Origin of the sequence: Kitasatospora sp. NPDC088391, from assembly GCF_044753345.1 — a bacterium.
Classification (GTDB): Bacteria; Actinomycetota; Actinomycetes; order Streptomycetales; family Streptomycetaceae; genus Kitasatospora.
In genome coordinates this window covers 404618-462288 of record NZ_JBIVNB010000003.1, presented here as the reverse complement: position 1 = coordinate 462288, position 57671 = coordinate 404618, and the positions used below count along the sequence as shown (strand labels likewise).

Genomic DNA, 57671 nt, shown 5'->3' with positions numbered 1-57671 from the left:
CCGGCTCGGACTCACGCAGAAGGCGGCCCGCGCGGTGCTGCGCGTCTCCTTCGCCAAGGTCGCCGAGTACCAGAAGCGCGGCCTGGTCCACTTCCACGCCGTGATCCGCCTCGACGGCCCGGACGGCAGCTCCCAGCCCCCGCCTGCGTCCGCCACCGTGACCATGCTCGGCGACGCCATCCGGGCCGCCGCCGCCCGCGTCTCGGTCAGCGTCGTCTCGGACGCGGTCGGGGAACGCGAACTCGCCTGGGGCGAACAGCTCGACGTACGTGAGATCGCCGCTTTCGGCACCGACGCCGAGCTGACCGATCACGCGGTCGCCGCCTACGTGGCCAAGTACGCCACCAAGTCCGCCGACTCATCCGGCGCTCTCGACCGCGCCCTGTTCTGCCGCCCCTGCCAGGGACGCGGCATGACCCTGGCCACACACGGAACCCCGCTCCAGTGCACCACCTGCGGCGGCACCGGACAGGCCCGGCCGCTGCCCCGCCTCGCCGTCGAACGCCACGTGCGGCAGATGATCCGCACCTGCTGGGAACTGGGCAAGCGCCCGGAGTTCGAAGCGCTCAAGCTCTGGAAGTGGGCGCACATGCTCGGCTTCCGGGGCCACTTCTCCACCAAGTCCCGCTGCTACTCCGTCACCCTCGGCGCTCTGCGCGACGACCGCCGCGCCTGGCGCACCGAACAGGCCCGCACACACGCCGGCCTGCCCGACCTCGACCCGAGCACGACCCTCGTCATCGGCCACTGGACCTACCACGGCTCGGGCTACACCCCCGGCGCGGAACTCCTCGCCGCCACTGTCTGGCACCGCAAAGAACTGGAACGGCAGTTCACCGCAGAGGGCGGCCCCTCATGACCGCTCTGCTCCCCGGACCGGGCATGAGCGAAGACCTGCTGACGGTCCCCCAGGTCATGGCCCGGCTCCAACTCGGCCGCTCCGCCGTCTACGACCTGCTCCGCACCCGGCAGCTCGCCTCCATCACCCTCGGCCGCGCCCGCCGCATCCCCGCCCACTCCCTCGACGACTTCATCCGCACCCGCCTCGAACAGGAAGCCGCCTGATGACCACACCCGGCAAGAGCCGCGCCAACGGCGAAGGCACCATCTATCGGCGAAAGGACGGCCGCTGGGAAGCCGCGGGCTACGTCCTGGCCACAGACGGCAGCCGCAAGCGAGTCCGCGTCTACGGCACCACCCGAAAGGAAGCCGCCGACAAGCTCACCGCATGCATCGCCGCCAGCAATCAGGGCCGACCTGTCGCCGCTTCCGACAGCACCGTGGCCATGTACCTCACGTACTGGCTGGGGAATGTTGCCATCCACCAGCTCCGCGAGAACACCCACACCCGCTACCGCACCTGCGTCCGTCTCTACGTCGTACCCGGCCTTGGCAAGAAGAAGATCGCTCACCTCACCGCCAAGGACATCCGCACCTGGCTCGACCGGCTCCGCACCACTTGCCAGTGCTGCGCCCGCGGGCTCGACAAGCAGAAGCGCTGCTGTGCGGTCGGCCAGTGCTGCAGTAAGCGCCTGTCGCCGCTCACCGTCACCTACGTGCACTCGGTCCTCAAGTCCGCCTTGGAGCACGCCGTCCGCGAGGACGAGCTCCCGCGCAACGTCGCCCGGAACATCAAGACCGGCACACCCCGACCCCGGCGCTTCGAACCGCTCACCGTCACCGAGGCCCGCCGCTTCCTCGCGTCAATCGAAGGCCACCGGCTGCAGGCCCTCTTCGAGCTCGCGCTCCGCACCGGCCTACGGAAGGGCGAACTCCTCGGCCTGCGCTGGGAAGATCTCGACCTGGAAGGCGGTACCGCCAGCATCCGCCGCACCCTCCAGCGCACCCCTACCGCCGGCCTGACCACCCTGCCCACCAAGACGGTCAGCTCCGAACGTCGCATCGCCCTTTCCACCGAGTGCGTCCACGCGCTCAAGCGCCACCGCGAGCGGCAGGTCCGGGAGCGGAAAGCCGCCGGAGACTCCTGGATGGACAGCGGGTTCGTCTTCACCGGGCCCGACGGCTCTCCCACCGACCCGTCCACCCTGACCCGGTACTTCACGTCGCTGTGCCGGGCGGCCAGGCTCCGCCGTATCCGGTTCCACGACCTCCGACACACCGCCGCGACCCTGCTCCTCGAACAGGGCGTCGAACTCGTCGTGATCAAGGAACTGCTCGGCCACGCCCACATCGGCGTCACCGCCACCGTGTACGCCCACGTCCGGCTCCGTCTCCAGCGCCGGGCCATCGACACTCTCGGCAACGCCCTCCGAGACGCCGAGAGCCCTGATGACCCGCCAAGCGCAGACCCCGTTCGCTGACGTTGCCGTCAGCGTTGCCGTCAAGACGCTCACAGGGGCCTCGCCGAGACAGTCGTTGCGAGGCCCCTGTCATGTCGAGCACATTGCGCCATCGAAAGCTCGGCCCAGTAAATGCCCAGAAGGGACCCGGTGCCGTATAATTCCAGCGTGGAAGAGCTACTAAACCCTCAGAGCGGCAGCATTCGCCGCTTCCTAAAGCGCTGGTACGGCTTGGCGGAGAGTGGCGAAAATGCCACCTCCTCTGGAGCTCAGGAAATTCCCCACGAAATAGTCGACTGGCATGAGGCAGCTGCATCCACGGGGGTGGAGGTCACTTTCCAAGACTACCCGGTGGAAATTACGAACCTGAAGCGATCCGATGACGGAATGATCGCCTTCTGGATTGAGAACCAAAATGGCTACTACTGGGCTATTGATCCGGACCGAGAAGAGCGCGAAGTATTCTGTCGGGAGGATGCATCGAGCTCGTGGCGCAACACGGGGGAGAAACTCGACCATTTCCTCCTGCACTGTACCGTCCGCGAAGCCATTATCGGGGCAGAGTCTAAGTTCTCCGCAGTGGTGCCAACATCAGCCATCCGGGACGCCCTGGCCGGATTCTCCAATCTGCCATTTCGCCCTCTCGCAAATGAGAACTCTTCAACCCGGCTGCTATGCAGCAGCGACGCCTTGGCCAGGGTGACCCCGCCGCCAGTCGGGTACTCGCACGAAGGCGAGCAGAGCTGGCTTCTAGCCATTGCCGCAACTTCCGAAAGCAGCCTTCGGAAGTACCGCATAAGCCTTGAGTGCTACATTCCCGCCGGGGCGGGCCGCCCGCACCCTATCGAGGTTTCCATCGAGGATCTTCCTTTTTGACCATTGGCAGTATGAAGCCCGCCGACGAGGCCATCTTGACCTCGCCGGCGGGCTTCTTTGTTATCTCACCTGGAATTTCCGGTGAGTTTCATTGGCCGCCTACCCGGTGCCAATACCCACATTTCCGCCCCGTGCGGCAGTGCATCCTCAATAGGTACGCCAAGATTGTAAGCCCGTCCATCGCAGTACGGGCAAACACCCTTCGGGTGATTGATATAGAGGACGCCCTGCTTGATATCGTTCAGGCGCATGTAGGCCGCAGCCTGCATCTCGACGTGATGAAAGTTTTCGTCCGTCATCCCTGGAACACGGGCAATGTCGTCAATGAAGCCTCCCTTTCCCGATCCACTTGCGAAGGGAACTTCATCAACCTGAATATCAAGGACGCCGGATGTCACATGATCCATGGACGCGGCTGCAGTCTTGCACGCCTCTCCGCTGGCGTTATGGACGAGGACCGGCGTATTTCCAGCCAGCACATAGTACGTGTGGAGTTCGGCGATGGTGAGGTTGTGGGCGGTGCGGGGTTCGGTCAGGTAGTTGTGGACGGATTCGACTGTGGCGGTCTGGTTGTCGGTGGTGAGGACCTGGTCGCCGGGTCGGAGGTCGGCGGCGTCGGTCCAGCGGTGGGTGGTGGTGTCCCAGTAGGGGTGGTGCTGGGTGGAGGTGACGGTTGTGGTTCCGGCCTCGGTGGTGAGGGTGAGGTCGGTGAACTGGGTGTCGTCGTGGCCGGTGATGGTGGCGTCGACGGGTTCTGCTCGGGTTTCGCCGGTCTGGGGGTCGGTGGCGGTGACGGTGTCGTCGGTGGTGAGTTGGTCGATGGGCTTGGTGGTGCCGTCGGCCAGTAGGACCATGGTTCCGGCGGGGAAGCTGTTCTTGCAGGGGTTGAGCCAGCCGGAGAGCTTTTCGAGTGCTCCGTCGCCCATTTTCTTGAGGGCGGGTCCTGCCAGTTCGCCGAGGCCGTCGGTGGCGACGGAGGTGGCTGCGCCGGTGAGTTCGGCCTTGAGTTGGCCGCCGGCGGAGTGGTCGGCGTTGCCGTCGAGCAGGTTGTCGAGGCCGGCTCCGACGGCGCCGATGGCTGCGGAGCAGCCTGCGGCCGCGGCGACGGCGGTGGCACCGCCGGTCTCGAGGGCTCCGGCGAGGCCGCCGCCGTAGCAGAGGAAGCCGGTGCCGAACTCGGCTCCCATGACGATGGCTTGGCGGAGGATCGGATAGTCGGTGGTGGCGTTCTGGATCCGCTTGCCGGCGTTGCTGATGTGGCAGGTCAGGTCCCAGGTGCCGCTGCACTTCTTGGTGCCGCGGCCGTTGCCGGAACCGCCCTCGGTGTTCCCGCTGCCGCTGCCGTTGCTCGGCGTGGTCGGCGGTTGGGAGGTGACGGAGAGCTTGTCGTCCCAGTAGGCCTGGCTGCTGGTCTGCTGGACGCAGGACGGGGTGACGCAGAACGGTTCGGGCCGGGGGATGAAGGCGGGGCCGTCGGCCATGGCCCGGGAGAGCAGGCCGGTGGGGTCGGAGCTGTCGACGGGGTTGTTCTGGCTGTAGGCGTAGCCGTTCCACTGCTGGGGGCTGGCCTCGTCCAGGAGCGGGTCGGGGTTGATGAAGCGGCCGTGTTGGGGGTCGTACTCGCGGGCCCCGAGGTTGGTCAGGCCGGTGGTGGTGTCGAGGGTTCCGCCGACGAAGCCCTTGTCACCGGACCAGCTTCCCGGCGTCGGCTGGGTGCCGCGGGGGTTGCCGAAGGGGTCGGTGGGGCGGCGGGTGACGGTCTGGGCGGCGTCGGTCGCGATCTGGACGCTGTTGGTGCCGTGCGGGTCGGACGCCTGGTAGACCAGGGTGCTGTTGCCGCTGCCGTCGGTGGTGCGGGTGATGGTGAAGCCGCCGGGCGAGCCGTAGTAGCGGGTGCCGGAGACGGTGTTGGCGGCGGTGTCGAGGGTCAGCTCGTCGCTGCCGAGGTTGAGCGTGGTCTTGCCGGGGTTGCGGCGGATCAGCTGGTTGCCGTCCGCGTCGTACAGGTAGGAGGTGTTCTGGGCCTGGCCGGTCTTGCTGACCGATTCGAGCCTGTCTTCGCCGTTCCAGGTGAGCGTGGTGGTGCCGCTGGTGTCGGTGATGGAGGTGGTGTTGCCGGCCGCGTCGTACTGGTAGGTGGACGCGGTGGTGCCGCTCGCGGACTTGGTGGAGGTGGTCAGCAGGCCGTGCGGGCCGCCGGTTCCTCCGCCGGTGTTCGGGGCGGTGGTGGGGGTGTTGAGGGACTTCGGCGTGCCGAAGGTCTGGGTGGTGGTGACGTCCTTGGTGGTGTCGCCGGTGGTGTCGTGCTGCACCAGGGAGGTGCGGTTGCCGGTGGCGTCGTAGGCGTAGCTCTGCCAGTACGGGGAGGGGCCGCCGACGCTCGGCTTTCCGGTGGGCCCGACCGTGGCGGGGCCGCCCGCGTTGTTGCAGCCGCCCAGGCCCGCGACGGACGAGTTCGCGGCGGTGGTGGCGGTGACGCCGCCGGTGTCGGTCCAGGCGTTGGTGAGCCGTCCCAGGTAGTCGTAGGTGAAGCACTGGGTGTCGGTTGCGGAGGCGTTCTGGAGGTCGGTGACCGAGGTGGTGCGGCCGGCCTGGTTGTAGCTGTACTTGGTGACGTCCAGCTCTCTGGCGGAGCTCTCGCTCTCCAGGACCGACTGGACGACGCGGCCGGTGGCCTGGTCATAGGTCTGGGTGGAGGAGACGAAGCCGCCGGGGTCGCCGAGCTTGGTCTGGACGGGGCGAGCCATCACGTCGTAGTAGACGTTGGTGACGAGGCTGCTGAGGCCGGCGGAGCCCCACATGAGGCCGGTGTCGCTGTAGAGGTAGTCGACCTGCTCGGCGGGCAGGCCGCCGGCGGCGGGCAGGTTGGTGTGGTCGAGCAGACCGAGGACCGGGGTGTAGGCGTTGGCCGTGGTGTAAGTGCCGGCGAGTTTCCCTTCGCTCGCGGGGATGGTGACGCTGCTTCCGGTGACCCGGTAGGCGGTGTCGTAGCCCGTGATCGCGGAAGTGTAGGCGCTGCCGGTGGCTCCGCCGACGTACCGGGTGGAGCTGGCCGGGTAACCCTTGGCACCGGTGACGGTGTCGTAGGTCCACCCCGTCAGCTGGTTGGCGGGGGCGACGCTGCCCTTGTACATGCCGGTCTTACGGCCCAGCAGGTCGTAGCTGTACGCCAGTACGTTGCCCTTGGCGTCGGTCGTCGACGCGACGCGGGAGTTGATGTCGTAGGCGGTGCGGCTGGTGCCGGTGTCGGGGTCGGTGACCGAGGTCTGCCGGCCGCGCAGGTCGTAGCCGTAGCTCCAGGTGTTGCCGCGGCTGTCGGTGCGCGAGGCGCTCTGCCCCGAGGGGGTGTAGGCGTAGGTGGTGACGTCCGCGTCGGCGGCGTTGCCGGTCACGGTCGAGCCGCGGTACTGCCACAGGGCGACGGTGCGGCCTCGGGCGTCGGCGAGGGTCGTGGTCGGGGTGCCGCCCTGAGGGGGCGTCACGTCCACGCGGTCCGCGCCGGGGTAGGCCGTGGCGGTCGACCACTGCGGCTGTCCGAAGGCCACGAACGCCGAGGCGGTGACCCGGCCCATGCCGTCGTAGGTGTTCCAGGTCTGTGCGGGGACCTGGGAGTCCTGCGCGACGAACACGGTGCCGTTGGGCGAGGCGGTGTCGTCGTAGTACGGGGCGGAGGTCCGGGTCACCCAGCCGTGCGAGTCGTACACGGTGTCGGCGATCAGGCGTCCGGAGAGAGCGGCCGGCGAGGTGCTCTGGGTCTGCCGCAGGCGGCCCAGGCCGTCGTACAGGGCAGTGGCGGTCTGGTAGTTGCTGCTCTCGGTGATGGTTTGCGAGGTGACCACCGAGGGGCCGGTGATGCCGTTGACGGCGTAGGAGAACGTGGCGCTGGGCGACAGGTTGGTGGCCCGGGTGGGCGACCAGGCCGCAGTCAGGCGGCCCAGGCCGTCGTACTGCTGGGTGCTGGTGCGGCCGTTGGCGTCCGTGGAGACCAGGGGAAGGCCGCGGCCGGGGTCCTGGTCGACGGCGGAGGTCCAGCCCGTCGGCCCGGTCGAGACCGCCCGGGTGGGTATCGCGCCGGTGGCCGGAGTGAAGGCGACGGTGGACGTCGCGACGGCCGCGGTGGGGTCCCGTCCGCTGAGCCGGTTGCCGGCGGCGTCGTAGGTGGAGCCGTCGCCCGTGGTGTTCGACACCGCACGGCCGTACACGTCGAAGGCGGTGGTGGAGGTGTTGACGTAGACCGGATTGCCGGCGGTGTCGTAGTGGTCGAGCTGTTGGGCGCCGGTGAGTTCGGCGAGCGTGCCGGCCTGGCCGAACTGCTTGGAGTCGTACAGGCTGCGGGTGTCGCTGAGGGTGTTGGAGGCGTTGGCGGCGGTGCCGCAGGGCCCGGCCACCGACAGCGTCCGGCTGGCGAGTGCCACCAGGGCGGGGTTGCTGCTGGTGGCGTAGCTGGTGGTGGTGCAGACCTCCGGGGTGGCGGCGGTGCCGTCGCCCTTGTCGTCGACCTGCAGGGGGCGGTTGGCGTGCGCGGGGTCGCTGGTGGCGACCTTGGTGGTGCTGCCCCAGCTCCCGTTGGAGAGCTTGGTCTTGGCGACCGTGGTGACCTGGGAGGCGGGGTAGCGGGCCACCAGGTCGGGCATGCCGCCGGTCTGCTTGTGCGTCGCGGTGACCTGCTGGCCGTTCGTGGTGCTGCCGCTCATGCTGACGACCTGGCCGCCGGCCCGGTCGTAGGCCTCGGTGGCGAGCGGTGATCCGGCCAGCCAGGGGCTGTCGGTGACGCTGCCGCCGAGCGGGCTGGTGACGCTGACACTACGGGTGGTGCCATTGGACAGGACGTCGCCGTCCATGCCGCGCAGGAAAGTGACCCGCTGCTGGGTCTGGGGCGCTTCACCGGCGTTGCCGCTGCCGAGCACGGTGTCGACGGACCGGTAGCCGCGGAAGCTGTCCCAGGTGCGGGTCTTCGGGTCGGTCCACTCGCCGTCGTTGCGGTGCCAGGCGGCACCGCCGTTGTAGGTGTAGGCGGTCTTCTTGGTCATGGACGAGCCGGTGACGGCGTCCTGTTCGGCGACCGAGGTGACCAGGAACTTGTTGAACCAGTCGTTCACCGGGTCCGGCGAGGACGAGCCCGGCAGGTACCAGTGCACGGGCATGCACGCCATGGTGTTGCCGTCCTCGGAGGACGGCATGTGGTTGTTGACCCGCGAGCACTCCGGGTCCGCGTAGTTCACCATGATCTGGCCACCGGTCTCGGTGGTGATCTGCTGGATCCGCGGACGGTTGAACGCGGGCTGGGCCGGGGTCAGGCCGTCGACGCGGTTGGCGAGTTCACGGGCGGTGAAGGAGACCGCCGGAAGGGCGATCCCGCTCTGGCCGTTGGACCCGGTGCGCCGGATCGAGGACAGCCAGAGCGAGGGCTTGGTGCCGTCGCCCGGGTCGGGGAAGGAGTGGGTCAGCGCCCAGGAGTCGACCGTGCGGAACGAGGTGCCGACCAGCACCTGGGTGGAGATCCCGGTCAGGCGCTTGGTGGTGAAGAACGACGGGCCCGGGTTGGTGCAGCTGGTGGTGCACAGTTGGTCCAGCGGGACGTCGGGCCAGTAGGCGGCGTTCGCGGTGGTGCGCTGCGCCGGGTCGCAGGTGATCGAGCCGGAGGGCAGGCAGCGTTCCGCGGTGGTGAAGACGATCTTGGCGGCCGGGTTGAGCGTGCCGTGGGCGGCGGTCTGCTCCGGCAGGCGCAGGCCGTAGGTGATCTGCGACAGGTTGCCGCCGCGGACGTAGGCGGTCAGCGTGCCGCTGCCGCCGTTCTGGCCTGCGCCGCGGCTGTAGTTGTTGGTCTCGGTGGCGTAGGTGTAGGTGACCAGGTTCTGGTGGAGGTCGACGACGTAGTCGAGGTTCCAGCGCCAGCCCATGGTGCACCAGGAGGCCTTGCCGGTGCCGGAGTTGTAGCAGGGGTCGCCGCTGTTGGGCGAGTACACCGGCTCCGACCACGCGGAGTTCGTCGCCGGGTCGGTGCCGTCGCCGCCGGGCAGGTGGTTCTGGCCGAACCAGTACTGGGTGCCGTCGGGGACGGTGACCTTCCAGTACTCGCCGTTGTTCAGCCCGTTGGGGGCGCCGGTCAGTTGCTCGACCTTGGTGCCGTCGTCGCCCTGGAGGTGCCAGATGCCGGTGGCGTCGTCGCGCACCAGGGTCCCGGAGTGGCCGGCCAGCGAGAGGGTGGCGTTCTGACCGCCCCAGCACAGGTCGCCGGAGCCGGCGATGCCGTCCTTCGCACAGCCCTGGTAGGAGCGCTCGACGAACCCGGCCTGGTAGTCCCAGCCCTCACCCACCCACGAGGACTGCGAGTTGGACGCGGAGGTCTTGCCGTCCACCGACGAGGAGTCGTACGACAGCGCCACCGTCGGCACTCCGCCGGCGATGCCCGCGGGCACCTGCACGGGGTAGGAGTACGTGAAGTTGCCCATGTTCGAGCCCGCGCTCCAGGCGGACGACGACTGCAGCGAGGTGGCCGCGAACGAACCCCCGGAGCCGGAGGCGCTCGCGGTCGCCGCGAGCAGCATCGGCGCGGCGGCGGCCGACTTGGCCGCACTGCCGCCCGTCCCGGTAGCGGGCAGGGTGACGGCGGCGGTGATGCGGCCGGAGGAGACGTCGACCTTGCTGTCGACCGGCGTCTGGGTCCGGCACTCGGCCTTGTCCGGCGTGGTCAGCGCGCAGGCCGGCAGGGCGACCAGGCGGGCGCGGTCCGCCCACGGCGCTCCGGCCCAGGACTTGAGGTCGAGGCCGACCGTCACCTTACGGCCCTTGGCGCCGTCGGCGTCCGGGGTGTCGGTGAGGGAGACGAGCGGGCCGGTGACTCCGGCCGCCCGGCCCTTCGTCTGGTCGGCGAGTTCGACCTTCACCGCGTGCGCGGCGGCCGACTCCCCGTCAGCGGCGCCCAGCGACACCGGCAGTGAGCCGGCCCGGACCAGGCCCCGTCCGCTCGAGGAGGGCGAGGCACCGCCCGTCGCGGCGGCGGCGTCCTTGGCGGCGGCCGAACCGATGCCGACACTCACCTCGGCGCTGCTGGCCGCGGTCGGTGTCGGCGACGCGGCCGGCTTCCAGTCCTGCGGCACCGGGTACTCCGGCGCCTTCTGCTTCGAGGGCACGAGGTTGGTGCCCTTCACCGGCTTCCGGCCGTCGTCCCACGCGGTCTTCGCCGTCCATTTCTTGCCCCGCGCGTCCTTGGCGGCCAGTGCCTCGGCGGACGGCGCCACCAGCAGACCCATGATCACCGACAGCAGGGTGAACAACCCCAGCCATCGGTGCCTCCCCCACAGCCATCGCCCCACCGGCGTTTTCCTACGCCACGGCCCCACAGCAGGCTCCCTGTATTCGAAATGTCCCGCCGATCGGCGGCATACGCACCCTGGTGCGCATCCCGCCGATATTAAAGATCCCAAAATGGCCATAATGGGAAGAGTCGGACACTTCGACAATGGTTTAACAAAGCTTTACTATTCGCTCGTTGATCCGTCAAGAAATGAACCGGTATGGAGAGTTGTGCGGTCTGATGCACCTTTTGAAGGGTTCCGCCATCCAAAGGTGCTCCGATTGCGCCCGCCTTGACCGGATCGTTATCGCAAATCTGTCGTGATCATTCGGACATATGCCGACATTGACGCTTCCCATAAAAGCGGACCCCGGAGAGCATCTGGAGAACTTCCATTTCACGCGACCACAGAAATTGAGCACGATCCATGCCCAAGCGAAGTCCCAGTACGCACACACAGCAGTCGGTGCGGCCGCCTGCGGAACGCCTCCTACGACTGGTGGCCCTGACCGCCTCCGGCGCGATCGGCCTCGGCCTGCTTGGGCTCCCGGCGGCTCATGCGGACTCACCCACCGGGTCCCCGTCCGCTTCACCCGTCCCGAGCGCGCCCTCCGCACCCGCAGTGCCGGCTCCGACGCCGACGCAGCAGGCGATCCAGGACGCCCGGGCGAAGGCGAAGGCCACCGGCCAACCGGTGGTGGTGGAGCCGATGACCACCGAGTCCTCCCGGACCGTGGCGAACCCGAACGGCACCCTGACCACCACCGACAGCTCCCAGGCCCTGCGGGTCAAGCGCCCGGGTGGTTGGACGGACCTGGACCCGACGCTGCACCGCAACGCGGACGGCACCCTCGCCCCGGCCGTCACCCAGGACACGCTGGTGCTCTCCGGCGGCGGCACCGGCCCGCTCGCCACCATCACGACGGCCGACGGCAAGAAACTCGCCCTCACCGCCCCCTTCACCCTCCCCGCGCCGTCCCTCAGCGGCGCCACCGCCACCTACGCCAACGTCCTGCCGGACGTCGACCTCCAGGTCAGCGCCCTGACCAATGGCGGCTGGCGGGACGTCATCGTGGTCAGGACCGCGGCAGCCGCCGCCGATCCCCGCCTGGCCTCACTGCACTTCCCGATCACGACCACGGGCCTGAGCACGGAGACCGACACCGCGGGCAACATCCGCTTCAAGGACTCCGCCGGCCAGGTCCGCCTCCAAGCACCCACCCCGCTGCAGTGGGACTCCACCGTCGCTGCGCCCCCGCCGCTCACGTCCACCACCTCGAAGACGACGCAGCGCTCCCTGCTGGCCGCTCCGCAGGACAACACCGCACCGGCCACGACGGAGTCCAGCACGGCGGGCCCGGGCCCCACCGCGACCCTGTCGGCGATGACGGTCAGGACGACCGCGACCGGGATCGAACTGACCCCCGACCCCGGCACCTTCGGCAAGGGCACCGGCCCCTGGTACCTCGACCCCACCGTCGGCGCGGTCAGCAAGACCATAGGCTCCACCCAGGTCCAGGAGTACAACCCCAACACCACCTACTACAGCACCGGCAACCAGTCCCCGGGCACCGGCTACTGCGGATACGCCAACTGCTCGGGCCACGGCCGCGAACGCGCCTACTTCAGACTCGGTATCAACCCCGACATCTACACCCAGCCCGGCGGAGCCCCCGCCCCGCCCACGATCTACGACTCCACGCTGCGCGCGAACGTCAACGACGCCTCAAGCCCGACCACCGCCACCATGCTCGGCCTCTACTGGACCGGCGCCATCGACGCCAACACGACCTGGAGCAACCAGCCGTGCCGGGGCGGCGGCACCTTCGGCGGCTGCGCCAAGGTCGGCGACTCCCGGCCCATCACCGGCACCGGGCCGATCGACTTCGACGTCTCCGCGCAGATGAAGCAGGCCGCCGCGCAGAAGTGGGGCGACTGGACGGTCGGCATCGCGCCCGACAACGAGTACGAGATGCTCTACCGGCACCACATCCAGAGCAACCTCACCATCACCACGAACTACGACATCACCCCCAGCGCCTGGTGGGCACGCTCCTCACCGGCCCCCGGATTCGCCAACAGCGGTGACGGCAAGGGCACACCGGCCTTCGCCGACTGCCCCGACGGCACCAACCCCGGCTGGATCGGGGCGAACCAGAACATCGCCCTGACGCTCAGCGAGTGGTCGCCCATCGGCGTCAACCTCACCGACGTCTTCTCCGTCCGGGACGAGACCACCGGCACCCAACTCCCCGACCTGTCGACGCCCGCGAGCGGATACGGCTCCGCCAGCGTGAACCTGGCCGGCTCCTCCCTGGTCGACGCCCACCGCTACCGCTGGCAGGGCAGTGCCAACGACGGCAGTCTCACCTCTCCCGTCGTCGGTCCCTGCTACTTCCGGGTCGACCGGACTCTGCCGGTCCTGAGCGTCAATTCAGCCCAGTTCCCGCCCTCCGGATCACCTGCGCCGGCCATGCTCACCTACGCGGGCCAGAGCGGCACCTTCACCATCACCGGCACCGACCCCGCCCCGGCAGCCGGCGGCGACGTCTCCGGCCTCGCCTGCTTCCGGATCAGCACCGACTCCACTCCCGTCACCGGGTGGCACTGCAACGACGCCACCACCACGAGCAACACCACGGTCCTACCCGATGCGGCGGGCGCCGCCACCTACGCCTTCACACCGCCCCACTGGGGTACCAACACCCTCTTCGTCCAGGCGCAGGACAACGCCGGCAACTACAGCCAGCCCGCGGCCTACAGCTTCTACGCCCCGGCCAACCCCAACCCGGGCCCCCTCTACGGCGACATCACCGGCGACAAGCGTCCCGACATCCTGATCGCCGACGGCAACGGCAGCCTGCGGCTCGTCCAGAACACCGCGGACCCGGTCAACGCCGGCTGGCTCTCCGGCACGGCGTCCGCCTCACCGACCGGCACCTGGCAGGGTGTCCAGATCACCCACCGCAGTTCCCTGCGCGGCGGCGTGAACGTCGACGACCTCATCGCCCACCCGGCCGGCGCTCCTCTCCTCTACCTCTACCAGAACGCGGGCACCGGCTCCTTCAACGCCCGCACCTCGTTCTACCTGAACGGCAGCACCACCCAGGGCCCGGTCACCTGCACCAACACCGACGGCCTGCCCGCGGACCCGGCCCAGCCCTCCGGCTGCCCGAGCGACCTCGGCACCGACTGGTCCGGCGCCACCCAGATCCTCGCTATCGGGTCGCCCGACAACGAGCCCGTCGCACCCGCCGCGAAGACCTCGCTCCTCGCGATCATCAACAAGAAGCTCTGGCTGTTCTCCCCCGGCAGCAACAACATCAGACTCCTGGCCACCAAGGACACCCAGGTCTCCTCCCTCGACTGGAGCGACTACGACCTGATCGGGCCCGGCCCGGCCAACGGCACCACCTCCTGCACCAGCAACGGCACCACGGTCACCGCCTCCCAGACCACCTTGTGGACCCGTGAGCGCAGCACCGGCCGCATCCTGGCCTACCCGATCACCAAGAACGCGAACAACGGCTGCGCCAACGACTACTCGGCCCTCGCCAACCCGGCCAACGGCGCTCCCATCGGCACTACCGTCACCCCCGCCGACTACCCGGTCACCGGCTCCGTCGGCGACCTCACCGGCGACGGCGTCCCCGACCTGTACGCCCAGAACGCGGCCGGACGGGTCGTCATCTGGCCCGGCACGGTGGGCGATCCTGTCAACCAGCCCGGCAAGGTGACCGGCTTCGGAGTCGGCACCGCCATGGGCGACCCGCGGGCCCCGCTCGGCCGCTACCAGTTGGCCGGACCGGTCAGCAGTACCGACACCGGCCACACCTCCGACACGGTCGGCCGCCACCCGGCAGCCGTCAGCGGCGACGTGGCTTTCGGGCCCACCGGCACGGCCAACCCGGCGAACGCCGCCGTGTTCAACGCCGGCAGCACCGGCAACGGCGAGATCCGTGCCGCCGGCGTGACCGCCGACACCACCAAGTCGTTCACCGTCTCCGTCTGGGCCCGCGCCGACCAACTCGCCAACGGCACGGTCGTCAGCCAGAACGGCACCCAGGCGAGCGCCTTCAAACTCGGCCCCGTCACCGACTCCACCGGAACCAACTGGCGCTTCGCCCTGGCGACCGGCGACACCGCCGGCACCGTCGCCTACGACGGGACCGTCGAAACCAGTGGCCCCGCAGCCCGGGTCCAACTCGGCTCCTGGACCAGGCTGGTGGCCAGCTACAACGCCGCCACCGGCCAGAGCACCCTCTACGTCAACGGGGCGCTCGCCGCGACCGGCACCCACCGGACCACCGTCCCCGGTGCCGGCCCGCTCATCGCCGGACACGCCCAGAAGGACGGCGCGACCGACGCACCGTTCAAGGGTGCCGCCGCGGACCTCGCCCTCTACCCGTTCGCCACCACACCCGGTGGGGCGGTTCCCGGACCGTTCGTCTCCGCCGTCGCAACCGGCAAGTGCATGGACGTCCCCTGGGGCAACGCCGTGGACGGCGCCGCCCTGGAGATCTGGGACTGCAACGGCACATCGGCGCAGAACTTCACGGCGAAGGACGACGGCACCGTGCGCTTCAGCACCAAGTGCCTGGACGCGAAGGGCGCATCCACCGCGAACGGCACCACCGTCCAGTTGCTCACCTGCAGCGGGGGCGCCAACCAGCAGTGGATCCCCCGGGCCGACGGCTCCTTGCTCAACCCGGTCTCCGGCCGCTGCGTGGACATCCCGTACGGTCTCCCCGACAACGGCACCCAGCTGCAGCTCTGGGACTGCAACGGAGGCACCAACCAGAGCTGGACCGTCATCCCGCTGATCTGACCACCGTTCGGTCACCGGCTGTCGGCCGGCAGCGCCCGGCTGGCAGCCGTTTGTTCTTCCCTTCCAACCCACAGGAAATCATCCATGTCCGAAAAGCAGCCCCGTCTCACCCCGCTCAACAAGAACAGTGCCGTCGGCGGCGCCTTCGCCGGCATGGGCGCTTGGCAACTCGTCCTGACCTTCCTGCCGCTCGCCCTGGCCTTCATCCTCGTCCTGGGCGCCCTCGGCGCGCTCATCGGCGCCGGCGCGGCACTGGTGAACCTGAAGGTCGCCAAGAAGCAACTCACCACTCCGGCCAAGGCGCTGGCCATGGTCGGCGTCGACCTCGCCGCCGCTGTCGTCTGGCTGGTGGTGGTCGTACTGATCAGCAGCGCTGTCTAACCAGAGACACAGACACCGTGCCGGGCACCGGACCGCAGGTCCGGTGCCCGGCACGGTGCGAGGCGTTCTGTCCGCCACCATCGGCGACACCCGTACCTACCTCACCCCCAGCGCGACCCGCTCCGCACCATGCAGCCCGACCACCAGGCCGCACCGGGCGCCCCATCACCGACCACGCCCTCCACGCCAAGCTCCGAGCCGTCTACCGGCGCTCCCTCGCCCTGTGTCGGACAGCCTGCCGAGTTGCCCCAAGGCAATTGCCCACTACCTCAGGTGCCATTTACCGTTGGTTTGCGCCAACTAGAACTTGCAGCCGCAGGCAGACCCGAATGCCGCGCCGACGGTACGGGGCCGAGCGCAGAACTCCCGAAAACCGCGTCACCTCTTGTGTCATGCGCATGAAAGCATGACCCTCGAAGGAGAACCCTTTCGCAGCCACGAACCCGGCCCCGGCCAAGGAATCCATCACGAACGGTGGAGTCGCTGTTCCGGCATCTTGGTGGGCAGCGCTCCACCGCCACCACCACCGCCCGGTCGCCGACGGCTGCACGCCGAGGAGGCCGTCATGGCCCGGAGCCAGAAGAAGACACGACGTGGTTTCGGCAACGTCCGCCAGTACAAATCCGGCCGCTGGACCGCCCCCTGATGCCCACGACCAGAGGGCTCTACCAGCGCCTGCTGAAGGTATCGATCCTGCCCACATTCGGTACGGTGCCCGTCGCCCACATCACCTTCGCGAAATTCCGTACCTGGAACACCGAGCAACGCAGCTCGCTCGGCCTTTCCGTCGCAGCCAAGGCATACCGGCTACTCAAGGCGATCATGGAGACCGCGGTCGCCGACGACGAGACGATCCCACGCAACCCATGCCGCGTACGGGGCGCCGGCAACGAGTACCCGGCCGAACGTTCCGCAAGGCTCGCGCCAGCATCCCGGGCCTGCCGGAGAACTTCACCTTCTACGACCTGCGCCACACCGGCAACACACTCCTGTCCCAAGAGGACACCAGCCTCAAGGACCTCATGGTCTGCATGGGCCAGAGCTCCACACGCGCAGCCACCGGCTACCAACACTCCACTGACAACCGCCAACGCGAACTCGCCGACAGACTCGACCACCGCATCCGCACCGACCTCCGCCGCAGCACAGGCGACAGTCGAACAGCGCCATGAGCCCGGAAGCTCATAGCTCCCGATGGAGCACAGAGGCTGCGGGACAAGGGATCCACCGCCCTCGACAGGCTCCCTGACCTACTCGTGCGCTACTCGTGCGCAACTACGACCAGGCCAGCCCGCCCCACCCGCCAACGGCCGACTCAGCCCCATGCGAAGGCACTTATCCACCAGAGCACCACGGGCACTCATCGGGCAACCGAAGCCAAGTCCCGCTCCAAGAGCAGTATCTGAGGTGGCCGCAAGTTCCGCCCCGGCAGTCCGTACGACTCCGATCCGGCGAACCCAACAGCGGGACCCCCGCTGCATCTCCAAGGAATGTCGATAAATGCAAGCTCATAGCCCAAAAGCCCGAATTGGTCTAGACAATGAACAAGCCCCAGGCCGGTGACCTGGGGCTTTGCAGTGGAGCGGGTGACGAGAATCGAACTCGCGCTCTAAGCTTGGGAAGCTCATGTTCTACCATTAAACTACACCCGCATCTGACGAACCGTCAGCGACGGCCCGATCAAGGACCACTGTACCCCATGGCGAGGGAGCGGCGGGCACGGGTCGGAGGCGGCGGCGAGCCTCGCGGAGGGGCGTCCGGTAGATCCCCTAATGTGACGCTGTCCGGCGGAACTGTGGGAAGGGGACCGATGGAGCAGCGCACCGTGGTTCGTTGTGCCGAGGGGCATGTGTTCAGTACGACGGCGTTTCCGATGCAGCACCTGCAGGTGGGACGGGTGGGGCCGGGCCGGCTGCTGCGCTGCCCGATGTGCGGGCGGCTGCGGAGTTCGGTGCCGGCCGACGTGTCGGCGCTGACGGCGGCGGAACTCGCGCGCGGGCTGCGCCTGGTGGCGGTGGATTCGCCGGCCTGAGCGGGCGGCGGGAACGGCGGTGCGGGGCGGGTGCTTTTGGGCGCCCGCCCCGCGGCACGTACGCTCTGGGGCGTGCTGCTCTCTGACAAGGACATCCGTACCGAGATCGACAACGGCCGGATCGTGATCGACCCGTTCGACCCGTCGATGGTTCAGCCGTCGAGCATCGACGTCCGACTGGACCGGTTCTTCCGGGTATTCGAGAACCACCGCTACCCGCACATCGACCCCTCCGAGGAGCAGCCGGACCTGACTCGGCTGGTCGAGCCGGAGGGCGACGAGGCGTTCATCCTGCACCCGGGCGAGTTCGTGCTGGCGTCCACCTACGAGGTGATCACGCTGCCGAACGACGTGGCCTCCCGGCTGGAGGGCAAGTCCAGCCTGGGCCGGCTCGGACTGCTGACGCACTCGACGGCGGGCTTCATCGACCCCGGGTTCAGCGGGCACGTGACGCTGGAGCTGTCGAACGTCGCGACGCTGCCGATCAAGCTGTACCCGGGCATGAAGATCGGCCAGCTCTGCCTGTTCCGGCTCTCCTCTCCGTCCGAGCACCCGTACGGCTCGGCCCGCTACGGCTCGCGGTACCAGGGCCAGCGCGGCCCGACCGCCTCCCGCTCGCACCTGAACTTCCACCGCACCGAGATCTGACCGCACCGCGGAACCCCCGTCGGCGAGGTCGACGACCGGCCGTGCGCGAGGGCCGCCCCGGAGGAACCGGGGCGGCCCTCGCGCGTGTTCAGGCCCGCTTCGGGGTGGTCCGGGCGACCAGCTCGCTGCCGTCCGCGGAGAGGGTCAACTCGGTGCGCAGCTCGACGAGTTCGCCCAGGTGGTGCAGGTGGCTGCCGCCGCAGGCCAGCTCGGCCGGGCCGTCGGGGAGGTCCGCGTGCCAGCGGCGGCGGGCGGTCAGCTCGGGGCCGGGCACGTCGATCCGGACGGCGGCGTCGGCGGCGACCCAGCCGGCCAGCCGGTCGTTGACCTCCGCGGCGAGCGCGGGCAACGCGTCGGCGAGGGACGGGAGTTCCTCGGTGGCGTCGACGGTGAAGCCCTTCTTCTTCAGCGACTTGCCGATCCGGTAGGTGTCGGTGCTGGCCTCGGTGTCCATCACCGAGCTGTCCATGGCGAGGCTGTCGAAGTCCGGGCTGCCGAAGGCGTCGGAGCGGCCCGGGTCCTTGCGCCAGCGCGGGGCGAGCGCCGCGTTCAGGGCGAGCGCCAGCAGGTGGCAGCCGGTGTGCGCGGCGCTGAGCCGGGCCCGCCGCTCCGGGTCGACGGCGAGCGCGGCGGTGCGGCCGACCGCCTCCTCCCCGAGCGCCCCGGCGGGCAGCACGTGCAGCACCAGCCAGGACCACTCCTCGTCGCCGCGCCGGACCGGGATGTCGACGCCCGCCGCGAAGGTCCCGTCCGGGCCGAGGGCGCCGGTGAGGCAGTCGACGACGGGGTGGACGGCGCCGTCCACGGTGAGGGTGCCGAAGTCGGCGGGCTGGTCGGGCCAGGTGTGGTCGACCGGGTGGAACGGGGTCGCACCGGTGACCACCGCGGTGCGGCCGTCCGGCAGGGCCCGCACGGCGATGATCGGCGACTCGCCGGTCACCGCCCCGGCCGGGAAGCTGACGTGGGTGGTGGGCAGGCTCATGCGCGGGCTCCGGGCGGGGTCTGAGGGTCGGTTCGGTGAACACCTCACCCTACAAAATCCCGCCATTCGGACAGCCCCCGGTGCGGAACCCGCCGCCGACACCCGCCACTGACACCCACCGACACCCGCCGACGCCCGCCGACACCCGCCGACGAGGCCCGGTGACGACGGCCCCGCCCCGGCCCACCCCGCCGGTTCAGCCCAGGGTGGGCAGCTTGATCAGCGCCAGCAGGGCCAGCAGCTGCACCGCCGCCGCCCCGGCCGCCTTGCCCCAGGGCAGGTCGTGGATCCGCCGCACCATGACGGTCAGCAGTACCGCGCAGCCGATCCAGGTGGCCCAACCGACCACCTGCACCACCGGGTTGTCGACCGGCAGGAACAGCGCGAGCAGCAGCCGCGGGGCGTCGGTGGTCCAGCTGACCAGGGCGGCCAGGCCGACCGTGGACTGCCAGGGGCCGTCGCCGCCGAACTGCCGGGCCAGCACGTGGGTGACGGCCGAGAGCACGCCGCCCGCCAGCGTGAACCCGAGCGCGGCGCCGGCGATCGCCCACAGCGCGACCGCGAAGGTCGAACGGGTCACCTGCTCGTAGGTGGAGTCGAGGGCGAACACCGCGAGCACGCCGTACAGCAGCGAGACCGTCAGCGCGGGCAGCCACACCTGGTGGTCGCGCATCCGGTCGAAGGTCGCGGCGGGGTGCCGGTAGATCCCGGTGAGCAGCGGCCGCCAGGGCAGCCGGGGCCCGTCCGCCCGCGGCCCGGACCGGCCGCCGGCCCGGTAGACCGCCACGTTGTCGGCCGCGGCGGGGCCCGCCCCCTGCTGCTGCCCGCCGTACCCGTCGTCGTAGCCGTCGTAGCCCTGGTACGGCTCGTAGCCCCCGTACGCCGGTTCGCCGTAGCCGGGCTCCCCGTACGGCTGCTCGTACGGCTGCTCGCCGATCGCGAAGGCCCTGGTGTGGCCGGGCTGGTCGCCGGGTCCGGGGCCGGGCTGCGGGGCGGTGAAGTACTCGGGGCCGCCGGTGGGCGCGCCCGCGTGCGGGTCGCCCCGGTGGGGGGTGCCCGGGCGGGGTGCCGACCAGTTGTTCCGGGGGTCGGCGCCCCGTCCGTCGTCGTGTCGATTGCCAGCCACGCCACGACGGTACCCGCAAGGGCTGACCCCCCGTCGGGTGATCATGGCGGTGGGGCCGGATTGCAGCCGTCCTGTGACGGTGCCGCCCGGCGGGCCGGTCAGCCCAGCAGGCGGGCGCCGGGGGCGTGCACGGCAGCGGCGTTGGTCAGGCCGGCCTGGCAGCCGCCGGGGCCGGCGGAGAGGCGGACGGAGCCGACCGGGAGCCGGGTGCCGCAGGCGATCCGCAGACCGGCCGGGAGCTCGTTCTCGTCCTCCAGGACGGCACCGTCGCCGATCACCACGCCGTCCAGCGAGCAGCGCTCACCGATCTCGGCGTAGGCGCCGACGATGGAGTCCTTGACGTACGCGCCGGCCTTGATCCGGGCGCCCTGCAGGACCACGCTGCCCTCGACGATGGCGCCCGCGGCGACCTCGGCGTCCGCGGCGACCACGGTGCCGGAGCTCAGCACGGCGGCCGGGTCGACCTGCGAGCCGGCCAGCAGCAGCGCCTCGCCGGTGGGGCCGGGGACGGCCGGGGAGTCGACCTTGCCGAGCACCAGGTCGGCGGAGCCGCGGACGAACGCGCCCGGGGTGCCGAGGTCCAGCCAGTACGAGGTGTCGACGACGCCGCGCAGCAGCGCGCCCTCGGCGAGCAGTTCGGGGAAGGTCTCGCGCTCGACGGAGACCTCGCGGCCGGTCGGGATGCGGTCGATCACCGAGCGGGTGAAGACGTAGCAGCCCGCGTTGATCTGGTCGGTGACGATCTGCTCGGGGGTCTCCGGCTTCTCCAGGAAGGCCAGCACCCGGCCGTTCTCGTCGGTCGGGACGAGGCCGAAGGCGCGCGGGTCGGCCACCCGGGTGAGGTGCAGGCTGACGTCGGCGCCGGAGGCGGTGTGCGAGTCGCGCAGGGCGGCGATGTCGAGGCCGGAGAGGATGTCGCCGTTGAAGACCAGCACCGGCTCGTCGGGGCCGCAGCTCAGGCCGGCCGCGGCGTTCCGGATCGCGCCGCCGGTGCCGAGCGGCTCCTCCTCGGTGAGGTAGACCAGTTCGAGGCCGTAGGGGCTGCCGTCCTGGAAGTGGTCCACGAAGACCTCGGCGAGGTACGAGGTGGCGAGCACCACGCGGGTGACGCCGGCGGCGGCGGCCCGGGCCAGCTGGTGCGCGATGAACGGGACACCGGCGACGGGCAGCATGGGCTTGGGCGTGTGCGTGGTCAAGGGGCGGAGCCTGGTGCCCTTGCCGCCGACCAGCATGATCGCCTCGGTCATGTCGCGTCTCCCCTGGTCGAGTTCCCGGCGGCCCGGCGCTGCAGGGTCCGGTGCGCTCGCTCGGTGGCGTGGTCGGGGCGGCACGAACCGGCCTCCGACGGAGCCGGACCTTTCCCCGGCTCCGCCCATACTCTATTTGCTCGAACAGCGTCTGAGTGCCACTGCTCCCGTCGGGCTGATGTGCGGATCGGCACGTCCGGCCGGGACACCGGCTAGGGCAGCAGCCAGGACCGCTTGGCGGGCGTGCCCGCGCCGGTCCCCCCGGAGCTCTGCAGCTTGGCGACGGCCTGGGCGGGCAGGGCCTGGTCCCAGACCTGCACGTCGGCGATGGCGCCGTCCCAGAAGTCGCTCCACTCGGACTTGTAGCGGGTCCGGCCGAGCTGCAGGCCGCCGGTGGTCTGCCAGATCCCGGTCACGGGGGTGGCCTGCTGGAGCGTGCCGTTGACGTACAGCATGATCTTCTTGGCGGCGGCGTCGTAGACGCCGGTCAGCAGCGTCCACTGGCCGGTGGGCGGGGTGCCGGTGCCGAAGGCCTGGTAGGTGGTGTTGTCCTGGCCCCCGGCGGCGGTCTGCACCTTGAAGACCCACTGGTTGTGGGTGCCCCAGTAGTCGCGGCCCAGGTAGAACGAGTAGTAGCTGTCGCTGCCCTGGGTGATCACGGCCCGGCCGCCGGTCGGGGCGTTGTTGCGGACCAGCGCGGAGACGGTGAACGACTTCGAGGTGTCGACCACCGGGCTCTGGCTGTCGGCCCAGCCGATGCCGTTGCCGTAGAGCACCATGGTCGGCCCGTTGTGGCCCTCGGTCGGGCCGATCGCCGTCCCGCTGCCCAGCAGCATCCCGGGCAGGGTGCCGGCCGCGGGGGAGCTCTTCCCCGCGCCGGGGCTCGCCTTGGCCGTGGCCTTCCCGCTCGCGGCGGGCGAGGCGGTGGCGGTGCCGGACGGGGCGGCCGAGGGCGAGGAGGCGGCCGAGGGGGAAGCCTCCGGGTCGGTGGGCGCGGCGGTGCCGTCGGGCTGGAGGGTGACCGGCGGGGCGGGCTGGGCGCCGGTGCCGGGGGACGGCCGGGTGACCACCAGGGCGGTCGCGACCAGGGCGCCGACCAGGGCGACCACCGCGGCCCCGCCGCCGATCCGGATCATCCGGCGGCGGCGCTCCTCGCGTTCCCTGGCGTCGGCGAGCGCGGCCCAGTCGGGCGTCGTACTGGTCACCGGCGGCAGGTGGAACGGGCCGCCGCCACCGGGTCGGCCGGGCCCCGGTATTCCCCCGTCAGCAGTCATGCGCGAATGCTAGGACATCGCCCGACCTCCGGGAACGCCCGGACCCCGGAGCCTCGACGGGCGTCCGGGGTCCGGGTGGTGAGGGGGTGTCAGGCGTCGACCGGTTCGGCGTCCCCGGCCGGGAGGGCCTTGACCGAGTCCAGCAGCAGCTGGGCCACGTCGACCACCTTCAGGTGCTCCTTGGCGGCACCCTCGTTCTTCTTGCCGTTGACCGAGTCGGAGAGCATGACCAGGCAGAACGGGCAGGCGGTGGAGACGATGTCCGGGTTCAGCGACAGCGCCTCGTCGACCCGCTCGGTGTTGATCCGCTTGCCGATCCGCTCCTCCATCCACATCCGGGCGCCGCCGGCGCCGCAGCAGAAGCCGCGCTCCTTGTGGCGGTGCATCTCCTGCTGGCGCAGGCCGGGGACCTTGTCCATGATCTCGCGCGGCGGGCTGTAGACCTTGTTGTGCCGGCCCAGGTAGCAGGGGTCGTGGTAGGTGATCAGGCCCTCGACCGGGTTGACCGGCAGCAGCTTGCCCTCGTCGATCAGGTGCTGGAGCAGCTGGGTGTGGTGGATGACCTCGAAGTGGCCGCCGAGCTGCGGGTACTCGTTGGCGATGGTGTTGAAGCAGTGCGGGCAGGTGGCCACGATCCGCTTGGTCGGGGCGTCCTCCAGCGCGGCGTTGAGGGTCTCGACGTTCTGCGCGCCGAGCATCTGGAACAGGAACTCGTTGCCGAGGCGGCGCGGGGAGTCGCCGGAGCAGGTCTCCTCCTTGCCGAGGATGGCGAACTTCACGCCCGCGGTGTGCAGCAGCTCGGCGAAGGCCTTGGTGGTCTTCTTGGCCCGGTCCTCCAGGGCGCCGGCGCAGCCGACCCAGTAGAGGTACTCGACCTCGGCGGGGTCGATGTCCTCGCCGATCACCGGCACCTCGATGCCGGTCTCCTTCTTCAGCTCCTTGACCCAGTCGAGCCGGGCCTTGGTGGCCAGGCCCCACGGGTTGCCCTTGTTCTCCAGGTTCTTGAGCATCGTCCCGGCCTCGGTCGGGAAGCTGCTCTCGATCATCACCTGGTAGCGGCGCATGTCGACGATGTGGTCGATGTGCTCGATGTCGACCGGGCACTGCTCGACGCAGGCGCCGCAGGTGGTGCAGGACCACAGCACGTCCGGGTCGATGACGCCGTTCTCCTCGGCGGTGCCGATCAGCGGGCGCTCGGCCTCGGCCAGCGCGGCGGCGGGGACGCCCGCCAGCTGCTCGGCGGTGGCCCGCTCGTTGCCCTCCATGTCCTTGCCGCCGCCGGCGAGCAGGTAGGGGGCCTTGGCGTAGGCGTGCTCGCGCAGGCTCATGATCAGCAGCTTGGGCGACAGCGGCTTGCCGGTGTTCCAGGCGGGGCACTGCGACTGGCAGCGGCCGCACTCGGTGCAGGTGGAGAAGTCGAGGATGCCCTTCCAGGAGAAGTGCTCGACCTGGGAGACGCCGAAGACCGCGTCGTCGGCCGGGTCCTCGAAGTCGATCGGGGCGCCGCCGCTGGTCATCGGACGGAGCGCGCCGAGGGCGACGCCGCCGTCCTCCTCGCGCTTGAAGTAGATGTTGAAGAAGCCCAGGAAGCGGTGCCAGGCGACGCCCATCGAGGGGTTGACGCCGATGGTGATCGCCCAGGCGAAGGAGATGCAGATCTTCAGCATCGCGAACAGGTAGACCAGGTTGACCAGGGTGCCGTGCGCGGTGCCGTGGAAGGCGGCGGCGATCGGGTACGAGACCAGGTAGGCCGGGTCGTAGGAGTCGACGCCCTCCAGGGCGCCCTCCAGGCCGCGGAGCATCATGATGCACAGGCCGATGCCGAGGATCGTGTACTCGACGTAGAACGCCTGCCAGGCGATCGAGCCGGCGAACCGGGACTTGCGGCCGGCCCGGGAGGGCAGGCTGAGCAGCCGGATCACGATCAGGGTCAGGATGCCCAGCGTGGTCAGCGTGCCGATCAGCTCGACGAAGATGTTCCAGGGCAGCCAGTGGCCGATCACCGGGAGCACGAACTCGGCGTCGAAGAGCTGGCCGAAGGCGTTCACCAGGGTGAGGACCAGCGAGAAGAAGCCGACCGCGACGAACCAGTGGGCGACGCCCACGATGCCCCAGCGGTTCATCCGGGTGTGGCCGAGGAACTCCTTGGCCACGGTGCCCACCCGCTGCGCGGGCTGCCCGAACCGGGTGCTGTCGGCGGAGCCGGTGCGCACCACCTTGTAGATGTACAGCGCCGCACGGGCGGCGAGCGCGGTGCCGATCACGAACGTGACCAGCGAGATGACGATCGCTGCTAGCTGCATCGGCTCTCCGTCTCCAGCGGCTGGGTCGAAATGGTCTCCCGCAGAGTGTACTCATCGGTAACTTGCACGGTCGACGCGCCGGACATTACCGCGCCCCCACGCACCCCAGAAGATGTTCCGGCTATGGCGGCAGTCACTAAGCCCAGACTCACCCGCCCGGAGCACATCGGAGGGGCCCACCGGCCCCTCCGCGACATAAGCGCTCAGTAAAGTTGAGCGACACGGGCTCAAAGCTGTTGACGATGCCGGATCGGTCATGCATCCTTGAGCCTGTACTGCTCAACTTCTCCCCCGGAGGTATTCACGATGGCACGCGCGGTCGGCATCGACCTCGGTACGACGAACTCCGTCGTCAGTGTTCTTGAGGGCGGTGAGCCCACGGTCATCACCAACGCCGAGGGCGCTCGGACCACGCCGTCCGTCGTCGCCTTCGCCAAGAACGGCGAGGTGCTCGTCGGCGAGGTCGCCAAGCGCCAGGCGGTCACCAACGTCGACAGGACCATCCGGTCGGTCAAGCGCCACATGGGCACCGACTGGAAGATCAACCTGGACGGCAAGGACTTCAACCCCCAGCAGATCTCGGCCTTCATCCTGCAGAAGCTCAAGCGGGACGCCGAGGCGTACCTGGGCGAGACGGTCACCGACGCCGTCATCACCGTCCCGGCGTACTTCAACGACTCCGAGCGCCAGGCCACCAAGGAGGCCGGCGAGATCGCGGGCCTGAACGTCCTGCGCATCGTCAACGAGCCGACCGCGGCCGCCCTGGCCTACGGCCTGGACAAGGACGACCAGACCATCCTGGTCTTCGACCTCGGCGGCGGCACCTTCGACGTGTCGCTGCTGGAGATCGGCGACGGCGTGGTCGAGGTCAAGGCCACCAACGGCGACAACCACCTCGGCGGCGACGACTGGGACCAGCGCGTCGTCGACCACCTGGTGAAGGTCTTCCAGGCCGGCCACGGCGTCGACCTGTCCAAGGACAAGATGGCCGTCCAGCGCCTCCGCGAGGCCTCCGAGAAGGCCAAGATCGAGCTGTCCTCCTCCTCGGAGACCTCGATCAACCTGCCCTACATCACGGCCTCCGCCGAGGGCCCGCTGCACCTGGACGAGAAGCTCACCCGCTCCCAGTTCCAGCAGCTGACGGCCGACCTGCTGGACCGCTGCAAGGTCCCGTTCCACAACGTCATCAAGGACGCCGGCATCCAGCTGTCCGAGATCGACCACGTGGTCCTGGTCGGCGGCTCCACCCGCATGCCCGCCGTCGCCGAGCTGGTCAAGGAGCTGACCGGCGGCAAGGACGCCAACAAGGGCGTCAACCCGGACGAGGTCGTGGCCATCGGCGCCTCGCTGCAGGCCGGTGTGCTGAAGGGCGAGGTCAAGGACGTCCTGCTGCTCGACGTCACCCCGCTGTCCCTGGGCATCGAGACCAAGGGCGGCATCATGACGAAGCTGATCGAGCGCAACACCACGATCCCGACCAAGCGCTCCGAGATCTTCACCACCGCCGAGGACAACCAGCCCTCCGTGCAGATCCAGGTCTACCAGGGCGAGCGCGAGATCGCGGCGTACAACAAGAAGCTCGGCATGTTCGAGCTGACCGGCCTGCCGCCGGCCCCGCGCGGCCTGCCGCAGATCGAGGTCACCTTCGACATCGACGCCAACGGCATCATGCACGTGGCCGCGAAGGACCTCGGCACCGGCAAGGAGCAGAAGATGACCGTCACCGGCGGCTCCTCGCTGCCGAAGGACGAGGTCAACCGGATGCGTGAGGAGGCCGAGCGCTACGCGGAGGAGGACACCAAGCGCCGCGAGGCCGTCGAGACCCGCAACCAGGGCGAGCAGCTCGTCTACTCCACCGAGAAGTTCATCGCGGACAACGCGGACAAGCTCCCGGCCGACGTCAAGACCGAGGTCGAGACCGCCATCGGCGAGCTGAAGGAGACCCTCAAGGGCGAGGACGTCGCGGCCATCCGCACCGCCACCGAGAAGGTCTCCACCACCGCCCAGAAGCTCGGCGCGGCGCTCTACGCGCAGGCCGACGGCGCGGGCGCGGCGACCGGTGCGGCCGGGGCCGGCGAGTCCGCCGCCAAGGAGGACGACGTGGTCGACGCCGAGATCGTGGACGACGAGAAGCCCAAGGGCGGTGCCGCATGACGGAGAAGCCGCAGGGCGAGCAGCCCGGCGACGACTCCGCCGCCGAGGAGGCCGTGCTCAAGGCAGCCGAAGAGGCCGTCGCGGGTGCCGGTGCCGACGAACTGGCCGCCGCCAAGCGCGAGGCCGGCGAGCGGACCGCCGACCTGCAGCGCCTCCAGGCCGAGTACCAGAACTACCGCAAGCGGGTCGAGCGCGACCGGGCGACGGTCCGGGAGATCGCGGTCTCCAGCATCCTGGAGTCGCTGATCCCGGTGCTGGACGACATCGGCCGGGCCCGCGAGCACGGCGAGGTGACGGGCGGCTTCAAGTCCGTGGCCGAGTCGCTGGAGACGGTCGTCGCCAAGCTGGGCCTGCAGCAGTTCGGCAAGGAGGGCGAGCCCTTCGACCCGACCATGCACGAGGCGCTGATGCACAGCTACTCCTCGGACGTCACCGAGGACACCTGCGTGCAGATCCTCCAGCCCGGGTACCGGATCGGCGAGCGGATCATCCGCCCGGCGATGGTCGCGGTCGCGGAGCCCCAGCCGGGCACCCAGACCACCGGCGAGCCGGAGAACGGCAAGGCCGACGGTTCGTCCGACAGCTGAGTAACATCCCCGTGCGCTGCGGAGTCGTACGTCGTCCAGTACGGCGGCCGGCTCCGCAGCGCCGTATCACGAGGTTCCACGAACAGATCAGGCAGATCAGGGAGGTGGCGGTCAAAGGCCATGAGCGCTAAGGACTACGTGGAGAAGGACTACTACAAGGTCCTCGGCGTGCCCAAGGACGCCACCGCCGTCGAGATCAAGAAGACGTACCGCAAGCTGGCCCGGGAGTTCCACCCCGACGCCAACAAGGGCGACGCCAAGGCCGAGGAGCGCTTCAAGGACATCTCCGAGGCGTACGACGTGCTCTCGGACGAGAAGCGCCGCAAGGAGTACGACGAGGCGCGCTCGCTGTTCGCGGGCGGCGGCTTCCGCTCCGGCGGGGGCGGCGGAGCGGGCGGGTTCGACTTCGGCGACCTGTTCAACAACGGTGGTGGCGGCGGCGGAGCGGGCGGCCTCGGCGACGTGTTCGGCGGGCTGTTCAACCGCGGCGGCCGGCAGACCGCCCAGCCGCGCCGCGGGGCCGACGTCGAGACCGAGGTCACGCTGAACTTCGAGGAGGCCGTCGACGGCGCGACCGTGCCGCTGCGGATGACCTCGCAGGCCGCCTGCCGCGCCTGCGCCGGCACCGGCGCGAAGAGCGGCACCACCCCGCGGGTCTGCCCGACCTGCGTCGGCGCGGGCACCGTCAGCCGGGGCCAGGGCGCCTTCGCGCTCTCCGAGCCGTGCCGGGACTGCAAGGGCCGCGGCATGATCGTCGACGACCCGTGCGCCGTCTGCCACGGCAGCGGCCGGGCCTCCTCGGCCCGCACCATGCAGGTCCGCATCCCGGCCGGGGTGCAGGACGGGCAGCGGATCCGGCTCAAGGGCAAGGGCGCCCAGGGCGAGCGCGGCGGCCAGCCCGGCGACCTCTACGTCACGGTGCACGTCGACCCGCACCCGGTGTTCGGGCGCAAGGGCGACAACCTGACGATCTCCGTGCCGGTGAGCTTCCCCGAGGCGGCGCTCGGCGGGACCATCGAGGTGCCGACCCTGAACGGCCCGGCCGTGAAGCTCAAGCTGCCGCCCGGCAGCGCCAACGGCCTGACCATGCGGGCCCGCGGCAAGGGAGCCACCCGCAAGGACGGCACCCGCGGCGACCTGCTGGTCACCGTGGAGGTCGTGGTGCCCAAGCACGTCGAGGGCGACGCGCTGAGCGCACTGGAGCAGTACCGCGAGGCCACCGCCTCGGACGACCCGCGTGCCGCCCTGTTCAAGGCGGCGGAGGGAGCGTGAGACCCCGATGAGCCCCCACCACCCCGACAGTCCGCGCGACGGCCGGATCGGTCCCGGCCTGGGCGAGGGCCTGCCCGGCTCCGGCCGGGCGGCCCGCCCCGCCGCCCCGCCGCCCTACGTCCTCACCGAGGACACCCCGGTCTACGTCATCTCGGTCGCCGCCGAGCTCTCCGGCCTGCACCCGCAGACGCTCCGCCAGTACGACCGGCTCGGCCTGGTCTGCCCCGACCGCACGGCCGGCCGCGGCCGGCGCTACTCCGCCCGGGACATCCAGCAGCTCCGCGAGGTGCAGCGGCTCTCCCAGGACGAGGGCATCAACCTGGCCGGCATCAAGCGGATCATCGAGCTGGAGAACCAGGTCGCCGCCCTGCAGGCCCGGGCCGCCGAACTGGTCGACGCCCTGGAGGGCGCCGCCGCGACCCTCCAGCAGCGCGAGGCCGCCGTGCACGCCTCCTACCGCCGCGACCTGGTCCCCTACCAGCAGGTCCAGCAGTCCAGCGCCCTGGTGGTCTGGCGGCCCAAGCGCTGAGCGCGGCCCCGCGTCGGCGAGCCGCCGAGCCCCTGCCCATCGGGGGGTATCGGCGGCGTCGCCGTGCTGGGAGAGTCTTCGCAGGACGGGCGGCCGGGTGTCGCGGGCGGAATCCGCAGCGGGGCGATTTTGCCTATGATCCGTACTGGTCACCGGGCTGGCCGGGCACCGCCGTACACGAGGTCATCGCGGAGGGGAGCAGTCAATGCGCATAAGCCGGGACTCCGTACCGGTCCATTCCGCCGACGAGTTGCTCTCCGTCGCCGCACATGAGGTGTACCTGTCCATTGTGCGTTCCGGCGGCCGGGCCAACACGGCAGAACACCAGGCGGCGGAAAAGCAGATCCAGGAGCTGCTCGATTTCGGACTCCTGATCCACGACACCGACGACCCGTCCGGCGTGGTGGCCGTCGACCCCCGGGCGCTGTCGATATCCCTGAACAGTGCATGGCAACGCGAAGCGGCCCATTTGCTTCAGCGATCGGCGGCGCTCACCGCCGGACTGCGGGATCTCGGCGACGCATTCAGCGAGCTGAACGGCGGGGGCGAAGCCGGCGGAAAGATCGAATACGTCCACGGGTTCACCGCGATCGACCAGCGCCTGGGGATGCTGGTGGAGAACTGCTCGCACGAGCTGCTGACCGCGCAGCCCGGCGGCGGGCGCAGCGCGGAGACCCTGCGGGCCGTGATCGACCGGGACCTCGGGGTGCTGCAGCGCGGCGGGATCACCCGGAGCATCTACCAGCCCAGTGCCCGCTACTCCAGCCCGACGCTGGACTACGTGGAGACGATGACCGCCGCCGGGAGCCAGATCCGCACCCTGGGCGAACCGTTCTCGATCCTGATCATCGCGGACCGCAAGACGGCCGTCATCCCCGGCAGCGAGGACATGAAGCAGGCCGCCTTCATCAAGGACCAGGCGGTCGTCAGCTACCTGCTGCAGGTCTTCGAGTCGCTCTGGGAGCGCGCGATCCCGTTCCACGCGAGCCGGGAGGTGCCCCCGCAGGTGCTGTCGAGCCTGCGCCGGCAGATCATCCGCTCGATGGCGCAGGGCGTCGGCCACCGGGTGATCGCCCGCAACCTCGGCCTGAGCGAGCGGACGCTGGCCCGGCACATCGCCGAGATGCGCGAGGACTACGGGGTGGACACCCTGTTCCAGCTCGGCTGGAAGCTCGCCCAGGAGCCGGAACAGGTCATCGCGGACGAGCTGCCGACGGAACCGGCGACCGCCGAGGACTGAGTCCGCCGGCGTGCGGGAGCGGCGGCCGACCGGAGGTGTCCGGTCGGCCGCTCGGCCCGTCGTCGGAACCGGCAGGGCCCTCGCCCCGGGGGCGTCAGGTGAGGGAGGCCCGACCGTCCGAGGCCACCGCGGAGGGCCATCCGCTGTCCATCGCGACCGTGTGCACGGCGTGCACCGGGGCCGCCGCGTGCGGCCACCCGCTGTCGGCCGCCGACGCCGCACTGGCACCGACGAAAAGGGCAGCACCAATAAGGGCAAAGGTGGCGATGAGGCGACGCGCGATACGCACGGCAGCCCTCCCTTCCAGAGTGATCACGTCAAACGACTTCAACTATGGCAATCCGACTGGATGTTAATAATGCCAACCAGTGGCCGGGAAGCGGTAGTCGACAGGGCGTGTCATCTCCCTGCCATGCAGTGATATGACACCTGGCGGCAGTGGACGACCTCGCAGCCCTGCGGCCACGATCAGTGGGCCCAGCACTCGTGACGAGCCTGATCGGTCAGCGGAGGACCACGCGAGTGGCATGAACTCGGCACTTTGGTTTTGAACCAACGAATGTCAGCAGCATTCGCACACACGCCACGCCCCCCTGGCGGGACATGCCCCGCCGACTGATTCTTGCGGAGTCGACATGAGCGAGCACCACCTGCAGCACCGCGCCGAGGGACGGCGTGCCCGGGTCTTCCTGGCCGCGCCGCTGATGCGGCTGACCGGTCCGGCCGACAGTGTGGTGACGCTGGCCAGCCGGACCAGGCTGACCACGCTGCGGAGCACGCTGCTGGGCAGCGGGGCCGCGGTCTACAGCGCGCACCACAGCGACGCGTGGACGGTGGCCGGGCGGGCGCCCGAGCCGCGGGTGCCCTCGGACTTCCGGGCGATGCAGAGCGCGGACCTGGTGTTCGCGTACATCGGCGCCCCGCTGTCGGCCGGCGTGAGCCTGGAGCTCGGCTGGGCCTCGGCGCTGCGCAAGCCGATCGTGCTGCTGGTGGACGAGGCGATCACCCACAACCCGCTGATCGCCACCATCGAGCAGGTCACCCCGGTGCTGCCGCTGGTGTTCGACGACACCTGGTCGCAGGAGGCGCTGCACCACACCGTGGAGACCGCGCTGGACTGGGCCGGGATGGCGCTGTCGCTGCGCGGCGGCTTCTGGACCGCGCCCGGCGAGCAGTTCCCGCGCCCGCGCCGCGAGCACACCGGCCCGTACGGCTTCTGGTCCCCGGAGATCGCCACCGGCTGACCGCGCGTCAGCTCCCGGCGGCTCCGTCGCGCGGCCCCTCGGCTCCCCGCATCTGCCAGCCCAGCTGGAAGAGGGTCTCCGCGGCGTGCAGTTCGCGCAGCCGGGAGATGTGCGCGGCGACGGTCCGCTCGCCCAGGCCCAGCCGGGCGGCGACGGAACGCTGGGTCAGCCCCTGGGCCAGCAGCCTCCCGACCTGTTCGTGCACCGGCACCGTGCCCTCGCCCTCCAGGCCCGCGGTGCCCCACTGGATGCGCTCCGCGCGCTCCCAGTCCCGCTCGAACGCGTCGACCAGGAACGAGACCACCGCCGGGTCCTCGACGAACGCCGCGCTGGAGTTGTCCGCCGAGGCCGGGACCACGGCGATCCGCCGGTCGAAGACGATCATCCGGCCGAACGGCTCGCTCAGCGTGCGGAACCGGCCGCCCCAGCCGGTGACCTCCTCCGCCCAGCGCACCGTCGGCTCGTCCAGCAGCGCGGTCGGCTCGTAGACCGTCCGGATCGTGCCGCCCCGCTCCAGGAAGCGGCGGGTGCGCTCCCGGGCCCCCGCCAGCAGCTCGGCCGGGCCGGCCCCGCCGGGGTGCAGGGACAGCTCCTCCTCGTACGCCTCGCTCGCCAACTGCTGGACGCGGTGCCGGATCTCCTCGGTCCGGTCGACGTGCTGCACGACGCTGGAGCGGTCCGCGCGGCGCGGGGTGGCGTAGTAGGCGTGGGTGAGGTCCTCCAGCAGGGCCGGCATCTCCTCGGCGCGCAGCAGCATCCGGGTGCCCTCGGCGCGCAGTTCGGCGCTGATCCGGTCGCTCACCGCGCGGGGGTTGACGGCGGTCAGGGACTGCGCGACGGCGTCGTGGGCCAGCAGGCCGAGCTCCATCAGGCGGAGCACCCCGGCCGGGTCCTGCTCGACCGCCTCCCGGAACGCCACCCGGCCGCCCTGGTCGAGGATGCCCTGGTACAGCCGCCGCTCCGACTCGCTGGGCAGGGCGGTTCCGCCGGTCTCGCTCACTGGTCCCCACTCCTTCTCAACCGTCCGCCGCTCCGGGCGCCGTTCCGTCAGGTGGTTCCGCCCGGCCCTCCCGTGCCCCGCGCAGCTGCCAGCCGAGCTGGAACAGGGTCTCCGCATCGTAGAACTCCCGCAGCCGGGCGATGTGCCCGGCCACGGTCCGCTCGGACAGGCCGAGCCGGGAGGCGATCGCCCGGTGGGTCAGCCCGGCCGCCAGCAGGGGCCCGAGTTCGGCCGGCACGCCGGTCTCCCGGGGCGTCCCGGCCAGCGCGTGCCAGTCCGGGCGCTCGGCCCGCGCCCAGTCGCGCTCGAACACGTCGAGCAGGGCGGCCAGGACGGCCGGGTCCTCGACGAAGACGGCGTGCTCGTCGTCGGCGGAGGCGCTGACCACGGCGATCCGGCGGTCGAAGATCAGCATCCGGCGGAAGGGCTCGTCCAGGACCCGGACCCGCTCGCCGGCCGCGGAGACCACGGCGGCGTACTCGGCGGTGGGCCGGTGGGTGAGGGCGCCCGGCTGGTAGAGGGTGCGCAGCGCGATGCCGCGGGCGAGGAACTCCACCGTGCGGTCCCGGGACTGCCGCATCTGGTCGGTGGGGCGGGCGCCGCCGGGCTGCGCGGCCAGGGTCTCGTGCCGCATCTCGGACTCGATCTGCAGGATGCGGTGCCGGATCTGCTGACGGTCCGTCACCCGCTCGACGCCGCGCCCGGGGTCCGGGCGGAGGCGGGCGGTGTCGTACGCCTGGGCCAGGTCCGCCATCCGGGCCGGGACCTGCCGGGACTCGACCAGCCGCCGGACCGCCGCGTCGCACAGGTCGGCGCCGAGCCGGGCGGCGACGGCGCGCGGGTTGACGGCGGTCAGCGACCGGTCCCAGTCGTGGTGCACCAGCAGCCCGAGGTCGACCAGCCGCCGGGTGGCCTCCGGGTTCCGCGCCATCGCCTCACCGAGCGTCACCCGCCCGCCCTGCGCGAGCACTTCGCGGTACAGCGCCCGGTCCTCCTCGGGCAGCAGGTCGCTCACCGGTCCTCCCCGCGCATCAGCCAGCCGAGCTGGACCAGCGTCTCGGCGCCGTGGTGCTCGCGCAACCGGGCCAGGTGGGCGGCGACGGTGCGCTCGGAGACGCCGAGGCGGGTGGCGATCGCCCGCTGGGTCAGCCCGGCGGCGAGCAGGCCGGTCAGTTCGGCGGGCACGCCGGTCTCGCGCGGGGTGCCCGCCAGGGCCTGCCAGTCGACGTGTTCCGAGCGGGCCCAGTCGCGTTCGAAGCGGTCGACCAGGGTGGCGACCACGGCCGGGTCCTCGACGAAGGCCGCTCCCAGCCGGTCCGGGCCCGAGGGGACGAGCGCCACCCGGCGGTCGTAGACCAGCAGGCGGCCGAACGGCTCGTCGAGGACCCTGGTCTGCTCGCCGAGCGCGTTGACCGCCGCGCAGTACTCGGTGGTCGGGCGGTGGGTCCGGGCGCCGGGCTGGTAGAGGGTGCGCAGGGCGACACCGGCGGCGAGGAAGCGGCGGCCCTGCTCCAGGGACTGCTTCAGGAGTTGCGGCGGACGGCCCCCGCCCGGCTGGGCGGCCAGCCGCTCCTCCCGCATCTCGGCCTCGATCTGCACGATCCGGTGGCGGACGTGCACCGCCCGGTCGACGTGGCGCACGACGTCGGCGTGCCCGCGCCGGGCGGCCAGGGAGTCGTAGCCCTCCGCCAGTTCCGCCATCGCGGCCGCGGCCTCGTCGGCCCGGGCCAGCACCCGGGCGCTGTCCTTCCGCAGGTCGGCGGAGAGCCGTTCGGCGACCGTCCGCGGGTTGACCACGTTCAGCAGGCCGTCGAACTCGTAGTGGAAGAGCAGGCCCAGCTCCAGCAGCCGCAGCGCCGCCCCGGCGTCCTGCTCCATCGCCTCGCGGAGCAGCACCCAGCCGCCCTGGGCCAGGATCGACAGGTACAGGGCCTGCTCCCGCCCGGTCAGCAGGTCGGTCACGGCTCCTCCCCGCGCATCAGCCAGCCGAGCTGGACCAGCGTCTCGGCGCCGTGGTGCTCGCGGAGCCGGGCCAGGTGGGCGGCGACGGTGCGCTCGGAGACGCCGAGGCGGGTGGCGACGGCCCGCTGGGTCAGCCCGGCGGCGAGCAGCTCGGTCAGTTCGGCGGGCACCCCGCTCTCGCGGGGCCGGCCGGCCAGGGCCTGCCAGTCGACGGCCTCCGAGCGGGCCCAGTCCCGTTCGAAGCGGTCGACCAGGGTGGCGACCACGGCCGGGTCCTCGACGAAGGCCGCGGCGGTGTGGTCGGCGGCGGCGGGCAGCACCGCCGTCCGGCGGTCGAAGACCAGCAGCCGGGCGTAGGGCTCGTCCAGGACCCGGAGCCGCTCGCCCAGGTCGGTCACCTCGGCCGCGTAGGCGACGGTGGGCGGGTCGGCGAGCGCGCCCGGCTGGTAGAGGGTGCGCAGTTCGATGCCGGCGGCCCGGTGCTTGCGGGTCTGCTCCAGGGACTGCCGGAGGAAGCGGTGCGGCCGGGCGCCGCCGGGCTGGGCGGCGAGGATCTCCTCGCGGCACTCGGATTCGAGCTGCAGGATGCCGTGCCGGATCTGTTCGAGGTCGTGGACGTGGCGCACCACGCTGGAGCGTTCGACCCGGCCGAGGGCCGAGTCGTAGGCCTGGGCCAGCGACTCGTACCGGGTCGGGGCCTCCTCCGCCCGCAGCAGCAGCCCGGCGCCCCGGGTGCGCATCCCCTCGCCGATCCGGGCGCCGACCACCCGCGGGTTGACGGCGGTCAGCGACCTGTCGACGGAGTGGTGCGCCAGCAGCCCGAACTCGATCAGCCGCTGCGTCGCCTGCGGGTCCTGCGCCATCGCCTCGCGGAGCATCACCCGGCCGGCCCGCAGGACGTCGAGGTAGAGGGCCCGTTCGGCGGGCGTGGGCGGTTCAATCACGGGGCTCACCGCCGCGCATCAGCCAGCCGAGCTGGAACAGGGTGTCCGCGCCGTGGCGTTCGCGGAGGCGGGAGATGTGGCCGGCGACGGTGCGTTCGGACAGGCCGAGGCGGGTGGCGACGGCGCGCTGGGTGAGGCCCTGGGCGAGCAGCCGGCCGACCCGGTCGGCGGCGGTGCGGGACGGGGCGTGGTCGAGCATGGCGCGCCAGCTGACGCGTTCGGCGCGGGCCCAGTCGCGTTCGAAGCCGGCCGCGATCATCGCGACGGTGGCCGGGTCGGTGATCACCGCGGCCCGGCTGTGGTCCTCCGCGGCGGAGACCACCGCGACGGCGCGGTCGAAGACCAGGGCGCGCTGGAAGGGCTCGTCGAGCAGGCGGACCTCGCCGCCGGCGGTGGTGAGGGCGTCGGCGTAGTGGATCGCGGCGGGTTCGCCGAGCACGCCGGGGCGGTGCAGGGTACGGATCCGGCAGCCGCGGCCGAGGACCGGGAGCTCCTGCCGCAGCGAGGACTCGAACGCGGCGGCGGCGGGCTGGCCGGGGTCCGCGGTGAGCACCTCCTCCCGGCAGTCGGAGCAGAGCCGGGCGATCCGGCCGCGGATCTGCTGGTGGCCGATCACCTGGACGTCCGCGCCGAGCGGCCGCATCGGCCGGGGCACGCTGTCGTAGGCGTTGATCAGCCGGTCGAAGGCGGCGGGGAGCCCCTCGGCCCGGTCGAGCAGGCGGGCGGCCTCGGCGTTCATCTCGTCGCCGAGGGTCTCGGTGACGAACCGCGGGTCGACGGCCAGGTAGCTCTCGCCCATGCCGTCGCGGACCAGCAGGCCGGTGCGCAGCAGCTCGTCGAGGTCGGTCCGGCGGTCCGCGGGGACGGCGCGGGCGGCGATCCGGCCGCCGGCGTCGAGGACGTCGAGGTAGAGCCGCCGGACGCCCTCGCCGATCGGGGCGGGGGCGGCGGCGGGGGCCGTTGCGGACGGCGGTGCGGGTTCAGTCACGGGGCACTCCGCCGCGCATCAGCCAGCCGAGCTGGAACAGGGTGTCCGCGCCGTGCAGTTCGCGCAGCCGGGAGATGTGGCCGGCGACGGTGCGCTCGGACAGGCCGAGCCGTTCGGCGACGGCGCGCTGGGTGAGGCCCTGGGCGAGCAGCCGGCCGACCCGGTGGACGACGGCGCGGGTGAGGGCGCGGGGGTCGAGGCCCTGCCAGTGGACCTGCTCGGCGCGGGCCCAGTCGCGTTCGAAGCCGGCCGTCAGGTAGGTGATCGCGGCGGGGTCCTCGACGAAGGCGGCGCGGCCGTGGTCGTCGTCGGCGGGTATCACGGCGACCCGCCGGTCGATCACGATCATGCGGAGGAACGGCTCGTCGAGGACCCGCAGTTGGGCGCCGTGCCCGGCCATCGCGGTGGCGTGCCGGACGGCGCTGTCCGCGGTGAGCGCGACCGGCTGGTAGAGGACCCGCATGGTGCCGCCCCGACGCAGCATCAACCTGTCCTGGGACTGGGCGAGTTCGAGGACGGCGGGGGGTCGGAGCCCGGGTTGGGCGCTGAGCAGTTCCAGCCGGCAGTCGGCGACCAGTCCGGCGATCCGCAGCCGGATGTCCTCCTGGCCGTCCACGTAGACGGGCCGCCGGGCCCGGGCGGCGGGCCGGGGGACGGCGTCGTAGGCGCGGGCGAGCGGGTCGAGGGCCCCGGGCAGCCGGTCGGCGTCGAGCAGCAGCCGGGTGGCCCGGGTGCGCAGCTCGCGGCCGAGCCGGGCGACGACGGAGCGCGGGCTGACCGCCACGTAGCAGCCGTCGATCCGGTTGGCGAGGAGCAGGCCGATCGCCACCAGCTGTTCCAGCAGGGCCTGTTGGCGTTCCGGGGAGGTGTCGGGGAGGACGGTCGGGCCGTCGAGGGGAATCCGTCCGCCGGCGGCCAGCACGGCCAGGTAGAGGCGGGCGGCGTCGTCCTCGGGCAGGGTGCCGTCCGGTGCGGGCACCGGTGCGGGTCCTGGCGCCGTGCCGGGGCCCGGATCGGGCGTCCGGTGGTCCGCTGCCACGTCGAGCTCTCCCTGCTCTGTTCCTCCGTCTGCGGATGATGATCCCAGCAGGGTCCCCCGGCTCGACCGCGGGAGTCCCGCACAACGGGCGCGTCCCCCGGGCCGGGTGCCTTGCGGCATCCGGGGCCCGAGGGACCCGCTCGTGTCACGCCAGCGTCAAAGCGCTCTCGGCGAGGCGGAGCAGCAACGCCTCACTGAACCGTGTCGGACCGCCACCACCACACGTGGCGTCCCGGCCGGTGCCCTTTCCCCCGTCGCGCGGATGCGAACGCACCTGTCGCCCCGCACGAAGGACAAGTCGCTACTCGGGCTGCGGCGGCCCGGGACGACTTGGCGTGACTACACCCTCACAGCGCGGCGAACCTCGAACAAGGGCTCTCCGGCTGCAGGTTCCCGCAAGTGCAGGAACCTGCAGCAAACCGCACCGTCCGGTGTCCGGAAATCCGCTTTCCCGGCCTTGCCCCCCTCTCCCGAACAGGCATTCGGTCGATGACGGACGGAACGCCACGACCGGCCGGAATGCCACCGCCCGCGCACGGAATTCCCCACTCCTCCGCCGGATCCACAGATCCGGAATGCTCCGCCGTCGAAGTTCCGGCCGTCCCCCCGGCGAGCCGCCCCGGCAGCCCGCGGCGGCCCGCGGCAGCCCGCGGCGGCCCGCAGCGGCCCCGCCGCCGGGGCGGCCGCGGGCTACAGCAGCCGTCCGGCCCGCAGCCCGGCCGCCGTCCGGACCGCGGCCACCGACCAGGCCGCGAACAGCAGCAGGTAAAGGGCGGCAGCGAGCGCGGTGAATCCGGCGAATCCGGTGTGCCGGGCCAGCGCGGTGGCGCCGGTGACCAGGGTGCCGACCGGGAAGGTGAAGGCCCACCAGGTCATCGCGAACGGCATTTCCGCCCGCAGCGCCCGCAGATTGGCGGCCACCGCGACGGCCAGCCAGAGCAGCGCGAACCCCATCACGGCGACGCCGTACACCTCGGCCAGGCCGCGGGCGGCGGCCGCCGCGCCGGGGCCGGCCCCGGGCAGCGCGAGCGGCAGCGCGTCGGCGAACTGGTGCACGGCGGTGGTGGACTGGCCGAGCGGGCCGAGCACCAGGAACAGCGAGGGGGTCAGCACCAGGGCGGGCAGCCGGGTGTGCAGCAGGCCGCCGAACACCACCGGGAGCAGCGCCAGGGTGGCCAGCAGGCTGGCGCCGAACATCGCCACGCAGCCGTACAGCAGGGCCTGCCGGGCCGTGCCCTCGGGCAGGTGCGGCAGCAGGGCGGGGCCGAGCGCCGCGGAGACCATCGGGGCGACCACCGGGAGCAGCCAGGTCGGGTTGGCCTCCAGCACGGACAGCCGGTGCCGGGTGACCATCAGGTAGGGCAGCCCGGCCGCGACCGCCAGGGCGTACCCGGTGCCGACGGTCCACAGCAGCAGGTCGAGCGCCAGTCCGGCCCGCTCGCCGAGCACCGGTCCGCCGACGGTCAGCGCGCCGTACCCGACGGCCAGCAGCGCCATCGGGGGGCAGCCGTAGAAGACGGCGGCGGCCGGGTCCTCCAGCAGGGTGCGGCGGGCCTGCCCGCGGTGCCTGGTCAGGTGCACCGCGCGGGCCGCCAGCAGCACGGCGAGCAGCACCAGCGACAGCGTCCACACCGCCTCGGCGAGCACCGCCCGCCCGGGCAGGTCGACCGGCAGCGCGGCGGCGGCGTTGCCGGTGATCGCGGTGCCCATCACGACGGCGTACCAGTTGGGGCCGAGCCGGGCGAGGTCGAGGGTCCGCAGACGGGCGCGGGGGGCGGTGAGGGTGGCCATGGCTCCACCGTCGCCCGGCGGGCGGGGCGGCGGTAGCGGCCCCGCCACTATGGGGGCATAGCCTGGGCCTATGGCTCTCTCCCCGCACGTCCCGGAACTCGGCGCTCTGGAGCTGCTGCTCGCGGTGGCCCGGCTGGGCAGCGTCGGCCGGGCCGCCGCCGAACTGGGCGTCAGCCAGCCCGCCGCCAGCGCCCGGATCAAGGGCATGGAGCGGCAGATCGGCGTCCCGCTGCTGGAGCGCTCGCCGCGCGGCTCCCGCCCCACCGAGGCGGGCCGGCTGGTGGTCGAGTGGGCCCGGCAGGTGGTGGAGGCCGCCCAGGCGCTGGACGCCGGGATCGACGCGCTGCGCGGCCGCCGGGACGCCCGGCTGCGGGTGGTGGCCAGCCTGACCGTCGCCGAGTACCTGATGCCCGGCTGGCTGCTGGCCCTGCACGAGGCCAGCCCCGGCACCGCGGTGACGCTGCGCACCGCGAACTCCAAGGACGTCGCCGCCCAGGTGCTGGCGGGCGAGGCCGACCTGGGCTTCGTCGAGGGCACCTCCACCCCGCCGGGCCTGTCCGGCGCGGTGGTGGCCGCCGACCGGCTGGTGGTGGTGGTCTCCCCCGAGCACCGCTGGGCCCGCCGCCGCGCCCCGGTGACCGGGGCCGAGCTGGCCGCCACCCCGCTGGTGCTGCGCGAGGTCGGCTCCGGCACCCGGGAGGTGCTGGAGGAGGCGCTGGCCCCGTACGGCGGCCCGGCCGCGCCGCGGCTGGAGCTGGCCTCCTCGACGGCGCTGAAGGCGGCGGCGATGACCGGTGCCGACCCGGTCTGCCTGAGCGAGCTGGCCGTCACCGAGGAGCTGGCCACCCGCCGGCTGGTCGCGGTGCCGCTGGACGGCCTGTCGCTGCAGCGCCCGCTGCGCGCGGTCTGGCCGGCCGGCCAGCGTCCGGCGGGCCCGGCCCGGGAGCTGCTGGGGCTGACCCGCGGGACCCGTTCCGCAGCGTTCACCAAAAGTTGAGCGGAATAGACTCAACTTAGTGCATGCTGTAGGAAGCAGAACCGATCGAACCCGAGGAGAGGGGTACGCCAGCAGTGGACGCCAGTAAGTTCACCAGCAAGACGCAGGAGGCACTGTCCTCCGCCATCCGGCAGGCCGGCGCCGCGGGGAACCCGGACGTCAAGCCGGTGCACATCCTGCTGGCCCTGCTCGAGCAGCCGGAGGGCCTGGCCCGCCCGCTGCTGCGGGCCACCGGGGCGGACGCCGCGCCGATCGCCGCCGCCGCCCGCCGGCAGGCCGCCGCGCTGCCCGCCGCGCAGGGCTCCACGGTCGCCGCCCCGCAGCTGGCCCGCGACACCCTCGCGGTGCTGGAGGAGGCCGGCGAGCGCGCCGCCGACCTGGACGACCAGTACGTCTCCACCGAGCACCTGCTGGTCGGCCTGGCCGCCGCGGGCGGGCCGGTGGCCGACCTGCTGCAGCAGCACGGCGCCACTCCGAAGGCCCTGCTCGCGGCGTTCAAGGACGTCCGGGGCAGCGCCCGGGTCACCTCGCAGGACCCGGAGGGCACCTACAAGGCGCTGGAGAAGTACGGCTCCGACCTCACCCAGGCCGCCCGGGACGGCAAGCTCGACCCGGTGATCGGCCGGGACCAGGAGATCCGCCGGGTGGTGCAGGTGCTGTCCCGCCGCACCAAGAACAACCCGGTGCTGATCGGCGAGCCCGGCGTCGGCAAGACCGCCGTGGTCGAGGGCCTGGCCCAGCGGATCGTCGCGGGCGACGTCCCCGAGTCGCTGCGCGGCAAGCGCCTGGTCTCGCTCGACCTGGCGGCGATGGTGGCCGGCGCGAAGTACCGCGGCGAGTTCGAGGAGCGGCTGAAGGCCGTCCTGAACGACATCAAGGACTCCGACGGCCAGGTCATCACCTTCATCGACGAGCTGCACACCATGGTCGGCGCGGGCGCCGGCGGCGACTCCGCGATGGACGCGGGCAACATGCTCAAGCCGATGCTGGCCCGCGGCGAGCTGCGGATGGTCGGCGCCACCACGCTGGACGAGTACCGCGAGCGGATCGAGAAGGACCCGGCCCTGGAGCGCCGCTTCCAGCAGGTCCTGGTCGGCGAGCCCACCGTCGAGGACACCATCGCCATCCTGCGCGGCCTCAAGGGCCGCTACGAGGCGCACCACAAGGTGGAGATCACCGACGCCGCGCTGGTCGCCGCCGCCACCCTGTCCCACCGGTACATCACCTCCCGCTTCCTGCCGGACAAGGCCATCGACCTGGTCGACGAGTCCGCCTCCCGGCTCCGGATGGAGATCGACTCCTCCCCGGTCGAGATCGACGAGCTGCAGCGCTCCGTCGACCGGCTGCGGATGGAGGAGCTGGCGCTGGAGAAGGAGTCCGACCCGGCCTCGGTCGAGCGGCTCGGCAAGCTCCGCCGCGACCTCGCCGACAAGCAGGAGCAGCTCAGCACCCTCAACGCCCGCTGGGAGCAGGAGAAGAAGTCGCTGAACCGGGTCGGCGAGCTCAAGGAGCGCCTCGACGACCTGCGCGGCGCCCTCGACCGGGCCCAGCGGGACGGCGACTTCGAGCGCGCCTCCAAGCTGATGTACGCCGAGATCCCGTCCGCCGAGCGGGAGTTGACGGAGGCCCAGGACCGGGCCGCCGACGAGCCGAACACCACCATGGTCAAGGAGCAGGTCGGCCCGGACGACGTGGCCGACGTGGTCTCGTCCTGGACGGGCATCCCGGCCGGCCGGCTGCTGGAGGGCGAGAGCGCCAAGCTGCTGCGGATGGAGGACGAGCTGGGCCGGCGCCTGATCGGCCAGCGGACGGCCGTCCAGGCCGTCTCGGACGCGGTGCGCCGCACCCGCTCCGGCATCGCCGACCCGGACCGTCCGACCGGCTCGTTCCTGTTCCTCGGCCCGACCGGCGTCGGCAAGACCGAACTCGCCAAGGCGCTCGCGGACTTCCTGTTCGACGACGAGCGGGCGATGGTCCGGATCGACATGAGCGAGTACGGCGAGAAGCACTCGGTCTCCCGCCTGGTCGGCGCCCCGCCCGGGTACGTCGGCTACGAGGAGGGCGGCCAGCTCACCGAGGCGGTCCGCCGCCGCCCGTACAGCGTCGTGCTGCTGGACGAGGTGGAGAAGGCCCACCCCGAGGTCTTCGACGTGCTGCTGCAGGTCCTCGACGACGGTCGCCTGACGGACGGTCAGGGCCGCACCGTGGACTTCCGCAACGTGATCCTGATCCTCACCTCCAACCTGGGCTCGCAGTACCTGGTGGACCGCGCCACCCCCGAGGAGCGCAAGAAGGAACTGGTGCTGGAGACCGTCCGGCAGTCCTTCAAGCCCGAGTTCCTCAACCGGCTGGACGACATCGTGGTGTTCGACCCGCTGGGCACCGAGGAGCTCAGCCGGATCGTCGACCTCCAGATCGACGCGCTCTCCCGCCGGCTGCGCGACCGCCGGCTGACCCTGGAGGTCACCCCGGCCGCCCGCGAGTGGCTCTCGCTCACCGGCTACGACCCGGCGTACGGCGCCCGGCCGCTGCGCCGGCTGGTGCAGTCCGCGATCGGCGACCAACTGGCCAAGGAGATCCTCTCCGGCCGGGTGCACGACGGCGAGACGGTGCTGGTCGACCGGGACGACTCGGGCGACCGGCTGACGGTCGGGTCGGGGCCCTCGCTGTCGAAGTGAACCGCCGGGCGGGCGGGACCGGCTCCGGTTCCGCCCGCCCCGCGCCACCTGCGCCGACGCCCCGGACCCCACCCGTCGCGGAGAGCCGCCCGCGCACCGGGGTGCACCCTGTGCCCCGGGCCCCGAATGAGGCAGGATGGTGCCCAGGAAAGGCGGCCCCCCACCGGCGGCCAACCTTGCGCACCGTGAAAGGGACACCCCCGTGAGCATCGACCCGTCGTCCATCCCGTCCTTCGGCCTGCCGCAGGGCGGCGGCCAGCCCGGCGGCGCTCCGGCCGGGCCCCCGCCGGTGATCGTCCCGGACCAGAACCTGGTCGGCCAGCTGCTCGACCAGATGCAGCTCAAGCACGTGGTGGACGAGGAGGGCGACCTCACCGCCCCCTGGGAGAACTTCCGCGTCTACTACATGTTCCGCGGCGACCAGAAGGAGCTGTTCGCGGTCCGCGCCTTCTACGACCGCCCGTTCCCGCTGGAGCGCAAGCCCGAGGTGCTCGCGCTGATCGACGAGTGGAACCGCGAGACCCTCTGGCCCAAGGTCTACACCCACACCCACGACGACGGCGTGGTCCGCCTGATCGGCGAGTCCCAGATGATCGTCGGCAGCGGCGTGAACCTGGAGTACTTCGTCGGCACCACCGCCAACTGGACGCAGGCCGCCGTCGGCTTCGAGCAGTGGATGGTCGAGCGCCTCGGCGAGGGCGAGGACGAGCCCGCCGAGGGCGACGCCGCCACCACCGAGGAGAACCCGGCCGACGAGGCCTGAGCCCCTCCCCCGCACCCCGAACGGGCCCGCCACCGGAAAGTGGCGGGCCCGTTCCGCGTCCACCCCCTACGATCGGCGGCACGCGCGACGTTCCGGGGGGAAAGAACCATGGCCGTGGAGATCGACCTGGCACCGGCCAGGAGCCTCGACCTGGCCGAGCGGGACGGGTGGCTCGCCGACGTGGGCAACGACGCCTTCCTGCGGGCCGCGCTGGGCCCGGAGTACACGCTCCACCACCGGTCCACCGACCGGCTGCTCGGCCACCCGGACGAGACCGTCTCCGGGGAGAGCCTGCTGCTGCGGGCGCTGCACCGGTGCTTCTGCGCGCACCTGCCGCTCAGCCTCGGACCCGACCTGCTCTGGTACCTGGTGGTGCACGAGGTCGCCACCCACGTCCGGCTGAACGCCGAGACCTGCGCCGGGATGTTCACCCGCACCCCGGGCACCGTGCGGACCCTCACCGTCGTGGACGACCTGCTGCTCGCCGACGGCGACTGGCAGCGCTCGCTGCGGCTGGTCGAACCGGTGCTGCGGGCGGAACTGGGCGCGGACACCACCGACCTGTTCGGCCCGGTCTTCTCCACCACCGGGCCGGTGGAGGCCGCCGTCCCGCTGGTCGCCCTGATGGACACCGTCAGCCCGTACTACGAGTTCCGCTGGGTCTCGCTCTGCGGCATCCCGCGCGTCCGGCTGGAGGGCACCGCCGGGGACTGGCGGCTGCTGGCCGACCGGGCCGAGGCCCTGGTCGGGCGCTTCGACGGCCTGCGCGGCTGGCTGGACGGGCTGCGGCCGGTGCTGGCCGAGATCGCCGCGACCGCCGCGGGCGGGCCGGTCGACGAGGAGTTCTGGCGGTCGGTCTACCAGTGGAAGTCGTCCTCCGGCGGCTCCGTGGTGACCGGCTGGATCACCGCCTTCTTCGCGCACCGCTACGGCGACGGGACCGTCGAACCGGCCCTCGGCGACGGGATCGGGGACGAGCAGTTCCCCGGCCACCTGTCGGTCGTCCCCTTCGGGTGGCGGACCCCGGGCGCGGACCGCCGGATGGCGTTCGCCGGCGGCGTCCTGGGCATCGAACGGGACGGCGACTGGGTCCGCCCCCGGCTCGGCGTGGCCGTCCTCGAACGCACCCCCCTGCCCGCCGACGGGGAGTGGACCGCCGCCGACGCCGACGCCTTCACCGGCCGCACCGACGCCGTCCTGCACCCGCCGGGCGCGGTGACCGCCGTCTCCGCCGAGGGGGACCCGCTGCCGCCGGGCCGCGCCTTCGTCTTCGGCGACATGGCCGCGCTCCGCGACGCCGACGAGGGCTACGCCGTCCTGGAGGCGGGCGGCCGCTGGTACCCGGCGGTGTTCATCGACCCGGAGTTCCTCGCGGTCGGCTCCACCGGCACCGACCTGGCCACCGCGCTCCGGTCGATCCCCCGGCACCGAGCCACCGGCGGGCCCTTGGCCGGCGGCGGCGGACCCTTGGATGATGGCCCCACCCGACACCGCTGAGGAGCCACGATGAGCACGAGGCCGCTGCTGAACCGCAGCCTGGCAGGCATGGGCACGACGATCTTCGCGGAGATGTCGGCGCTGGCCACCGCCACCGGTTCGATCAACCTCGGGCAGGGCTTCCCGGACACCGACGGGCCGCGCGGGATCGCCGAGGCCGCCGCCCGCGCCGTGCTGGAGGGCCGGGGCAACCAGTACCCGCCCGGCCCCGGCATCCCCGAGTTGCGGCAGGCCGTCGCCGAACACCAGTCCCGTTTCTACGGGTTGGCCTACGACCCCGACACCGAGGTACTGGTCACCGCCGGCGCCACCGAGGCGCTCGCCGCCGCGCTGCTGGCCCTGCTGGAGCCCGGCGACGAGGTGATCGCCTTCGAACCCTTCTACGACTCGTACGCCGCCTGCATCGCCATGGCTGGCGCCACCCGCGTCCCACTGACGCTCCGTCAGCCGTCCTTCCGCCCCGACCTGGACGAGCTGCGCTCGCTGATCACCCCGCGCACCCGGCTGCTGCTGGTCAACACCCCGCACAACCCGACCGGCACCGTCCTCACCCCCGGAGAACTCGCGACGATCGCCGAACTCGCGATCGAGCACGACCTGCTGGTGATCACCGACGAGGTCTACGAGCACCTGGTCTTCGCCGGCGCCCACCACCCGCTGGCCGCCCTCCCCGGCATGCGCGAGCGCACCGTCTCGATCTCCTCCGCGGGCAAGACCTTCTCCTTCACCGGGTGGAAGGTCGGCTGGGTCACCGCGAGCGCGGCCCTGGTCTCGGCCGTCCGCACCGCCAAGCAGTACCTGACCTACGTCAGCGCGGGCCCGTTCCAGTACGCCGTCGCCGAGGCACTGCGCCTCCCGGACGACTACTTCGCGGGGTTCCGCGCCGACATGCTCCGCAAGCGGGACCTGCTCGCCGACGGGCTGGCGGCGGCCGGCTTCGAGGTCTTCCGGCCGGAGGGCACCTACTTCGTCACCACCGACATCACCCCGCTCGGCGAGAAGGACGGCGTCGGGTTCTGCCGCTCCCTCCCCGAGCGCTGCGGCGTCGTCGCGATCCCCAACGCCGTCTTCTACGACGACGCCGAGGCCGGGCGCAGCCTGGTCCGGTTCGCCTTCTGCAAGCGGGACGAGGTGCTGCGGGAGGCGGTAGCGCGACTTCAGCGGCTCTGACTGACCGCAGGCGGACGCAGACAGCTACCTCGGCGGCTCCGCTACGCTCTGCGCTCGGCCGACGTGACGGGGCCAGCTCAGCTTCTGACCGGTCGCGATGGCGCAGGCAGCCGCGGTCCAGATCCGGGCGAGCTCCATCCCATCGGCTCTGCGATCAGCAGGGCACAGCAGAGCGATGATCCCGATGAGACCTGCGAACAGGACCAGCAACACCGCAGGAACGGCTCGCAGAGGTAGGGCTAAGGCACGGGCGAAGGACGATGCTTCGATCATGCGCTCACCCAGCCAGAGCGGGGCTGGCCCCGAACTCGGCGACCCAGGCTCGGGCCACGTCCCCCTTGGCGCTGATCAAGATGTCGGTGTAGCTGGGCCCGCCAAGAACTGAGGGCTCCAGCTCGTGCCATGCGCTCTCAGATACAGCCAGTACCAGGACAGATGCACTGGCGCTCAGCGCTGTCCGCAGTTCGGGGCCGTCGAGCAAGCGGAAAGCGTGGCTGACGTGTCGGCCGACATAGCCGTGGTCGTCTCGGAAGACGTCGCCGCTGTGCAAGGCCGCGCGCAGCCGGATCTCGGCATCTGCACGCGCGGTGCCGTTGTATTCGTAGATGGCGGTGGTCAGCGCCGGAACAACCGTGCAGGCCAGGGTATGGAGACCCGCGGAGTCGTCGATCACGGCCATGATGCCGTCACCACGGTCAAGCAGGTCGTAGCTCTCCGCCTTCAGGCCGCCGACGGCCAAGGAGCGACCAAGCGTCTCGTACAGAGCCCGTCGCATCGCAAGGCAGGCAATATCCGTACGGCCTTGGTTGAACCCTGCGATGTCCAGGCCGAAGAAGATCTTGCGCGCGTGCTCGATCAAGCGACCGCACCCCCGAGAGTGGTATTCCTCAGCGCTCCGATTGAGTCAGAATACCACTATGGCTGTCAGTCAACGGCTTTTGACCGCAACGCCTCCAGATCCTGGATGACGATCTGCCGCCGCTCCGTGGTGACGATGCCCTCATCCCGCAGCAGCCGCAGAGTTCTCACGATCGCCTCGCGGGATGCGCCGGCCCACCCGGCCAACTCCTGCTGGGAAAGGGGTAGTCGCACGACGTCGGCCGCCTCGTCGACCACTCCGATCTGCGGTGCCAGGGCTACTAGTCGCGCAGCGACCCGTTGGGCAACGGTATGGGTGGCCAGCTCCACTCGGCCTTGGTCGGCCTCCCGGAGCCGCTCGGCCACGATCCCGAGTACAGCGGCAGCCGCCTCAGGGTGCTTGCTCACCAGGGCACGGAAGTCCTCAGCAGAGACGGCCAGGGCCATTACATCGGTCAATGCGATCACCGAGGCCGATCTCGGCGTGCCATTGAGGGCAGCCTGCTCACCGATGATCTCCGGCGCTTCCCGCAGGCCGAGGACGATCTCGGTGTCATCCGCGTCCCTGATCACCACCTTGGCGGTCCCGGTACGTAGCATCACCACATGGTTGGAGAGGTCGCCCTCCTGAATGATCGTCTGGCCGACACGGAACCAGACCGTGGAGCCAATGCCTTCCGCCGCAACCAGGCGGTCCAGGCGTGCGGCCTTCGAGAGGGCGCTCGCATCAGACATGGGTACTTCCTTCTGGGCTTGGGCAGGCTCGCCCACAACGTAGAACACTTTCATCTGGCTCGGTATGACAGGCGCTCAGCTCGGCACCCTTGCCTCTTCAGCACGTGTCAAAGCATGAGGGGGCTTGCGCAGCCTGGCGCGGCGAACACGGGCGAGAATCTTGACGGCACCCAGGTTGCAGCAGCGGAAGCGAGCCGCTGTCACCCAACGGGGACCTCGCAGCATTCACCGCCGCCCTTACGCGGGCGGCGCCCCTGGTGGCGACTGCAGCTCTGCGGTTGTTCTTCATGGGCCGCTCACCAAGGCCCGCGCAGGGGTGGCAGATGCCGGGGCGGGGAACGGGGTCGTGGCAGCGGGCGCACTCGGCATACCGGGCGGCGGCTGGGCGTACGGGCGTCTGGACAGGTGGCATCTTGCGCTCAAGTCGGTTGCGGAGCACGGCTGCCGGGGAGTGCAGTGGGGCGGGCAGGCCAGGAAGCAGGGCGCGGGCGAGGTCGGCGGGGGTAGTGCCACGGTCCAGCCACTGGGCAACCAGGGGTGCGAGTTGCTCGACTTCGGCCTGTCCGAGGTGTAGGCGGGGTTCGGGGCGGATCGCCTGGAACAGTGCCGCGGCCGCCTTGCGGAGTCGCTCGTCCGGTACTGCCGGGACTTCCTTGGCGGCCCGTTGGCCACTGTTCCGCCCTTGCGGCTGCACCTGCGGCTCGGCAGCCTGCTCGATAGGGAGGGAGGGTTCTTTGTACCGCTCCTTTGAAAGGGCGTCAGGAACGCCGGTGGTCGATTCACCGGAGGCCGGGCGGATGGCAACCGGTGGCGGCAGGAGCTGCGGGGTGTCGTAGACGTGGGCCTCACTGACGATGGTGCCGTCGGGCATCCGGATCTTCTCGACCCGGTAGAAGCCGGCGGCCGTCAGCTCCTTGAGTGCCTTGCGGATCGCTCCGCGGCCCTGCGGGCTGGTGTCGGCCATGTGCTGGCCGTCCTCGCGCCAGCCGTCGGGGCGGGAGAGGAGGTCCGCGAGCAGGCCACGGGCGGTGTAGGACAGCTGCCGGTACTGCAGCATCGCGTTGGGCAGCACGGTGAAACAGCGCGCGTGGGCGCTACGATGAACACGCATCGGGAGTTATGGCTCCTGTTGCCGGACCCCGGAGCGTTGGCGCGCTGCCGGGGTCGCCTGTTTTCGGTTGGAGCACGGAACGTAGCACAGAGCCGGCCCCGCCCGGGACCGCAGAGCGGTCCCGGGCGGGGCGGTCAACTGCTTGAGCAGCGACGGGGCTTCGACCGCGCTCTCGGAAAATGATCAGCGCCGGTTCCTGTCGACCCCAACGGAAACGGCCTGCCATTCGTGTGGGCAGATGGGGGCGGGCAGGGCCGGGTATCCGGGACTCTCCCCAGCGGAGAGTGGTCCCCGCACGGCTATTGCGCCGGTCGGAGCCGCGTCCTGAACAAGGGGGCGAGCGGAACGTGCTGCGCCCGTCGCCGACCTCGACTCCTCATCGCCTCCGGCACGACAGCTCTGGCGACCGCCGACCCCGAACGACGTCGCCCGGCCCGGGAGGGCGGTCGGGGTGCGGGGCCGGGGCGGCCGCGGCGAGGGGCGCGGGGTGTGCTCTGTGCGCTCCCGGCGTGCACGGCGCAGAAGACCGGCGCACGGTAGCTCGCCGAACAGAGTGCAACTCGGGACCGATCACACCCAGTCGGACACAAACCCCAGAACGGTGAATGCAGGCCAAACATGGGTAAATCCCTGACGGACCCGGAGGATTCGTGCTTCTCTGCTGCTGAATCTCCAGCCGGAATCCTTCCTTCCACGGTCGGCCGCGCCCCGGATCGGACAGTCTCGAACAGCCTCACGCCCGAGGCGCGGACTCCGACCGCAGGGGGCGCGCACGGAGCTGAAACGCGGAGCCGAGCATGCTCACCACCTTGCAGACCTCCTACACGGACACCCGCGCCGGCGACCTGGCCTGGCAGCTGGGCGGCGAACCGCTGCCCGCGCTGGCCGTCCGCGACCTCAGACTGGACGACGGCCCCGACCGGTCGGACGGCGTCCGGGGCACCCTCCAGCTGCGCCTGCTCGGGGCCTCGCACCAGGTGATCCTGGCGGCCGGCCCCGGCGACTGCCTGGAGACGGTGGCCTGCCTGCCCGGCCGCCGCACCCCGCTGCCCGCCCGGGTCGCCGAGCAGGTGGCCGGCTGGGAGTACGAGTTCGCCGCCCGGATCGAGGAGCTGCCGCCGCACGTCTTCGCGGCCCGCGCCCAGGAGCTGCTGGCCCTGGTCGAGGGGCACCCGCGCGCGCTGGCCGGCATCTTCCCCGGCGACCCGAGCGCCTTCACCGCCCTGGTCGCGCACTGCGAGGAGCGCCGGGTGCACTGGCGGACCTGGCACGCCTACCCCCAGGAGGGCCGGCTGGTCTGCACCCGCTCCTCGCTCTCGCTGCGCACCCCCGTCGGGGCCTCGGTGGGCGCCGACGGCCACGCTCCCGCCCACGTCGGCGGCCCGGACGGACCGCAGGCCGGGTGGTGACCGGGCGTCAACCGGGCGCCCGAACCTGTCCCTCGGATGGGTGCAGCCAGCCCCCCGGGCTCTCGCCTAGCGTTCATTCATGATCAACCACCCGGTCGGACGGCCCGCGCAGCCGGGTCCGGACGCCACCGCACCCCCGCCCGCGGCCGATCCCCGGCCCGCCGCCCCCCGCGCCGCGGGCCCCGGCGGAGCGGTCCGGGTCGGCGGCGCCGTACCGCCGGCCCTCCCCGCCCGCCCGGCCCGGATCCTGGTGCTGCTGGCCGCGTTCGTCTGCGCGGCCTGCGGCCTGGTGTACGAACTGGAACTGGTCGCCCTGGGCGGCTACCTGCTGGGCGACTCGGTCACCCAGACCTCCGTGGTGCTGTCGGTGATGGTCTTCGCCATGGGCGTCGGCTCGCTGCTCGCCAAGGGGCTGACCCGCCGCCCCGCCACCTCCTTCGCCCTGGTCGAGTACGCGCTGTCGCTGGTCGGCGGCCTCTCCGCGCTCGCCCTGTACTGCGGCTGGTCCTGGCTGCACCGCCCGCAGGCCACCGCGGTGCTGCTGATCGCCACCACCGTGCTGATCGGCCTGCTGATCGGCGCGGAGATCCCGCTGCTGATGACCCTGATCCAGCGCATCCGCCGGGAGCACGCCGGGCGCGCCGTCGCCGACCTGTTCGCCGCCGACTACGTGGGCGCGCTGATCGGCGGGCTGGCCTTCCCGTTCGTCCTGCTGCCCGCCCTCGGCCAGGCCGCCGGGGCGCTGGTCACCGGGGCGGTCAACGCGGTGGCCGGCGCCGTGGTGGTGCTCTGGCTGTTCCGCTCGGAGCCCACCCCGCGGACCCGGCTGCTGCTGTGGACCGGCTGCGGCCTGGTACTGGCCGTGCTGGCGCTGGCCGCCGCCTGCACCGGCGCGATCGAGCGCGCCGCCCGGCACGCCCTGTACGGCGGGCCGATCCGGTTCGCCGCGCAGAGCCGCTACCAGGAGATCGTCCTCACCGGCGACGGGCCGGACGCCTCCCGGGTCCCGGCCCAGCGCACCCCGCCGCCGCTCGAACTCTTCCTCGACGGGCGGCTCGCGGTCTGCGGCGCCGACGAGTACCGCGAGCACGAGGCGCTGGTGCGCCCCGCGCTGGCCGCCGGGCCGAGCGGCCGGGTGCTGGTGCTCGGCGGCGACGGCCTGGCCCTGCGCGAGGTGCTGCGGCACCCGTCGGTGCGCAGCGTGCTGGTGGTCGAGCGCGACCCGGCGCTCCCCGCACTGGCCCGCCGGGACGCCGCGTACGCCGCGCTCACCGAGCACGCCTGGGACGACTCGCGGGTGCGACTGGTGACCGCCGAGCCGATGGGCTGGCTGCGCGGGTCCGGCGGGCAGTTCGACGTGATCGTCTCCGACCTGGACGGGGAGGCGTCCGGCGGCAGGTACCGCTCCGCGGAGTTCTACGGCCTGGCCGCCCGGCGGCTCGCCCCGGAGGGCCGGCTCGCGGTCCGCGGCGGCGCCCCGCAGGGCGACCTGTGGACCGCCGCGGCCGGGCTGGCCGCCGTCGGCCTGGACACCGTCCCGTACCAGGGCGGCACCCCGGGTGGAGGTCCGGCCGAGGGCTGCGGCCGCCCCACCCCCGCCGAGGCGTTCCTGCTCGCCGCCCGCCGTCCCCCCACCCTGGGCCTGGCCGCGGACGCCCCCGCCCCGCGCTCCCTGACCGTCCCCGCCCTGCGCGCCACCGCCGTCCGCCTCTCCGCCGCCCGGCCGGACCCGCTCCCCGGCCCGCACACCCTGCTCGGGCCCTGACCCCGCCGCGCCCGGATTCCGCTCCCTCCGCCGAACCCCCGTCCCTCGTACGCCCGTTCGCGCAATGGTCGGCCCGGCTTCGCGTGGAGGGCTCGGCACGGCGGCGGGCGGTCGGTAGGCTCGCCGGTATGGAGCATGAGGTTGTCGTCCCGGTGCCCGCCGAGGTGGTCAGGGAGGCGCTGGTGGACCGCGAGCTGGTGGCGCGCTGCGTGCCGGGGCTGAGCTCGGTCGCGTCCACGTCCGCCCCCGCGGCCGCGGACAGCCGGCTCCGGCTCCGGGTGTCCGGCTCCACGATCACCTTCGCCGGCCGGCTCGCGGTGGACGGCTGGCGCGGGGACGCGCTCGTCCTGCGGCTGAGCGGCGAGGAGATCCGCGGCGCCGCCCCGGTCACCGCCGAGCTGCGGATCACCCTGCGGGAGCGGCCGGGCGAGACCGCGATCCGCTTCAGCACCGGCCTGACGGCCGCGGGCCGGCTCGCGGGCTTCGAGGACGCGGTGCTGGAGTCGACCGGCCGTCGGCTGATCGACCGGGCGGTGGCGGCGCTGGTCGCCGAGCTGTCCGGGCCGGAGGACGGGGACGGCGCCGAGGACGGCGACGCCGAGGGCGCGACCGTGGTGTTCCTGGACGACCGGGCCCAGGGCCAGGACCTGGACGACGACCTGTCCGACCTGATCTCGTTCAGCGAGGACGAGCTGCCCGAGCCGGTGCCGACGGCGCCGCACCCGGAGTCGCCGTTCGGGCCGGAGACCGTGCCGGTGCGGCGCAGCATCGTCGGCCGCTCGGCCGAGGAGGTCGACCACGCCCCGCCGCAGGGCCGGTACGCGCCGGCCCCGCCGGCCCACAGCGCGCGGGCCCGGGCGGCCTCCCGCTGGGGCGGCGCGGAGCCGACGCTGCTGTCCGGCGCGGGCGGCGAGCGCAGCGCGCTGCCGTGGATGATCGGCGGCGGGGTGGCGCTGATCGGCGGCGCGGTGGTGCTGGTCCGGGCCCTGCGTCGGCGCTAGGCCGTAGTGGGTACCCACTAAACTGGCTGCTCATGAGCAACGACCGCGACGCCCTGCTGGCGCAGATCAAGGACAAGGCCGTCGTGCACGGCAAGGTCACCCTCTCCTCCGGCCTGGAGGCCGACTACTACGTCGACCTGCGCCGGATCACGCTGGACGCCGAGGCGGCCCCGCTGGTCGGCAAGGTGATGCTGGACGCCGCCGCGGACCTGGAGTTCGACGCGGTGGGCGGCCTGACCCTGGGCGCCGACCCGGTGGCCGCGGCGATGCTGCACGCGGCCGCGGCCCGCGGCCGGAAGCTGGACGCGTTCGTGGTCCGCAAGGCGGGCAAGGCGCACGGCCTGCAGCGCCGGATCGAGGGCCCGGACGTGAAGGGCCGCCGGGTGCTGGCGGTGGAGGACACCTCGACCACCGGCGGTTCGGTGCTGACGGCCGTCGAGGCGCTCCGCGAGGCGGGCGCCGAGGTGGTCGGCGTCGCGGTGATCGTGGAGCGCGGCGCGGCCCCGGCGATCGCCGGGGCCGGCCTGCCGTACGTCACCGCGTACACCCTGGACGACCTGGGCCTGTGAGGCCCGGCGGCGCCGAACGCCGGAGGCCCCGATCACCGAGGTGATCGGGGCCTCCGGCGTTCGCGGCGCGAACGTCAGTGCTTGCGGTGGCGGCCGCCGCCGACCGGCTCGCCCTCCTCGGCCTCGGCGGTGCCGGCGGCCGCGGCCTTCTTCTTCTTCCGCTCGCGGAGCACCTCGACGAAGATCGGGGAGACCGAGATCAGGATGATCAGCGCCATCGCGGGCAGCAGGTACTTGTCGATCACCGGGGCGAGCTGGTCGCCGGTGAAGTAGCCGATCAGCAGCATCGACTCGGTCCACAGCACGGCGCCGACGACGTTCCAGACGAAGAAGGTCTTCGCGGGCATCTGCAGGGTGCCGGCGACCGGGTTCAGGAAGGTCCGGACGATCGGGATGAAGCGGGCCATCACCACGGCCTTGGCGGGGCCGAACTTCTCGAAGTACTCCTCGGCCTTCTCCACGTACTCGGGCCGGAAGATCTTCGAGTTCGGCTTGTCGAACATCCGCGGGCCGACCTTGCGGCCGAGCAGGTGTCCGAGCTGGGCGCCGGCGATGGCGCACAGCGGGGCGCCGATCAACAGCACGGCGATGTTCATCTGGGAGCCCTCGCCGAGCACCTTGGCGGCGGCGCCGGAGGCGGCGACGCCGGCCAGGATCAGCAGCGAGTCACCGGGGAAGAAGAACCCGACCAGCAGGCCGGTCTCGGCGAAGATGATCGCCAGCAGCCCGATGGCGCCGACGGAGGCGACGAGCGACTTGGCGTCGAGGACGTTGACGGCGAGCTGGAGGTGTTGTTCCACGGGCGCAGGATAGCCCGTACTGCTTTGCGAAGCCTTAACAGCGGCCCCCGGCGGGATCGGTCGAGGGGGTGTCGAGGGGGTGCCGTCCCAAGTGGCGGGCCGCTGGGTGTGTCCGTGGGGCGAGTCTGGGAGGATGGCCGAGGTGTCCGGCCCGCGGTCGAGCTGCCACCCTCTCGCTCGTACCGCATCGATGTCGTGAACCACAGGCGTATCGAGCCTTCGGACAGCGTCGTCCGATCGCCCCACACCGACAGGAGCGGATTCGCATGCCCATCGCAACTCCCGAGGCCTACAACGAGATGCTCGACCGGGCCAAGGCGGGCAAGTTCGCCTACCCGGCCATCAACGTCACCTCGACGCAGACCCTGCACGCCGCGCTGCGCGGCTTCGCCGAGGCCGAGAGCGACGGCATCATCCAGATCTCCACGGGTGGTGCGGAGTTCCTGGGTGGCCAGTACAACAAGGACATGGTGACCGGCGCGGTCGCGCTGGCCGAGTTCGCGCACATCGTCGCGGCCAAGTACGACATCACCGTGGCGCTGCACACCGACCACTGCCCGAAGGACAAGCTGGACGGCTACGTCCGCCCGCTGATCGCGATCTCCGCCGAGCGCGTGGCCCGCGGCGAGAACCCGCTGTTCCAGTCGCACATGTGGGACGGCTCGGCCGAGACGCTGGCCGACAACCTGGCCATCGGCCAGGAGCTGCTCGCCCAGGCCGCCGCCGCCCGGATCATCCTCGAGGTCGAGATCACCCCGACCGGCGGCGAGGAGGACGGCGTCACCCACGAGATCAACGACGAGCTGTACACCACCGTCGCCGACGCGGTGCGCACCGCCGAGGCGCTCGGCCTGGGCGAGAAGGGCCGCTACCTGCTGGCCGCCTCGTTCGGCAATGTGCACGGCGTCTACAAGCCGGGCAACGTCGTGCTCCGCCCGGAGCTGCTCGCCGACCTGCAGGCCGAGATCGGCAAGCAGTACGGCAAGCAGGACCCGTTCGACTTCGTCTTCCACGGCGGCTCCGGCTCCACCGAGCAGGAGATCCTGACCGCGCTGGAGAACGGCGTCGTGAAGATGAACCTCGACACCGACACCCAGTACGCCTTCACCCGCCCCGTCGTGGACCACATGTTCCGCAACTACGACGGCGTGCTGAAGGTCGACGGCGAGGTCGGCAAGAAGAACACCTACGACCCGCGCACCTGGGGCAAGCTGGCCGAGGCCGGCATGGCCGCCCGGGTCACCGAGGCCGCGCAGCAGCTGCGCTCGGCCGGCAAGCGGATGAAGTGACGTCCTCGCACTGAACGCCCGCTGAACGCCCGCGGAGCCCCCGCACCCCCGCCCGGGGTGCGGGGGCTCCGCCGTTCCCGGACGGCCCGTCCGGCCCGGGTGGCAGACTGGCACACCATGGAGATGCACAAGAACCTGCTCGACGGGCCGGAGCCGACCCTGCTGCCCGAGGAGGAGCACCCGTACCGGATGCTCGCCGAGGAGTCCGCCTCGCCGACCCAGGTGGCCGCCGAGTACCCGGCGTTCTGCCTGGCCTGGGCGATGCTCGCGGACGACGCCTTCGCGGCCGGCCGCACCGTCGAGTCCTACGCCTACGCACGCACCGGCTACCACCGCGGACTGGACGCGCTGCGCCGCAGCGGCTGGCGCGGGCACGGCCCGGTCCCGTGGGAGCACCGCGGCAACCGCGGCTTCCTGCGCTGCCTGGCGGCGCTCGCCCGGGCGGCCGGCGCGATCGACGAGACCGAGGAGGAGGCGCGCTGCTGGCAGTTCCTCAAGGACAGCAGCGCCGAGGCGTACACCGCGCTCAAGCAGTAGCGGTCGACGGCGGCTGACGGCGACGGCAGAACGGACGACACGGGACGTATGCTGCCGATCCTTGCGGCGGCACGCCCGGCCGCGCCTTCGGAACCGGCGGGCACCCATACCGCGTATGTACTGAGTGAGTACCCCCGGGCGGGGCGGCCGACGGCCGCCCCGCCCGGGTCGCCGTGTCGCCGTCCCCCGGGGGGGAAGAACAGATGTCCGCAGGCCGCAGGTCGTCCGGCCGCACCGGCACGCGCCGGTCCACCGTCCGGGCCGCCGCCCGTTCCACCGTGCGGTCCGCCGGCCGCCGGGCCCGGCAGCGCCGCCGCCGGCTGGCGACCACCCTCACCGGCACGGTCGCGGCCGCCGTGCTGGCCACCGCCGGAGTGGTCGCGCTGCTGCCGGACGCCCCGCACCCGGCCGGGCAGGAGCCCACCGCGCAGGCCCGGGTCCTGCCGCC

At 71.8% G+C, this 57671-nt stretch carries 41 protein-coding genes, 1 tRNA gene and 2 pseudogenes (2 of these 44 running past the window's edge); 26 read left to right on the top strand and 18 right to left on the bottom strand.

Annotated features, from left to right (window positions below; genetic code table 11):
• From ACIQBJ_RS10745 to ACIQBJ_RS10730, 4 genes and pseudogenes are all read left to right on the top strand, one after another.
• Nucleotides 1-859, top strand: a pseudogene (locus ACIQBJ_RS10745) (replication initiator) (its annotated part extends 365 nt beyond the left edge of the window); the annotation flags it as partial.
• Nucleotides 860-882: 23 nt separating this feature from the next.
• Nucleotides 883-1065, top strand: coding sequence for a helix-turn-helix domain-containing protein (locus ACIQBJ_RS10740; RefSeq protein ID WP_400706968.1), 183 nt, complete (start codon nt 883-885; stop codon nt 1063-1065).
• Nucleotides 1065-2321: a tyrosine-type recombinase/integrase gene (locus ACIQBJ_RS10735; protein ID WP_400706965.1), complete on the top strand. Its 1257-nt coding sequence runs from the start codon at nt 1065-1067 to the stop codon at nt 2319-2321. The genes ACIQBJ_RS10740 and ACIQBJ_RS10735 overlap by 1 nt, the downstream gene beginning before the upstream one ends.
• Nucleotides 2322-2468: 147 nt before the next feature.
• Nucleotides 2469-3176 carry a hypothetical protein gene (locus ACIQBJ_RS10730; RefSeq protein WP_400706962.1) on the top strand — a complete coding sequence of 236 codons (708 nt, stop codon included), beginning with the start codon at nt 2469-2471 and terminating at the stop codon, nt 3174-3176.
• A 65-nt stretch (nt 3177-3241) separates the two neighbouring features.
• Here the strand turns inward: ACIQBJ_RS10730 and ACIQBJ_RS10725 are convergent, their stop codons facing one another.
• On the bottom strand, nt 3242-10492 hold the full coding sequence (locus ACIQBJ_RS10725; RefSeq protein ID WP_400706959.1) for an RHS repeat-associated core domain-containing protein: 7251 nt from the start codon (nt 10490-10492) through the stop codon (nt 3242-3244).
• Nucleotides 10493-11095: 603 nt separating this feature from the next.
• On the opposite strand from ACIQBJ_RS10725, the gene ACIQBJ_RS10720 reads away from it, so the two are divergent.
• Entirely contained in the window at nt 11096-15301 is a 4206-nt protein-coding gene (locus tag ACIQBJ_RS10720; RefSeq protein ID WP_400706956.1) for a ricin-type beta-trefoil lectin domain protein, read from the top strand.
• A gap of 84 nt (nt 15302-15385) precedes the next feature.
• A complete protein-coding gene (locus tag ACIQBJ_RS10715) occupies nt 15386-15682 on the top strand; it encodes a hypothetical protein (protein ID WP_400706953.1) in 297 nt (98 codons plus the stop codon).
• A 1578-nt stretch (nt 15683-17260) separates the two neighbouring features.
• On the opposite strand, the gene ACIQBJ_RS10710 is transcribed toward ACIQBJ_RS10715, so the two are convergent.
• Nucleotides 17261-17334, bottom strand: a tRNA-Gly gene (locus tag ACIQBJ_RS10710).
• 158 nt (nt 17335-17492) lie between these two features.
• On the opposite strand from ACIQBJ_RS10710, the gene ACIQBJ_RS10705 reads away from it, so the two are divergent.
• On the top strand, nt 17493-17714 hold the full coding sequence (locus ACIQBJ_RS10705; RefSeq protein WP_400706950.1) for a hypothetical protein: 222 nt from the start codon (nt 17493-17495) through the stop codon (nt 17712-17714).
• Nucleotides 17715-17786: 72 nt separating this feature from the next.
• Entirely contained in the window at nt 17787-18362 is a 576-nt protein-coding gene (gene dcd, locus ACIQBJ_RS10700) for a dCTP deaminase (RefSeq protein WP_400706947.1), read from the top strand.
• Nucleotides 18363-18450: 88 nt separating this feature from the next.
• Here dcd and ACIQBJ_RS10695 read toward each other — a convergent pair whose 3' ends face one another.
• The 5 genes and pseudogenes from ACIQBJ_RS10695 to ACIQBJ_RS10675 all read right to left on the bottom strand — a co-directional run bounded on the left by ACIQBJ_RS10695 (nt 18451) and on the right by ACIQBJ_RS10675 (nt 25294).
• Nucleotides 18451-19344: a metal-dependent hydrolase gene (locus tag ACIQBJ_RS10695; protein WP_400706944.1), complete on the bottom strand. Its 894-nt coding sequence runs from the start codon at nt 19342-19344 to the stop codon at nt 18451-18453.
• 196 nt (nt 19345-19540) lie between these two features.
• Entirely contained in the window at nt 19541-20470 is a 930-nt protein-coding gene (locus tag ACIQBJ_RS10690; RefSeq protein ID WP_400706941.1) for a Yip1 family protein, read from the bottom strand.
• A gap of 173 nt (nt 20471-20643) precedes the next feature.
• Nucleotides 20644-21717: pseudogene (locus ACIQBJ_RS10685) on the bottom strand (sugar phosphate nucleotidyltransferase); the annotation flags it as partial.
• Nucleotides 21718-21929: 212 nt separating this feature from the next.
• Nucleotides 21930-22991, bottom strand: a complete 1062-nt coding sequence (locus ACIQBJ_RS10680) for a LamG domain-containing protein (protein ID WP_400706938.1) — start codon at nt 22989-22991, stop codon at nt 21930-21932.
• 89 nt (nt 22992-23080) lie between these two features.
• Nucleotides 23081-25294 (bottom strand): (Fe-S)-binding protein, encoded by a 2214-nt coding sequence (locus ACIQBJ_RS10675; RefSeq protein ID WP_400706935.1) that lies wholly within the window; start codon nt 25292-25294, stop codon nt 23081-23083.
• Between the two features lie 306 nt (nt 25295-25600).
• Here ACIQBJ_RS10675 and dnaK point away from each other — a divergent pair, with 306 nt between their 5' ends.
• From dnaK to ACIQBJ_RS10645, 6 genes are all read left to right on the top strand, one after another.
• A complete protein-coding gene (gene dnaK, locus ACIQBJ_RS10670; RefSeq protein WP_400706932.1) occupies nt 25601-27448 on the top strand; it encodes a molecular chaperone DnaK in 1848 nt (615 codons plus the stop codon).
• On the top strand, nt 27445-28035 hold the full coding sequence (gene grpE / locus ACIQBJ_RS10665) for a nucleotide exchange factor GrpE (RefSeq protein WP_400706929.1): 591 nt from the start codon (nt 27445-27447) through the stop codon (nt 28033-28035). Before dnaK ends, grpE begins: the two co-directional genes overlap by 4 nt.
• Before the next feature lie 120 nt (nt 28036-28155).
• Nucleotides 28156-29307 (top strand): molecular chaperone DnaJ, encoded by a 1152-nt coding sequence (dnaJ, locus tag ACIQBJ_RS10660; RefSeq protein WP_400706926.1) that lies wholly within the window; start codon nt 28156-28158, stop codon nt 29305-29307.
• Nucleotides 29308-29314: 7 nt separating this feature from the next.
• Nucleotides 29315-29836 carry a heat shock protein transcriptional repressor HspR gene (locus ACIQBJ_RS10655; RefSeq protein ID WP_400706923.1) on the top strand — a complete coding sequence of 174 codons (522 nt, stop codon included), beginning with the start codon at nt 29315-29317 and terminating at the stop codon, nt 29834-29836.
• Nucleotides 29837-30041: 205 nt separating this feature from the next.
• The gene (locus ACIQBJ_RS10650) at nt 30042-31076 is read left to right on the top strand and encodes a hypothetical protein (protein WP_400706920.1); all 1035 of its coding nucleotides are present in this window, start codon (nt 30042-30044) and stop codon (nt 31074-31076) included.
• A 635-nt stretch (nt 31077-31711) separates the two neighbouring features.
• Nucleotides 31712-32320, top strand: coding sequence for a hypothetical protein (locus ACIQBJ_RS10645; RefSeq protein WP_400706917.1), 609 nt, complete (start codon nt 31712-31714; stop codon nt 32318-32320).
• A 7-nt stretch (nt 32321-32327) separates the two neighbouring features.
• Here ACIQBJ_RS10645 and ACIQBJ_RS10640 read toward each other — a convergent pair whose 3' ends face one another.
• The 7 genes from ACIQBJ_RS10640 to ACIQBJ_RS10610 all read right to left on the bottom strand — a co-directional run bounded on the left by ACIQBJ_RS10640 (nt 32328) and on the right by ACIQBJ_RS10610 (nt 40044).
• Nucleotides 32328-33320, bottom strand: a complete 993-nt coding sequence (locus ACIQBJ_RS10640) for a LuxR family transcriptional regulator (protein ID WP_400706914.1) — start codon at nt 33318-33320, stop codon at nt 32328-32330.
• Nucleotides 33321-33336: 16 nt separating this feature from the next.
• Nucleotides 33337-34335, bottom strand: coding sequence for a LuxR family transcriptional regulator (locus ACIQBJ_RS10635; RefSeq protein WP_400706911.1), 999 nt, complete (start codon nt 34333-34335; stop codon nt 33337-33339).
• On the bottom strand, nt 34332-35282 hold the full coding sequence (locus ACIQBJ_RS10630) for a helix-turn-helix domain-containing protein (protein ID WP_400706908.1): 951 nt from the start codon (nt 35280-35282) through the stop codon (nt 34332-34334). The genes ACIQBJ_RS10635 and ACIQBJ_RS10630 overlap by 4 nt, the downstream gene beginning before the upstream one ends.
• On the bottom strand, nt 35279-36226 hold the full coding sequence (locus ACIQBJ_RS10625; RefSeq protein WP_400706905.1) for a helix-turn-helix domain-containing protein: 948 nt from the start codon (nt 36224-36226) through the stop codon (nt 35279-35281). Before ACIQBJ_RS10625 ends, ACIQBJ_RS10630 begins: the two co-directional genes overlap by 4 nt.
• Nucleotides 36219-37214 (bottom strand): helix-turn-helix domain-containing protein, encoded by a 996-nt coding sequence (locus tag ACIQBJ_RS10620; RefSeq protein ID WP_400706902.1) that lies wholly within the window; start codon nt 37212-37214, stop codon nt 36219-36221. The genes ACIQBJ_RS10625 and ACIQBJ_RS10620 overlap by 8 nt, the downstream gene beginning before the upstream one ends.
• A complete protein-coding gene (locus ACIQBJ_RS10615; protein ID WP_400706899.1) occupies nt 37207-38193 on the bottom strand; it encodes a helix-turn-helix domain-containing protein in 987 nt (328 codons plus the stop codon). Before ACIQBJ_RS10615 ends, ACIQBJ_RS10620 begins: the two co-directional genes overlap by 8 nt.
• A 750-nt stretch (nt 38194-38943) precedes the next feature.
• Nucleotides 38944-40044 carry a C4-dicarboxylate ABC transporter gene (locus ACIQBJ_RS10610; protein WP_400706896.1) on the bottom strand — a complete coding sequence of 367 codons (1101 nt, stop codon included), beginning with the start codon at nt 40042-40044 and terminating at the stop codon, nt 38944-38946.
• Nucleotides 40045-40114: 70 nt separating this feature from the next.
• Between ACIQBJ_RS10610 and ACIQBJ_RS10605 the strand changes: the two genes are divergently transcribed.
• From ACIQBJ_RS10605 to ACIQBJ_RS10585, 5 genes are all read left to right on the top strand, one after another.
• A complete protein-coding gene (locus tag ACIQBJ_RS10605) occupies nt 40115-41041 on the top strand; it encodes a LysR family transcriptional regulator (protein WP_400706893.1) in 927 nt (308 codons plus the stop codon).
• A gap of 74 nt (nt 41042-41115) precedes the next feature.
• Entirely contained in the window at nt 41116-43719 is a 2604-nt protein-coding gene (gene clpB, locus ACIQBJ_RS10600) for an ATP-dependent chaperone ClpB (protein ID WP_400706890.1), read from the top strand.
• Nucleotides 43720-43921: 202 nt separating this feature from the next.
• Nucleotides 43922-44482 (top strand): YbjN domain-containing protein, encoded by a 561-nt coding sequence (locus ACIQBJ_RS10595; RefSeq protein ID WP_400706886.1) that lies wholly within the window; start codon nt 43922-43924, stop codon nt 44480-44482.
• Between the two features lie 108 nt (nt 44483-44590).
• The gene (locus ACIQBJ_RS10590; protein WP_400706883.1) at nt 44591-45979 is read left to right on the top strand and encodes a DUF4419 domain-containing protein; all 1389 of its coding nucleotides are present in this window, start codon (nt 44591-44593) and stop codon (nt 45977-45979) included.
• Nucleotides 45980-45988: 9 nt separating this feature from the next.
• Nucleotides 45989-47149, top strand: coding sequence for a pyridoxal phosphate-dependent aminotransferase (locus tag ACIQBJ_RS10585; RefSeq protein WP_400706880.1), 1161 nt, complete (start codon nt 45989-45991; stop codon nt 47147-47149).
• A gap of 277 nt (nt 47150-47426) precedes the next feature.
• Here the strand turns inward: ACIQBJ_RS10585 and ACIQBJ_RS10580 are convergent, their stop codons facing one another.
• The 3 genes from ACIQBJ_RS10580 to ACIQBJ_RS10570 form a co-directional block, all read right to left on the bottom strand.
• Complete coding sequence (locus tag ACIQBJ_RS10580) at nt 47427-48008, bottom strand: hypothetical protein (protein ID WP_400706877.1); 582 nt, start codon at nt 48006-48008, stop codon at nt 47427-47429.
• A gap of 65 nt (nt 48009-48073) precedes the next feature.
• Nucleotides 48074-48742, bottom strand: a complete 669-nt coding sequence (locus tag ACIQBJ_RS10575) for a Crp/Fnr family transcriptional regulator (protein WP_400706874.1) — start codon at nt 48740-48742, stop codon at nt 48074-48076.
• Between the two features lie 97 nt (nt 48743-48839).
• On the bottom strand, nt 48840-49799 hold the full coding sequence (locus tag ACIQBJ_RS10570; protein ID WP_400706871.1) for a hypothetical protein: 960 nt from the start codon (nt 49797-49799) through the stop codon (nt 48840-48842).
• A gap of 851 nt (nt 49800-50650) precedes the next feature.
• Here ACIQBJ_RS10570 and ACIQBJ_RS10565 point away from each other — a divergent pair.
• The 4 genes from ACIQBJ_RS10565 (at nt 50651) to pyrE (ending at nt 54597) form a co-directional block, all read left to right on the top strand.
• Nucleotides 50651-51262 (top strand): DUF2617 family protein, encoded by a 612-nt coding sequence (locus ACIQBJ_RS10565; RefSeq protein ID WP_400706868.1) that lies wholly within the window; start codon nt 50651-50653, stop codon nt 51260-51262.
• Nucleotides 51263-51341: 79 nt separating this feature from the next.
• Nucleotides 51342-53027 carry a spermidine synthase gene (locus ACIQBJ_RS10560; RefSeq protein ID WP_400706865.1) on the top strand — a complete coding sequence of 562 codons (1686 nt, stop codon included), beginning with the start codon at nt 51342-51344 and terminating at the stop codon, nt 53025-53027.
• Between the two features lie 128 nt (nt 53028-53155).
• The gene (locus ACIQBJ_RS10555) at nt 53156-54028 is read left to right on the top strand and encodes a CoxG family protein (protein ID WP_400706862.1); all 873 of its coding nucleotides are present in this window, start codon (nt 53156-53158) and stop codon (nt 54026-54028) included.
• Nucleotides 54029-54060: 32 nt separating this feature from the next.
• Entirely contained in the window at nt 54061-54597 is a 537-nt protein-coding gene (gene pyrE / locus ACIQBJ_RS10550) for an orotate phosphoribosyltransferase (RefSeq protein WP_123554101.1), read from the top strand.
• Between the two features lie 74 nt (nt 54598-54671).
• Here pyrE and ACIQBJ_RS10545 read toward each other — a convergent pair whose 3' ends face one another.
• Nucleotides 54672-55397 (bottom strand): DedA family protein, encoded by a 726-nt coding sequence (locus ACIQBJ_RS10545; protein ID WP_400706858.1) that lies wholly within the window; start codon nt 55395-55397, stop codon nt 54672-54674.
• A 266-nt stretch (nt 55398-55663) separates the two neighbouring features.
• Between ACIQBJ_RS10545 and fbaA the strand changes: the two genes are divergently transcribed.
• The 3 genes from fbaA to ACIQBJ_RS10530 all read left to right on the top strand — a co-directional run.
• Nucleotides 55664-56686, top strand: coding sequence for a class II fructose-bisphosphate aldolase (fbaA, locus tag ACIQBJ_RS10540; protein WP_400706855.1), 1023 nt, complete (start codon nt 55664-55666; stop codon nt 56684-56686).
• Nucleotides 56687-56803: 117 nt separating this feature from the next.
• Entirely contained in the window at nt 56804-57223 is a 420-nt protein-coding gene (locus tag ACIQBJ_RS10535; protein ID WP_400706852.1) for a DUF3151 domain-containing protein, read from the top strand.
• 203 nt (nt 57224-57426) lie between these two features.
• Nucleotides 57427-57671 carry the start of a DUF3152 domain-containing protein gene (locus ACIQBJ_RS10530; protein WP_400706849.1) on the top strand. It continues 685 nt past the right edge of the window, so the window shows 245 of its 930 coding nt (coding positions 1-245); it begins with the start codon at nt 57427-57429; the stop codon falls past the right edge of the window.

Bases quoted from the DNA above. Each gene is read 5' to 3' on its own strand.
- ACIQBJ_RS10740 (WP_400706968.1), top strand. From the start codon at position 883: ATGAGCGAAGACCTGCTGACGGTCCCCCAGGTCATGGCCCGGCTCCAA.
- ACIQBJ_RS10735 (WP_400706965.1), top strand. From the start codon at position 1,065: ATGACCACACCCGGCAAGAGCCGCGCCAACGGCGAAGGCACCATCTAT.
- ACIQBJ_RS10715 (WP_400706953.1), top strand. From the start codon at position 15,386: ATGTCCGAAAAGCAGCCCCGTCTCACCCCGCTCAACAAGAACAGTGCC.
- ACIQBJ_RS10705 (WP_400706950.1), top strand. From the start codon at position 17,493: ATGGAGCAGCGCACCGTGGTTCGTTGTGCCGAGGGGCATGTGTTCAGT.
- ACIQBJ_RS10695 (WP_400706944.1), bottom strand. From the start codon at position 19,344: ATGAGCCTGCCCACCACCCACGTCAGCTTCCCGGCCGGGGCGGTGACC.
- ACIQBJ_RS10680 (WP_400706938.1), bottom strand. From the start codon at position 22,991: ATGACTGCTGACGGGGGAATACCGGGGCCCGGCCGACCCGGTGGCGGC.
- ACIQBJ_RS10675 (WP_400706935.1), bottom strand. From the start codon at position 25,294: ATGCAGCTAGCAGCGATCGTCATCTCGCTGGTCACGTTCGTGATCGGC.
- dnaK (WP_400706932.1), top strand. From the start codon at position 25,601: ATGGCACGCGCGGTCGGCATCGACCTCGGTACGACGAACTCCGTCGTC.
- grpE (WP_400706929.1), top strand. From the start codon at position 27,445: ATGACGGAGAAGCCGCAGGGCGAGCAGCCCGGCGACGACTCCGCCGCC.
- dnaJ (WP_400706926.1), top strand. From the start codon at position 28,156: ATGAGCGCTAAGGACTACGTGGAGAAGGACTACTACAAGGTCCTCGGC.
- ACIQBJ_RS10655 (WP_400706923.1), top strand. From the start codon at position 29,315: ATGAGCCCCCACCACCCCGACAGTCCGCGCGACGGCCGGATCGGTCCC.
- ACIQBJ_RS10650 (WP_400706920.1), top strand. From the start codon at position 30,042: ATGCGCATAAGCCGGGACTCCGTACCGGTCCATTCCGCCGACGAGTTG.
- ACIQBJ_RS10645 (WP_400706917.1), top strand. From the start codon at position 31,712: ATGAGCGAGCACCACCTGCAGCACCGCGCCGAGGGACGGCGTGCCCGG.
- ACIQBJ_RS10610 (WP_400706896.1), bottom strand. From the start codon at position 40,044: ATGGCCACCCTCACCGCCCCCCGCGCCCGTCTGCGGACCCTCGACCTC.
- ACIQBJ_RS10605 (WP_400706893.1), top strand. From the start codon at position 40,115: ATGGCTCTCTCCCCGCACGTCCCGGAACTCGGCGCTCTGGAGCTGCTG.
- ACIQBJ_RS10590 (WP_400706883.1), top strand. From the start codon at position 44,591: ATGGCCGTGGAGATCGACCTGGCACCGGCCAGGAGCCTCGACCTGGCC.
- ACIQBJ_RS10585 (WP_400706880.1), top strand. From the start codon at position 45,989: ATGAGCACGAGGCCGCTGCTGAACCGCAGCCTGGCAGGCATGGGCACG.
- ACIQBJ_RS10575 (WP_400706874.1), bottom strand. From the start codon at position 48,742: ATGTCTGATGCGAGCGCCCTCTCGAAGGCCGCACGCCTGGACCGCCTG.
- ACIQBJ_RS10570 (WP_400706871.1), bottom strand. From the start codon at position 49,799: ATGCTGCAGTACCGGCAGCTGTCCTACACCGCCCGTGGCCTGCTCGCG.
- ACIQBJ_RS10565 (WP_400706868.1), top strand. From the start codon at position 50,651: ATGCTCACCACCTTGCAGACCTCCTACACGGACACCCGCGCCGGCGAC.
- ACIQBJ_RS10560 (WP_400706865.1), top strand. From the start codon at position 51,342: ATGATCAACCACCCGGTCGGACGGCCCGCGCAGCCGGGTCCGGACGCC.
- ACIQBJ_RS10555 (WP_400706862.1), top strand. From the start codon at position 53,156: ATGGAGCATGAGGTTGTCGTCCCGGTGCCCGCCGAGGTGGTCAGGGAG.
- pyrE (WP_123554101.1), top strand. From the start codon at position 54,061: ATGAGCAACGACCGCGACGCCCTGCTGGCGCAGATCAAGGACAAGGCC.
- fbaA (WP_400706855.1), top strand. From the start codon at position 55,664: ATGCCCATCGCAACTCCCGAGGCCTACAACGAGATGCTCGACCGGGCC.
- ACIQBJ_RS10535 (WP_400706852.1), top strand. From the start codon at position 56,804: ATGGAGATGCACAAGAACCTGCTCGACGGGCCGGAGCCGACCCTGCTG.